This is a genomic window from Sphingomonas sp. R86520 (genome assembly GCF_042466285.1).
GTDB lineage: Bacteria > Pseudomonadota > Alphaproteobacteria > Sphingomonadales > Sphingomonadaceae > Sphingomonas.
The window spans coordinates 2,957,363-3,011,528 of sequence record NZ_JAXHBZ010000001.1; the positions used below are offsets into that span (position 1 = coordinate 2,957,363).

66 protein-coding genes (2 of these 66 cut by a window edge) are annotated in these 54,166 nt (G+C 65.6%); 37 read left to right on the forward strand and 29 right to left on the reverse strand.

What is annotated here, in order from left to right:
• The 7 genes in view from SJY41_RS13450 to SJY41_RS13480 are tightly spaced (at most 28 nt apart) and all read right to left on the reverse strand, a layout consistent with a single transcriptional unit that may run on beyond the window.
• Positions 1–289, reverse strand: the start of a protein-coding gene (locus SJY41_RS13450; protein WP_380782475.1) for a flagellar basal body L-ring protein FlgH. Its footprint begins 404 nt before the window's first position; only the first 289 of its 693 coding nucleotides appear in the window; the start codon lies at positions 287–289; the stop codon falls past the left edge of the window.
• A 2-nt stretch (positions 290–291) separates the two neighbouring features.
• Positions 292–1,080, reverse strand: coding sequence for a flagellar basal-body rod protein FlgG (flgG, locus tag SJY41_RS13455; RefSeq protein WP_380782476.1), 789 nt, complete (start codon positions 1,078–1,080; stop codon positions 292–294).
• A 13-nt stretch (positions 1,081–1,093) separates the two neighbouring features.
• Positions 1,094–1,846, reverse strand: a complete 753-nt coding sequence (flgF, locus tag SJY41_RS13460) for a flagellar basal-body rod protein FlgF (protein WP_380782478.1) — start codon at positions 1,844–1,846, stop codon at positions 1,094–1,096.
• Positions 1,847–1,870: 24 nt separating this feature from the next.
• Positions 1,871–3,139: a flagellar hook protein FlgE gene (locus tag SJY41_RS13465; protein WP_380782480.1), complete on the reverse strand. Its 1,269-nt coding sequence runs from the start codon at positions 3,137–3,139 to the stop codon at positions 1,871–1,873.
• A 28-nt stretch (positions 3,140–3,167) separates the two neighbouring features.
• Positions 3,168–3,848: a flagellar hook assembly protein FlgD gene (locus SJY41_RS13470; RefSeq protein ID WP_380782482.1), complete on the reverse strand. Its 681-nt coding sequence runs from the start codon at positions 3,846–3,848 to the stop codon at positions 3,168–3,170.
• 2 nt (positions 3,849–3,850) lie between these two features.
• Complete coding sequence (flgC, locus tag SJY41_RS13475) at positions 3,851–4,261, reverse strand: flagellar basal body rod protein FlgC (protein WP_380782483.1); 411 nt, start codon at positions 4,259–4,261, stop codon at positions 3,851–3,853.
• A 1-nt stretch (position 4,262) separates the two neighbouring features.
• The gene (locus SJY41_RS13480; RefSeq protein WP_302847292.1) at positions 4,263–4,601 is read right to left on the reverse strand and encodes a flagellar basal body protein; all 339 of its coding nucleotides are present in this window, start codon (positions 4,599–4,601) and stop codon (positions 4,263–4,265) included.
• 851 nt (positions 4,602–5,452) lie between these two features.
• Between SJY41_RS13480 and SJY41_RS13485 the strand changes: the two genes are divergently transcribed.
• From SJY41_RS13485 to SJY41_RS13520, 8 genes are all read left to right on the forward strand, one after another.
• Positions 5,453–6,115, forward strand: a complete 663-nt coding sequence (locus SJY41_RS13485; protein WP_380782485.1) for a motility protein A — start codon at positions 5,453–5,455, stop codon at positions 6,113–6,115.
• Positions 6,112–6,663, forward strand: a complete 552-nt coding sequence (locus tag SJY41_RS13490; protein ID WP_380782487.1) for a hypothetical protein — start codon at positions 6,112–6,114, stop codon at positions 6,661–6,663. The genes SJY41_RS13485 and SJY41_RS13490 overlap by 4 nt, the downstream gene beginning before the upstream one ends.
• Positions 6,660–7,154, forward strand: coding sequence for a flagella basal body P-ring formation protein FlgA (locus SJY41_RS13495; RefSeq protein ID WP_380782489.1), 495 nt, complete (start codon positions 6,660–6,662; stop codon positions 7,152–7,154). Before SJY41_RS13490 ends, SJY41_RS13495 begins: the two co-directional genes overlap by 4 nt.
• Positions 7,155–7,252: 98 nt before the next feature.
• Complete coding sequence (gene flgM, locus SJY41_RS13500) at positions 7,253–7,558, forward strand: flagellar biosynthesis anti-sigma factor FlgM (RefSeq protein ID WP_380782491.1); 306 nt, start codon at positions 7,253–7,255, stop codon at positions 7,556–7,558.
• Positions 7,545–7,862, forward strand: coding sequence for a flagellar protein FlgN (locus SJY41_RS13505; RefSeq protein ID WP_380782493.1), 318 nt, complete (start codon positions 7,545–7,547; stop codon positions 7,860–7,862). The genes flgM and SJY41_RS13505 overlap by 14 nt, the downstream gene beginning before the upstream one ends.
• Before the next feature lie 241 nt (positions 7,863–8,103).
• Positions 8,104–8,949: a lytic transglycosylase domain-containing protein gene (locus SJY41_RS13510; RefSeq protein ID WP_380782495.1), complete on the forward strand. Its 846-nt coding sequence runs from the start codon at positions 8,104–8,106 to the stop codon at positions 8,947–8,949.
• A gap of 3 nt (positions 8,950–8,952) precedes the next feature.
• Complete coding sequence (gene flhA, locus SJY41_RS13515) at positions 8,953–11,013, forward strand: flagellar biosynthesis protein FlhA (protein ID WP_380782497.1); 2,061 nt, start codon at positions 8,953–8,955, stop codon at positions 11,011–11,013.
• Positions 11,010–11,774, forward strand: coding sequence for a FliA/WhiG family RNA polymerase sigma factor (locus SJY41_RS13520; protein WP_380782499.1), 765 nt, complete (start codon positions 11,010–11,012; stop codon positions 11,772–11,774). The genes flhA and SJY41_RS13520 overlap by 4 nt, the downstream gene beginning before the upstream one ends.
• Positions 11,775–11,780: 6 nt before the next feature.
• Here SJY41_RS13520 and SJY41_RS13525 read toward each other — a convergent pair whose 3' ends face one another.
• The 4 genes from SJY41_RS13525 to SJY41_RS13540 form a co-directional block, all read right to left on the reverse strand.
• Positions 11,781–12,188, reverse strand: a complete 408-nt coding sequence (locus tag SJY41_RS13525; protein WP_380782500.1) for a putative quinol monooxygenase — start codon at positions 12,186–12,188, stop codon at positions 11,781–11,783.
• A 77-nt stretch (positions 12,189–12,265) separates the two neighbouring features.
• Positions 12,266–13,138, reverse strand: coding sequence for a flagellin (locus SJY41_RS13530; protein WP_380782501.1), 873 nt, complete (start codon positions 13,136–13,138; stop codon positions 12,266–12,268).
• A gap of 272 nt (positions 13,139–13,410) precedes the next feature.
• A complete protein-coding gene (locus SJY41_RS13535; protein WP_380782502.1) occupies positions 13,411–14,304 on the reverse strand; it encodes a flagellin in 894 nt (297 codons plus the stop codon).
• A 281-nt stretch (positions 14,305–14,585) separates the two neighbouring features.
• Positions 14,586–15,497, reverse strand: a complete 912-nt coding sequence (locus tag SJY41_RS13540; protein WP_380782504.1) for a flagellin — start codon at positions 15,495–15,497, stop codon at positions 14,586–14,588.
• A 258-nt stretch (positions 15,498–15,755) separates the two neighbouring features.
• Here SJY41_RS13540 and SJY41_RS13545 point away from each other — a divergent pair, with 258 nt between their 5' ends.
• The 18 genes from SJY41_RS13545 to SJY41_RS13630 all read left to right on the forward strand — a co-directional run bounded on the left by SJY41_RS13545 (position 15,756) and on the right by SJY41_RS13630 (position 31,361).
• Positions 15,756–17,057, forward strand: coding sequence for a sigma-54 interaction domain-containing protein (locus SJY41_RS13545; RefSeq protein WP_380782506.1), 1,302 nt, complete (start codon positions 15,756–15,758; stop codon positions 17,055–17,057).
• On the forward strand, positions 17,054–17,416 hold the full coding sequence (fliE, locus tag SJY41_RS13550) for a flagellar hook-basal body complex protein FliE (RefSeq protein ID WP_232090188.1): 363 nt from the start codon (positions 17,054–17,056) through the stop codon (positions 17,414–17,416). The genes SJY41_RS13545 and fliE overlap by 4 nt, the downstream gene beginning before the upstream one ends.
• Before the next feature lies 1 nt (position 17,417).
• Positions 17,418–19,088: a flagellar basal-body MS-ring/collar protein FliF gene (fliF, locus tag SJY41_RS13555; RefSeq protein WP_380782508.1), complete on the forward strand. Its 1,671-nt coding sequence runs from the start codon at positions 17,418–17,420 to the stop codon at positions 19,086–19,088.
• Positions 19,085–20,095, forward strand: coding sequence for a flagellar motor switch protein FliG (gene fliG, locus SJY41_RS13560; protein ID WP_380782510.1), 1,011 nt, complete (start codon positions 19,085–19,087; stop codon positions 20,093–20,095). The genes fliF and fliG overlap by 4 nt, the downstream gene beginning before the upstream one ends.
• On the forward strand, positions 20,088–20,828 hold the full coding sequence (locus tag SJY41_RS13565) for a FliH/SctL family protein (protein WP_380782512.1): 741 nt from the start codon (positions 20,088–20,090) through the stop codon (positions 20,826–20,828). Before fliG ends, SJY41_RS13565 begins: the two co-directional genes overlap by 8 nt.
• Positions 20,822–22,147 carry a FliI/YscN family ATPase gene (locus SJY41_RS13570; RefSeq protein ID WP_380782514.1) on the forward strand — a complete coding sequence of 442 codons (1,326 nt, stop codon included), beginning with the start codon at positions 20,822–20,824 and terminating at the stop codon, positions 22,145–22,147. The genes SJY41_RS13565 and SJY41_RS13570 overlap by 7 nt, the downstream gene beginning before the upstream one ends.
• 1 nt (position 22,148) lies before the next feature.
• On the forward strand, positions 22,149–22,574 hold the full coding sequence (locus SJY41_RS13575; RefSeq protein ID WP_380782516.1) for a hypothetical protein: 426 nt from the start codon (positions 22,149–22,151) through the stop codon (positions 22,572–22,574).
• Positions 22,575–22,607: 33 nt separating this feature from the next.
• The gene (locus tag SJY41_RS13580) at positions 22,608–23,756 is read left to right on the forward strand and encodes a flagellar hook-length control protein FliK (RefSeq protein ID WP_380782518.1); all 1,149 of its coding nucleotides are present in this window, start codon (positions 22,608–22,610) and stop codon (positions 23,754–23,756) included.
• A 19-nt stretch (positions 23,757–23,775) separates the two neighbouring features.
• A complete protein-coding gene (gene fliL, locus SJY41_RS13585; protein WP_380782520.1) occupies positions 23,776–24,402 on the forward strand; it encodes a flagellar basal body-associated protein FliL in 627 nt (208 codons plus the stop codon).
• Between the two features lie 3 nt (positions 24,403–24,405).
• Positions 24,406–25,368, forward strand: a complete 963-nt coding sequence (locus tag SJY41_RS13590) for a flagellar motor switch protein FliM (RefSeq protein ID WP_380782522.1) — start codon at positions 24,406–24,408, stop codon at positions 25,366–25,368.
• On the forward strand, positions 25,365–25,655 hold the full coding sequence (fliN, locus tag SJY41_RS13595) for a flagellar motor switch protein FliN (protein WP_380782524.1): 291 nt from the start codon (positions 25,365–25,367) through the stop codon (positions 25,653–25,655). The genes SJY41_RS13590 and fliN overlap by 4 nt, the downstream gene beginning before the upstream one ends.
• Before the next feature lie 4 nt (positions 25,656–25,659).
• Complete coding sequence (locus SJY41_RS13600) at positions 25,660–25,914, forward strand: flagellar biosynthetic protein FliO (RefSeq protein ID WP_056054129.1); 255 nt, start codon at positions 25,660–25,662, stop codon at positions 25,912–25,914.
• Positions 25,911–26,858 (forward strand): flagellar type III secretion system pore protein FliP, encoded by a 948-nt coding sequence (fliP, locus tag SJY41_RS13605; protein WP_380782526.1) that lies wholly within the window; start codon positions 25,911–25,913, stop codon positions 26,856–26,858. The genes SJY41_RS13600 and fliP overlap by 4 nt, the downstream gene beginning before the upstream one ends.
• A 121-nt stretch (positions 26,859–26,979) precedes the next feature.
• Positions 26,980–27,249 carry a flagellar biosynthesis protein FliQ gene (gene fliQ / locus SJY41_RS13610; RefSeq protein ID WP_055874447.1) on the forward strand — a complete coding sequence of 90 codons (270 nt, stop codon included), beginning with the start codon at positions 26,980–26,982 and terminating at the stop codon, positions 27,247–27,249.
• A gap of 250 nt (positions 27,250–27,499) precedes the next feature.
• On the forward strand, positions 27,500–28,273 hold the full coding sequence (gene fliR / locus SJY41_RS13615) for a flagellar biosynthetic protein FliR (RefSeq protein ID WP_380782528.1): 774 nt from the start codon (positions 27,500–27,502) through the stop codon (positions 28,271–28,273).
• A complete protein-coding gene (flhB, locus tag SJY41_RS13620; protein ID WP_380782530.1) occupies positions 28,273–29,403 on the forward strand; it encodes a flagellar type III secretion system protein FlhB in 1,131 nt (376 codons plus the stop codon). Before fliR ends, flhB begins: the two co-directional genes overlap by 1 nt.
• Positions 29,404–29,469: 66 nt before the next feature.
• The gene (fliD, locus tag SJY41_RS13625) at positions 29,470–30,966 is read left to right on the forward strand and encodes a flagellar filament capping protein FliD (RefSeq protein WP_380782532.1); all 1,497 of its coding nucleotides are present in this window, start codon (positions 29,470–29,472) and stop codon (positions 30,964–30,966) included.
• A complete protein-coding gene (locus tag SJY41_RS13630) occupies positions 30,963–31,361 on the forward strand; it encodes a flagellar protein FliS (protein ID WP_380782534.1) in 399 nt (132 codons plus the stop codon). The genes fliD and SJY41_RS13630 overlap by 4 nt, the downstream gene beginning before the upstream one ends.
• A gap of 17 nt (positions 31,362–31,378) precedes the next feature.
• Here the strand turns inward: SJY41_RS13630 and SJY41_RS13635 are convergent, their stop codons facing one another.
• Genes SJY41_RS13635 through argH form a run of 5 tightly spaced genes read right to left on the reverse strand, consistent with a single transcriptional unit; the run spans position 31,379 to position 36,009 of the window.
• Entirely contained in the window at positions 31,379–32,332 is a 954-nt protein-coding gene (locus SJY41_RS13635; RefSeq protein WP_380782536.1) for a zinc transporter ZntB, read from the reverse strand.
• A complete protein-coding gene (locus SJY41_RS13640) occupies positions 32,329–33,117 on the reverse strand; it encodes an NAD(P)-dependent oxidoreductase (RefSeq protein ID WP_380782538.1) in 789 nt (262 codons plus the stop codon). Before SJY41_RS13640 ends, SJY41_RS13635 begins: the two co-directional genes overlap by 4 nt.
• Positions 33,114–34,376: a diaminopimelate decarboxylase gene (gene lysA, locus SJY41_RS13645; protein ID WP_380782540.1), complete on the reverse strand. Its 1,263-nt coding sequence runs from the start codon at positions 34,374–34,376 to the stop codon at positions 33,114–33,116. Before lysA ends, SJY41_RS13640 begins: the two co-directional genes overlap by 4 nt.
• A gap of 11 nt (positions 34,377–34,387) precedes the next feature.
• Entirely contained in the window at positions 34,388–34,630 is a 243-nt protein-coding gene (locus SJY41_RS13650; protein ID WP_380782542.1) for a hypothetical protein, read from the reverse strand.
• Positions 34,627–36,009, reverse strand: a complete 1,383-nt coding sequence (gene argH, locus SJY41_RS13655; protein ID WP_380784150.1) for an argininosuccinate lyase — start codon at positions 36,007–36,009, stop codon at positions 34,627–34,629. Before argH ends, SJY41_RS13650 begins: the two co-directional genes overlap by 4 nt.
• Positions 36,010–36,025: 16 nt before the next feature.
• Between argH and SJY41_RS13660 the strand changes: the two genes are divergently transcribed.
• Entirely contained in the window at positions 36,026–36,655 is a 630-nt protein-coding gene (locus SJY41_RS13660) for a TlpA family protein disulfide reductase (protein ID WP_380782543.1), read from the forward strand.
• 239 nt (positions 36,656–36,894) lie between these two features.
• Here SJY41_RS13660 and SJY41_RS13665 read toward each other — a convergent pair whose 3' ends face one another.
• From SJY41_RS13665 to SJY41_RS13685, 5 genes are all read right to left on the reverse strand, one after another.
• Positions 36,895–37,335: a hypothetical protein gene (locus SJY41_RS13665; protein WP_380782545.1), complete on the reverse strand. Its 441-nt coding sequence runs from the start codon at positions 37,333–37,335 to the stop codon at positions 36,895–36,897.
• 68 nt (positions 37,336–37,403) lie between these two features.
• Positions 37,404–37,607: a DCC1-like thiol-disulfide oxidoreductase family protein gene (locus tag SJY41_RS13670; RefSeq protein WP_380782547.1), complete on the reverse strand. Its 204-nt coding sequence runs from the start codon at positions 37,605–37,607 to the stop codon at positions 37,404–37,406.
• Entirely contained in the window at positions 37,604–38,155 is a 552-nt protein-coding gene (locus SJY41_RS13675) for a TspO/MBR family protein (protein WP_380782549.1), read from the reverse strand. The genes SJY41_RS13670 and SJY41_RS13675 overlap by 4 nt, the downstream gene beginning before the upstream one ends.
• Positions 38,156–38,271: 116 nt before the next feature.
• Positions 38,272–39,894: a M28 family metallopeptidase gene (locus tag SJY41_RS13680; RefSeq protein WP_380782551.1), complete on the reverse strand. Its 1,623-nt coding sequence runs from the start codon at positions 39,892–39,894 to the stop codon at positions 38,272–38,274.
• Positions 39,891–40,334 carry an MAPEG family protein gene (locus SJY41_RS13685; RefSeq protein ID WP_380782553.1) on the reverse strand — a complete coding sequence of 148 codons (444 nt, stop codon included), beginning with the start codon at positions 40,332–40,334 and terminating at the stop codon, positions 39,891–39,893. The genes SJY41_RS13680 and SJY41_RS13685 overlap by 4 nt, the downstream gene beginning before the upstream one ends.
• Positions 40,335–40,538: 204 nt before the next feature.
• Here SJY41_RS13685 and rpmF point away from each other — a divergent pair, with 204 nt between their 5' ends.
• From rpmF to SJY41_RS13710, 5 genes are all read left to right on the forward strand, one after another.
• Positions 40,539–40,718: a 50S ribosomal protein L32 gene (rpmF, locus tag SJY41_RS13690; RefSeq protein ID WP_056054400.1), complete on the forward strand. Its 180-nt coding sequence runs from the start codon at positions 40,539–40,541 to the stop codon at positions 40,716–40,718.
• A 41-nt stretch (positions 40,719–40,759) separates the two neighbouring features.
• Positions 40,760–41,788 carry a phosphate acyltransferase PlsX gene (gene plsX, locus SJY41_RS13695; protein ID WP_380782555.1) on the forward strand — a complete coding sequence of 343 codons (1,029 nt, stop codon included), beginning with the start codon at positions 40,760–40,762 and terminating at the stop codon, positions 41,786–41,788.
• Positions 41,785–42,753, forward strand: a complete 969-nt coding sequence (locus tag SJY41_RS13700) for a beta-ketoacyl-ACP synthase III (protein WP_380782557.1) — start codon at positions 41,785–41,787, stop codon at positions 42,751–42,753. Before plsX ends, SJY41_RS13700 begins: the two co-directional genes overlap by 4 nt.
• A 96-nt stretch (positions 42,754–42,849) precedes the next feature.
• Positions 42,850–43,149 (forward strand): integration host factor subunit alpha, encoded by a 300-nt coding sequence (locus SJY41_RS13705; protein WP_380782559.1) that lies wholly within the window; start codon positions 42,850–42,852, stop codon positions 43,147–43,149.
• A 37-nt stretch (positions 43,150–43,186) separates the two neighbouring features.
• The gene (locus SJY41_RS13710) at positions 43,187–43,561 is read left to right on the forward strand and encodes a MerR family transcriptional regulator (protein WP_380784151.1); all 375 of its coding nucleotides are present in this window, start codon (positions 43,187–43,189) and stop codon (positions 43,559–43,561) included.
• Between the two features lie 81 nt (positions 43,562–43,642).
• On the opposite strand, the gene SJY41_RS13715 is transcribed toward SJY41_RS13710, so the two are convergent.
• On the reverse strand, positions 43,643–44,146 hold the full coding sequence (locus SJY41_RS13715) for a MucR family transcriptional regulator (protein ID WP_380784152.1): 504 nt from the start codon (positions 44,144–44,146) through the stop codon (positions 43,643–43,645).
• A gap of 584 nt (positions 44,147–44,730) precedes the next feature.
• Positions 44,731–45,156 (reverse strand): organic hydroperoxide resistance protein, encoded by a 426-nt coding sequence (locus tag SJY41_RS13720; RefSeq protein ID WP_380782561.1) that lies wholly within the window; start codon positions 45,154–45,156, stop codon positions 44,731–44,733.
• A gap of 115 nt (positions 45,157–45,271) precedes the next feature.
• Here SJY41_RS13720 and SJY41_RS13725 point away from each other — a divergent pair, with 115 nt between their 5' ends.
• Positions 45,272–45,721 carry a MarR family winged helix-turn-helix transcriptional regulator gene (locus SJY41_RS13725; protein WP_380782563.1) on the forward strand — a complete coding sequence of 150 codons (450 nt, stop codon included), beginning with the start codon at positions 45,272–45,274 and terminating at the stop codon, positions 45,719–45,721.
• A gap of 736 nt (positions 45,722–46,457) precedes the next feature.
• Complete coding sequence (locus tag SJY41_RS13730; RefSeq protein WP_380782565.1) at positions 46,458–46,589, forward strand: hypothetical protein; 132 nt, start codon at positions 46,458–46,460, stop codon at positions 46,587–46,589.
• Positions 46,590–47,350: 761 nt separating this feature from the next.
• Here the strand turns inward: SJY41_RS13730 and SJY41_RS13735 are convergent.
• A complete protein-coding gene (locus SJY41_RS13735; RefSeq protein WP_380782567.1) occupies positions 47,351–47,725 on the reverse strand; it encodes a hypothetical protein in 375 nt (124 codons plus the stop codon).
• Between the two features lie 211 nt (positions 47,726–47,936).
• Here SJY41_RS13735 and SJY41_RS13740 point away from each other — a divergent pair, with 211 nt between their 5' ends.
• From SJY41_RS13740 to SJY41_RS13750, 3 genes are all read left to right on the forward strand, one after another.
• Positions 47,937–48,200 carry a DUF6471 domain-containing protein gene (locus SJY41_RS13740; RefSeq protein ID WP_380782569.1) on the forward strand — a complete coding sequence of 88 codons (264 nt, stop codon included), beginning with the start codon at positions 47,937–47,939 and terminating at the stop codon, positions 48,198–48,200.
• A gap of 139 nt (positions 48,201–48,339) precedes the next feature.
• Entirely contained in the window at positions 48,340–48,645 is a 306-nt protein-coding gene (locus SJY41_RS13745) for a hypothetical protein (RefSeq protein WP_380782571.1), read from the forward strand.
• A gap of 225 nt (positions 48,646–48,870) precedes the next feature.
• Positions 48,871–50,169, forward strand: coding sequence for a hypothetical protein (locus SJY41_RS13750; RefSeq protein WP_380782573.1), 1,299 nt, complete (start codon positions 48,871–48,873; stop codon positions 50,167–50,169).
• A gap of 266 nt (positions 50,170–50,435) precedes the next feature.
• Here SJY41_RS13750 and SJY41_RS13755 read toward each other — a convergent pair whose 3' ends face one another.
• The 5 genes from SJY41_RS13755 to SJY41_RS13775 all read right to left on the reverse strand — a co-directional run.
• Complete coding sequence (locus SJY41_RS13755) at positions 50,436–51,038, reverse strand: hypothetical protein (protein WP_380782574.1); 603 nt, start codon at positions 51,036–51,038, stop codon at positions 50,436–50,438.
• 138 nt (positions 51,039–51,176) lie between these two features.
• Positions 51,177–52,166, reverse strand: a complete 990-nt coding sequence (locus SJY41_RS13760) for a hypothetical protein (RefSeq protein WP_380782576.1) — start codon at positions 52,164–52,166, stop codon at positions 51,177–51,179.
• 45 nt (positions 52,167–52,211) lie between these two features.
• A complete protein-coding gene (locus SJY41_RS13765; protein WP_380782578.1) occupies positions 52,212–52,577 on the reverse strand; it encodes a DUF6527 family protein in 366 nt (121 codons plus the stop codon).
• Positions 52,578–52,588: 11 nt separating this feature from the next.
• The gene (locus SJY41_RS13770; protein WP_380782579.1) at positions 52,589–53,788 is read right to left on the reverse strand and encodes a ThiF family adenylyltransferase; all 1,200 of its coding nucleotides are present in this window, start codon (positions 53,786–53,788) and stop codon (positions 52,589–52,591) included.
• A protein-coding gene (locus tag SJY41_RS13775; RefSeq protein ID WP_380782581.1) for a multiubiquitin domain-containing protein crosses the window boundary here: on the reverse strand, positions 53,763–54,166 show its 3' portion. 295 nt of this gene lie beyond the right edge of the window; 404 of the gene's 699 nt are visible here — the last part of the coding sequence; its start codon lies beyond the right edge, outside the window — the gene reads right to left on this strand; its stop codon occupies positions 53,763–53,765. Before SJY41_RS13775 ends, SJY41_RS13770 begins: the two co-directional genes overlap by 26 nt.

The window sequence follows — 54,166 nt, forward strand, 5'->3', positions numbered from 1 at the left end:
TCGAACCCGATGACTTCGATGCGGCGGTGCGCTCGACCAGCACGATCGTCAGCGGATCGCCGACTTTCCGCGCGCGCCAACCTTCGTAGAGCGCCGCGTAGCCGTCCTGCGCCTGGAAGATCGAGCCCGTCGCGACGACCGGCACCGGCTGGACCGGCAAGGGCCGCGCGACCGAGAAATCCTCGGGCGGCGCCTTCTTGCCGAAGATGCTCGCGTCGGCCGACAACGGACCGAGCCCGGTGAGGACGAACGCGCCGGTGGCGATGAGGAAGGAAGCTTTTCGCGTCATGATCAGATGTTCTGGTTGACGTATTTGAGCATGTCGTCGGTCGCCGAGATCATCTTCGAATTGACCTCGTACGCGCGCTGCGTCTCGATCATGTCGACGAGTTCCTCGACGACGTTGACGTTCGACGCCTCCAGCATGCCCTGCTTGATGTTGCCGCGGCCGTCCTGGCCGGCGACGCCGACATTGGCCGCGCCGCTCGCTGCGGTCTCGACCAGGTAATTGTCGCCGGTTGCTTGCAGGCCTGCACCGTTCGGGAAGTTCGCGACCTGAATCTGGCCGATCTGGCTCGCCTCGGTCTGGCCGGGGACGGTCGCCGACACGGTGCCGTCCGAGCCGATCGTGATCCCGGTCGTCCCCTCGGGCACGGTGATGCCGGGCTGCACCTGATAGCCTTCGCTGGTGACCAGCAGGCCCTCGGCCGAGCGCGAGAAATTGCCGGCGCGGGTGTAGCCGAGCGTGCCGCCGGGCATCTGCACTTGGAAATAGCCGTCGCCGTCGAGCGCGAGATCGAGGCTGTTGCCGGTCGTCTGCATCGCGCCCTGCGTGTCCATCCGCGCGGTGCCCTGGATGCGGACGCCGGTACCGAGGTTGAGCCCGGTCGCGTATTTGGTTTCGGCCGTGCTCTGCGCGCCGGGCGTGGTGATGGTCTGGTAGGCGAGCGTCTCGAACGCCGCACGGTCCTTCTTGAAGCCCGTGGTGTTCACGTTGGCGAGATTGTTCGAGATGACGCGCATGCGCATGTCCTGGGCGTCGAGCCCGGTGCGCGCGATATGCATGGCTGCGGATGACATTCGTCTGTTCCTTCTAGCTCGGCAGGCGCATCAAAGATGCACCGCTTTCGTCGATTTCCTTGGCGGATTTCATCATGTTGGCCTGGACTTCGTAGGACCGCTGGTTCTCGATCATGTCGACCAGCGCCTGCGTCATGTTGACGTTCGATCCCTCGATCGCGCCGCCCTGAACCTTGGCATCCATGTCCTCGGGCAGCGCCCCGCCGCCGCGCACGCGCAGCAGGTTGTCGAGGCCCTTGACCGTGTCCGACCCTTTTGTGTCGGCGAGCTTGAGCTTGTCGATCACCTGCGGGTTCTTCGCGTCCCCCCCCTGCGGCACGATCGAGATCGTCCCGTCGCCGGCGATCGTCAGCGACTGGTAGGGCGGCAGGGTGATCGGCCCCCCCGAGCCGATCACAGGATGCCCGTCGCCGGTCTGCAGCACGCCGGAGGGCGCGACCTCCAGATCGCCGCGACGCGTGTACGCCTCCGACCCGTCAGACGCCTGCACCGCGAGCCACGCCGTGGTGCCGGTGATCGCGACGTCCAATGGACGCCCGGTCAGCTGGATCGCACCCGGCGAACGATCGGCGTCGGTCACCTCTTCCGAGGTCGGCGCGCGCGCCTCGATCGTCGACCCGTCGCCCTTCAGGTTCAGCCGGTCGAACACCACGCGATCGGCGCGGAATCCGGTGGTCGACGCGTTCGCCATGTTGTTGGCGATCGCCGCCTGCGCCGCCATGTGCGCGCGCAGGCCCGTCGCCGCGGTGTAGACCAGCTTGTCCATTCAGGGTCCCCTGCTCGCTCTTGCTTAGCTGCGGATGTTGAAGATGGTTTCGGAGATCTGGTTGGCGGTATCGAGCGCCTTCGAGTTCGCTTGGAAATTACGCTGTGCCGCGATCAGGTTGACCAGTTCCTCGGTGATATCGACGTTCGATCCCTCGATCGTCCCCGACATCAGCTTGCCGAAGCCGTTGGTGTCCGCCGAGCCGAGCTTCGCCGAGCCGGAGATGCCGGTCGACTGCCAGTAGCTGCTGCCGAGCTGGCGCAGACCTTCGGGATTGGAGAAGTTGGCGAGCATCACCTGCCCCAGAACCTGCGTGTCGCCGTTCGAGAAGCTCGCATTGACGAGCCCCTTCTCGTCGACCGTCACGCCCTGGATCTGGCCGACCGCCTTGCCGTCCTGCGTGCGCGACGCGACGTTGAACGCGCTCGACAGCTGGGTCGTACCGCTGCCGAAGGTGAAGCCGATCGTTTGCGGATCGGTCGAATTCGCGGTGGTGAACTGGTCATAGGCGATCGCGCCGGTCGGTGCGGTCATCTTGCCGGTCGAGTCGAACGTCATCGCCGTCCCGGCGGTGCCGCCCGAAGTCAGCTCCTTGTCGCCGACGAAGCTGTGGACTTCCCAGGTGCTGTTCGCGTTGGTCGTGGTCGGCGCGGAGGTGCGCTTGAAATAATTGGTCAGCGTCATCGCGTTGCCGGCCGCGTCGTAGACGGTGGTCTGCGCCGACTGGTTGTAGCTCGACGGGTCGAACCGATCGAACGTCGCGGTCGTCGGCAGCGCCGAATTGGCGTTGAGGTTCAGCGTCATCGTCACCGCCGAGGTCGGCACCGGCGTCCCGCTCGTCTCGGGCAGGCGCAGGCTCAACGCGGAATCGGAGCCGGTCGCTACCACCGCGCCCGAGCCGTCGACCGGGAACACCTGCAGATGCGAACCCTGCGAATCGACCACATAGCGGTTCGAATCGACCAGGAAGCCGCCGTTGCGCGTATAGTTGATCGAGGCGGATTCGATGCTCGGCTTGACCGCGAAGAAGCCGTCGCCGGACACCGCGAGATCGAGACTGTTCGAGGTCTGGATCAGGCTGCCTTGCGCGAACTGCTGGCGATTGGCCTGGACGATCGCGCCCGAGCCGATCTGCTGCGACGGCGCGACCGACACGCTCGAGGCGATCACGTCGGCGAATTCGGTGCGGCTCTTCTTGAAGCCGTTGGTCGCGACGTTCGCGAGGTTGTGCGAGATCGTCGACATCTCGGCTTGCGATGCCTGCAGACCCGAGAGCGAAGTGTAGAAAGACATGGCGGTTTAGCTCCTAGAAAGTCTGGGTTCAGCCGATCTGGCGGATAGCGGTGGCAGGCACTTCGCCGAGGCCGGGAAGCGTGAGGACGGCGGCGCCGGTGGTGGTCGACACCGACTGGACGGGCGCCCAGACCAGGCTGGTCGCGCCGACCGTGGTACCGTTGCTCTGCGCGTTGACCGCGACCGTGAACGGGCCGCTGCCGGCATCCGCGCCGGCGGTGTCCTTGCCGTCCCAGTCGTAGCCGATCGTGCCGGCTGCCTGCTTGCCGAGCGACATCGTCTTCAGCACCGCGCCGTTCGCGTCGCTGATTGTGACGTTGACGTCGGTCGCGGCGCCGGCCAGCTCGACCGACCCGGCGATACCGCCCGCCGATCGGCCATAGGCGGTGCTGCCCTCGGTCAACACGGTCTTGCCGACATAGGACAGCGCGTCGCTGGTGCTGGTGACGCCGAGCTTGTCGGCCATTGCCTTCAGCGTCGTGTTCATCTCGGAGATGCCCGACGTGGTCGAGATCTGCGCCATCTGCGCGACCATCTGGGTGTTGTCGACCGGGTTGAACGGATCCTGGTTCTGCATCTGCGCGGTCATCAGCTTCAGGAAGTCGGACTGGCCGAGCGAGCTGGACGACTTGGTCGTGGTGGTCGCTGCAGCTGCCGACGTGCGCGTGATGCCGAGGGTGTTGAGCGTGGTATCGAAGGAAGTTGCCATGATCAGCGGCCTAGCTTGAGGGTATCGATGATGAGCGACTTTGCGGTGTTCATCACTTCGATGTTGTTCTGGTAGCTGCGGGAGGTCTCCATCATGTCGACCATCTCGCGGGTTTCATCGACCGCCGCCTCGAAGATGTTGCCATCCTTGTCGGCCATCGGATTGTCGGGATCGTAGCGCTTGGTCGGCGCGTCGCCGGCGGTGACGACCCGCTCGATATCGACCGTCGACATGCCGCTCGCCGAGTCGAAGCTGGTGCGGAACACCGGCTTCATCGTCTTGTAGGCGGTTTCGGCCGACCCAGTGGTGCCGCCGGCATTGGCCAGGTTCGACGCGGTCGTATTCATCCGGATCAGCTGCGCGGACATCGCGCGGCCGGCCACCTGGAAGATCGTCATGGGCTGACCGGACATCTTATTCTCCCTTCAGCGCGCGGGTGATCTGGCCGATCCGTCCGTTCAGGAACGACAGCGTCGTCTGATACTGGACGGCGTTCTCGGCGAACGCGGTCTGTTCCTGGCTCAGCTCGACGGTGTTGCCATCCATCGAGGTCTGCGTCGGGATCCGGTATTTGGTCGCGGCATTGGTGCTGCCATCGTTCTCGACCGACGCGAGCGCGGCCTGGAAATCGATGTCGCGCGCCTTGAAGCCGGGCGTCGAGGCGTTGGCGATGTTCGACGCCAGCACACCCATGCGCTGCGACCGCACCTCGAGTGCCGCCCCGTGAACTCCGAAAAGCGTGTCGCCTGACACAAGCCCGTCTCCTGGCGCACCCATTGCGCAATCGGACATAAGCAATGGGCGTGCCAGTTTTCGTGTTGCGGGTGGGGGATGGTGGTTTGCCGGGCAGCGGCAGGTGGGCGGCAAGGTGAACGGCAATGGCTTGCCGGTGTTGCAGGGGCGGGCGGCAAAGCGGTTGCCGGTTGGCGTGTGCCGGTTGGCGTGTGCCGGTTGGCGTGTGCCGGTTGGCGTGTGCGGGGCGGCAAACCGAATTACCGGCCCGTACGCCCTTGTTTCCCCGCGAAGGCGGGGACCCAGTCTGGGCTCCCGCCTTCGCGGGAGAACAAGGAGGAGAGTGCTGGCGTGCGGCGGCTCCGACACCAGCCGCCACTTCGTCCGATTGGCGAACACGTACTCCACGCAAACAGGCCCACCACCCCGGCGAAGGCCGGGGCCCAAATGGAGAGGTCGCAGTAACGAAGCGCGTCCGCAGTTAGCGACGCCCCCCAATTGGGCCCCGGCCTCCGCCGGGGTGGTGCTCGTGGCAAGCGCGCACGACCACGGCGCCCCACCCCTCCGTCACCCGGACTTCTTCCGGGGTCCACCGCTACGCACACTCGAGGCCAGCGAGTACGCGGAACGGTGGATGCAAGCACGAGCCTGGCCTGACGGGACGCTACCGCGCCCCGATTACGTCACCCCAGCGAAAGCTGGGGTATCCCTGTTGACGAGCGGGATGGCTCAAACGGGGAGATCCCAGCTTTCGCTGGGATGACGGCGAGGAGCTGGGATGACGGGCGTTAGGGGCGAGAGGACGTCGTCGCCGAAAGGATAAGCCAGCCCGGTCTAACCAACTGGCCCGCCCCTTGCATCGCCCCGCACACATGATCACGCTCGCCCAACTGCTCGACCCCGCAGCGCTCGCCATCGTCGGTGGCGGCACCGTCCTCGCGGTCGTCCTCCGCACGCCGCTCCGCGACCTCGGCCGCGCGCTCGCCGCCGTCACCACGCTAGGCCGCGGACGGTTCGATGCAGATCCCCTGCTGCTCCAGATCACCGCGCTCGCCCGCATCGCCAAGCGCCACGGGGTGATGGCGCTCGACCGCTCGGTCATCACCGACGCCGACGTCGCCGCCGGGATCGCCGCGATCGTCGACGGTGCGTCGGCAGGCGACGTCACAACGCTCGTCCAGCACCGTCGTCGCGCGCGGATCGAGCGCCACGTCGCCGCCGCCGACGTCTGGTCGGGCGCCGCCGAGGCCGCGCCGGCAATGGGCATGGTCGGCACGCTGGTCGGCCTCGCGCAGATGTTCGCGACGATGAGCGATCCCGGCGCGATCGGCGGCGCGATGGCGGTCGCCCTGCTCGCGACGCTGTACGGCGCGCTGTTCGCCAACCTGCTCTTCATGCCGATCGCCAACCGCCTGCGCGCGCAGGGTCGCAACGAAGCGTTCGAGCGCGCGCGTATCGAAGCGCCGCTCGTGGCGCTCGCCGAACGCGAAACGCCGCGTGGCTATGTCGCGCCGACCCTGGCAACCGTCGCGTGAACGCCAGCGAATATCCGGACGCGCCGACCGGCAAGCCGCTCTGGCTGATCACGCTAGCCGATCTCGCGCTGCTGCTCGTCGGTTTCCTCGTGCTGGTGCAGGCGACCCAGCATATCGGCGGCGCCGGTATAACACGAGGGGATTTGGCGAAGGGCATCCGCGAAGGCTTCGGCGCGAACAATACCGAGCCGACGCCGATGCCCGTCGCGGCCGCCGGCATTCTCGATTTCGCACCCGGCTCGGCGATCCTGCCGACCACCCCCGGCGCGCTCGTCGCCTGGGCGCGGGAAGCGGCGCGTGACCCCCGGGTGATGCTCACCGTCACCGGTTCGACCGACGGCACGCCTGCCGATATCGACCGCGTCACCGGCAGCGCCGCGATCCTCGCCGCCGACCGCGCGCGCACCGTCGCCGCCGCGCTTGCCGCGGTTGCGCCATCGCGTGTCGCCATCGTCGCCGCCACCAAGCCCGGCCGCCGTGCCGCCATCGTCTCCGTCGCCTTTGTCGGCGAACCCCCAAGGGGCGAAGCTCAGAGGACCGCTCAATGATCATCTTGTTCCTGCTCATGGCTGCCAGCTTCCAGGATACCGCCGCGCTCGATCGCTCGGTCGCCGCGTTTACCGGCCGCCCGACCGGTGCCGAGGGGGGCGCACGCACGCCGGTCGACGCGCGACTTCGGCTTGCGACGTGCCCGACCGTTTCGCTGTCGTGGCGATCCGAACAGCATGACGCAGTCGTCGTGTCGTGCGCTGGACCGGCATGGCGGATTTTCGTCCCCGTCATTCGCCCGGCGAACGCGCCCGCCGCTATCGCCGCGTCGTTCGTGCCCACCGCCAAGGTCGCGCCGGTCATCAAGCGCGGCGATCCGATCGTGATCGAGGCTGGCACCGAGGGTTTCTCGATCAGTCGCGAAGGGGTCGCGATGGGCGATGCCGCCCCCGGCGGACGCTTCATGGTCAAGGTCGACGACGCCCGCACGCCGGTCCAGGCGATCGCGGTCGACGCCGGCCGCGCCACGCTGCCCGGCTGGTCGAACTAATTCGTCGAACTAATTTTCGACCAACAGATTAATTTACCTAAAGGTTTTTGCCGTGCGACCGTTTCTCCTGATGTCAGCGCAAAGCAGAGGATGCGGACATGGTGGACTCGATCGGCGCGAAGCCGTCAGTAGCAGGAGATCGCTCCGTCGCGCGCGTCGCCGCCGCGACGCCGGCGACCACGGTGCAGACGCCCGTACAGCCCCAGGCGAAGGCGCCTGCGGCGGTGGTTTCGGACTCGATCGCGCTTGCAAAGTCGATGGCCTCGGCGCCGCCGATCGATGCGAGCCGGGTCGCCGCGATCAAGAAGGCGATTGCCACCGGCACCTTCCCGATCCTCCCCGCCACCATCGCCGACCGGCTGATGGCGCTCAAGCTTTCGTGGAATTCCAATGAAACGGCGTGATGCCCTGATCCGCGTGATCGACGCGCTGCATGCCGAGATCGCCGCGCTGAAGTCGAACGACGTCGCCAGCCTCGAGCGTGCGACCGCCGACAAGCTCGCCGGCATCGAACAGATCGCCACGCTCGGCACCGGCCCCGCCGGCAGCGAGATCCGCGAGCTCGCCGACGAGGCGAACCGGCTCAACGAGACCTGCCGGATCTACACCAACCTGATGGCGGCAAATGTTCGCCGCCGCCTGCAAACCCTGACCGGCGACGGTGCCGTTGCCGGCTATCGGCCGGGACTTAGGGCGGCATACGCGTAACATCGCGCGCGCCTGACACGGCCGCCCTTCCCCAAAAATCCGTCATACTGCCCCTACGCGTCGCCCCCCCCACCCCATCCGTCACCCCAGCGAAAGCTGGGGTATTAACGTAATAGAGCGCGCCCTTGCCGCACGAGACCCCAGCTTTCGCTGGGGTGACGGGCTTAGTTGCAGCGGCTTACACCAAAACTGGCACGCCCCTTGCTGAGTACCCCCTGAACCAGGGGCACCGCACACGGGCATGACCGTCAATCCTATCACTACCGGCCGGATCCAATCCGCGATCGCGCTTGCGAGCAGCAAGACGGGCGTGGATTTCGACTATCTGCTGGGCCAGGCAAAGCTCGAGAGCGGGCTGAACGCCAACGCCAAGGCCGGCACGTCGAGCGCATCGGGCCTCTATCAGTTCATCGAACAGAGCTGGCTCTCCGTCGTCAAGAAGCACGGCGCCGAGCACGGCATGGCCTGGGCTGCGGACAGCATCGGTACCTCGTCGAGCGGCCGCCTGTCGGTCGGCGATGCCGGCACCAAGGCGGCGATCCTCGCGCTGCGCAACGATCCCAACGCCTCGTCGATGATGGCCGCCGAATATGCGTCGGACAACAAGGACTCGCTCGAAGGCACGCTCGGCCGTCCCGCCTCGGGCACCGACCTCTATATGGCGCATTTCATGGGCCTCGGTGGCGCGACCAAGTTCCTCAAGACGATGCAGGCCAACCCGCAGGCGAGCGGCGCGGCGCTGTTCCCCGCCGCCGCGCGCGCGAACCACAACGTCTTCTACGATGCCAACAACCAGCCGCGCACGCTGTCGGCGATCTACGACCGCTTCGCCGACAAGCTCGGTGGCGCCGCCGCCGGTGCGTCCGCGACCGCGACGCCCGCCAATTACGCCGCCCAATCGCTCGACATGAACGGCAGCACGGTCATCACCGGCAGCAACGAAAGCGCCGACGACGCACTCGCTTGGGCCACCACGGCGATGAACAAGTTCACCGGTCGGACCACGCAAGCCGCTGCCAGCATCCTGCGGCCGACGCCCGATACCGCGCGCCTGGCCTACATGATGCTCGCACGGTTGGGCGGCTAAGCCATGAACCGCATCCTCTCCAACGCCAGGGCGTCGGTCCTGCCGCTCGCGATCCTGCTGCTCGTGCTCGTCATGGTCGTGCCGATCCCGGCGTTCATGCTCGACATCTTCTTCGTGGCGAACATCGCGATCAGCCTGGCCGTGCTGATGGTCGCGCTCAACGCACAGAAGCCGCTCGACTTCTCCGCCTTCCCGACCGTGCTGCTGTTCGCCACCCTGTTCCGCCTCGGCCTCAACGTCGCCTCCACCCGCATCGTGCTGGTCCACGGCCACGAAGGCGAGAGCGCGGCGGGTCACGTGATCGAGGCGTTCGGCACCTTCCTGATCGGCGGCGATTACGTCGTCGGCATCTTCGTGTTCGCGATCCTGATGATCATCAACATGATCGTCGTCACCAAGGGCGCCGGTCGCGTGTCCGAAGTCAGCGCGCGCTTCACGCTCGACGCGCTGCCCGGAAAGCAGATGGCGATCGACGCCGACCTCAACGCCGGCCTCATCACTCCGGATGAAGCGAAAGCACGCCGCGTCGAAGTCTCGACCGAAGCCGATTTCTACGGCTCGATGGACGGCTCGTCGAAGTTCGTGAAGGGCGATGCGGTCGCGGCCATGCTGATTCTCGCCGCCAACATCATCGGCGGCCTGATCCTCGGCCCCGTCAGCCACGGCATGACGATCGCCGACGCCGCGCACAACTACATCCTGCTCGCGATCGGCGACGCGCTCGTCGCGCAGCTGCCATCGCTGATGCTCTCGATCGCCGCCGCGTCGATCGTCACCCGCGTCACGTCGGACAAGGACCTGGCCGGCCAGATCGGCGGCCAGTTCGGGTCGCCCCGCACCTGGACGCCGGTCGCGGTCATCCTCGCGCTGCTCGGTATCCTGCCCGGCATGCCCCACATGGTGATCTTGCCGGCGGCAGCGATCGCCGGGTTCGCCGCGTGGAAGCTGCGTCAGATCGAGCGCCGCCCTGCCCCCGTCGTCGTCGTCCCGGTCGAGACGATCGACCAGTCGAAGATCGGCTGGGAAGAAGTCACCGACGGCATGCAGGTCAATCTCGACATCGGCTACGGCCTGGTACCGCTCGCCGACGAGCGTCGCGGGTCGCCGTTGATGAGCCGGATCACCGGTGTGCGTCGCCAGCTGTCGAAGGAACTCGGCTTCGTCGTGCCGCAGGTCCGCGTCCGCGACGACATCAACCTCGCGCCGTACGTCTACCGCATCCTCGTCAACGGAGTCGTCGTCGGCGAAGACACAGTGTCGCCCGACGAGATGCTCGCGCTCGATACGGGGCAGGCGTTCGGCGACTTGTTCGGCAAGAAGGTCAAGGATCCGACCTTCGGGCTCGACGCGACCTGGGTCGATGCGAGCGATGCCGATGCGGCAACCGGCGCAGGCTATCTCGTGGTCGACCCCGGCACCGTGATGGCGACGCATCTCAATCACATGCTCGGCCAGAACGCGTCCGAGCTGCTCGGCCAGGACGAAGTCCAGGCGCTGCTCGACGGACTGAAGGAGCGCGCCGCGCAGCTCGTCGCCGCGCTCGCGCCACTGCCGATCACGACGTTGACGCAGGTCCTGAAGGGTCTGCTCGCCGAGAACGTCCCGCTCAAGGAATTCCGCCGCATCGCCGGCGCGATCGCGGTCGCCGCGCAGCGCACGCAGGACGCCGAAGAGATCATCGAGACGATCCGCCCCGAGCTCGGCGCGCTCATCATCCAGAAACTGTGCGGCGTGCGCGAACCGCTGCGCGTCATGACGTTGGAGGGTCAATTGGAAGGTCTGCTCGGCCAGGCAATGCGCGCCGATCAATCGCGCCGCCACGTCATCGAACCCGATCTCGGCCGCCGCATCGTCGAGGCGCTGCAACGCGCCGCGCAACCGCTGATCGCTGAAGCGAAACCGTTCGCGCTGGTCGTCCAGCCGACGATCCGCATCGCCATCCGCAAGCTGGTGAAGACGTGCCTGCCGGATACGCCGGTCATGTCGTTCTTCGAAGTGCCCGAAGAGAAGGCGGTCGAAGTCGTCGCGGTCATCGGTGCCTCGCAGCAGGCGCTCGCAGCATGAGCGCGCTACCGATGCGCGGCGCGTTCGCGGACGCCCAGCCCTTCGCCGGCCAACCCCTCACCTACCGCCCGCATCAACGCCCGGGCGGTGACGCGGACCAATTGGTGAAGCAGCATCTCCCGCTGGTCCGCCGGATCGCGTGGCACGTCCACGGCAGCATGAGCAGCAGCGTCGAAGTCGAGGACTTGATCCAGGTCGGCCTGGTCGCGCTGGTCGAGGCCGCGGCGAATTTCGACGAGCGCGGGATGCCGTTCAAGACCTACCTCATCACCCGCCTGCGCGGCAGCATGATCGACGAACTTCGCCGCCAGGCCACGAGCACGCGCGGCGCGATGCGTCGCCGCCGCCAGTACGCCGAGGCGATTTCCACGCTAACCGCCCGCACGGGGAAAGCTCCGGGAGAAGACATGATCGCGCAGCACATCGGCGTCACGATCGAAAAACTCCGCACCGACTACGTCACCGCCGACGCGATCCGCTTCGATTCGATCGACGAGCTGTACGCCGACGATTTGCCATGGTTCGCCGACGACACTCCGGATGCATTCGAACAGCTCGCCGACAGCGACATGCGCGAAGCCCTGATCGCCGCGATCACCGCCTTGCCGGAACGCGAAGCGCAGGTGATCCAGCTCTATTACGTCGAGGAACTCAACCTAGAGGAGATCGGCGAAGTCTTCGGCGTCGGCTCCGCACGGGTATGCCAGATCAAGGCTTCCGCGCACGCGAAACTGAAGAAGGCGCTCTCCCGCCAGATGTAGCGCACGCTATGTCCGGCGTGGTTCTCCGACATCGTAGATGCGCAAGTTGCGATCGCCGATGTTGAGACCTAGCCAGGCCGCACGCCATTCGGCGATGTGTACCGACGCGAAGTGGCGATCCAGCGCGGCCTGATCGGTCCACATCTCCTTCACGTGGATGAGGCCGGGCTCGAACACGTCCTCGGCATAGCCGTACTCGACGCATCCGTCCTCCGAGCGACTGGCGTCGGCCATCCGCCTCATGACCGGTCGCGCCGCGTCCATGGTTTCGGCCGGCAGGCGCACGGTTCCAACGATCAACAACATTGCAGCACCGTATCCACCGAAGGCCGCGCCGGAAAGCCGGCGCCGTCGCCTGCGGGCGGTGCCGACAAAAACAAAAACCCCGGCGGCCTTGAGCCACCGGGGTTTCATGCCGCCTCGCGTGACGCGGGACGGATCCGACCGCCGCCGACACCCATTGGGGGGCGGTGCCGGCGTCGGTAAGTGGGTTAGCCGAGAAGCTTCAGAACGCTCTGCTGGCTCTGGTTGGCCTGGCTGAGCATCGCGGTCGATGCCTGGCTGAGGATCTGCGCCTTGGCGAGTGCGGTCGTTTCGGCCGAGAAGTCGGTGTCTTCGATCCGGCTCTTGGCGTCCGACAGGTTGGTCGCGTTCGAGGTCAGGTTGTTGACCGCCGACTGCAGCTGGTTCTGCGACGCGCCGAGCGACGCACGACGGTTCGAGACGAGCGAGATCGCGTCGTCGTAATTCTGCAGCGTACCTGCGGCGACGACTGTGCCCGCCGTCGTGGTCGAATCAACGACTGAGCCCACGCCGCCAGCCAACCCGGCGGTGCCCGAACCAGTTGCCACTGCACTGAGGCTGCTGCCGAGGTTCAGCTCAATCGCATCGCTCGCATTTGCGCCAGCCTGGATCGTCACCTTCTTGTCCGCCGCCGCCGTCGCGCCGCCGCCGAACAGAGCAACGCCGTTGAATTTGGTATTCGTAAGCACGTTGGAAATCTGCTTGGCGAGCGCATCCTGCTCGGTCTTGATATTGGCGATGTCGCTGGTCGAATAGGTGCCGTTGCTCTTCTGCACTTCGAGCTCGCGCATACGCTGCAGGTTGTTGGTGACCTCGTCGAGCGCGCCTTCAGCGGTCTGCGCCATCGAGATACCGTCGTTTGCGTTGCGCACGCCCTGGTTCATGCCCTTGATCTGCGACGTCATCGACGACGAGATGGCGAGACCCGCTGCGTCGTCCTTCGCCGAGTTGATGCGCTTGCCGGTCGACAGACGCTCCATAGAGGTGGCGAGAAGGCTGGAAGCCTTGGTCGAGGCATTCGTAGCGCGAAGCGCCGAGATGTTGGTGCCGATGACAGTCATGAAAATCTCCGTGGTCTTCGACGATCCGCGCCGCCCCCGTGGCGAAGGCCGAGCCGTCATGATGAGTAACGGCGGCATCGCGCAAAACTTAAGCGGTTATGGCAGCCATTTTCTTATGGTTCATAAGAGCTTGCACGCACCCGACAGCAGTCGGACGCAAGAAAACCCCGGCGGCTTAAGCCACCGGGGTTTCATGCCGCCTCGCGCGGGGCGAGGCGGATCCGACCGACGCCGACACCCGTTGGGGGGCGGTGCCAGCGTCGGCAAGCGGATTACTGAAGCAGCTTCAGGACGCTCTGCTGGCTCTGGTTGGCCTGGCTGAGCATCGCAGTCGATGCCTGGCTGAGGATCTGAGCCTTGGCGAGCGCAGTCGTTTCGGCCGAGAAATCGGTGTCTTCGATACGGCTCTTGGCGTCCGACAGGTTGGTCGCGTTCGAGGTCAGGTTGTTGACCGCCGACTGCAGCTGGTTCTGCGCGGCGCCAAGCGAGGCACGGCGGTTCGAGACCAGCGAGATTGCGTCGTCGTAATTTTGCAGCGTTCCGCCCGAGGCAATGGTGGTGGTACCGCTTGTCGTCGTAGCAACCACGACCGTACCGACGCCTCCGCCAGTTAGGTTAGCGCCAGTGCCGTTTGCGACTTCACTAAGGCTGGTACCGAGATTCAGGCTTATTGCATCGCTGGCATTCGCGCCGGCTTGAATATTGACCGTCTTTGCGGTGGTCACGGTTGCAGGAGATACCGGAGGAGTACCGTCGAACAGCTTGACTCCGTTGAACGTGGTATTGGTCAACACATTCGAAATCTGCTTGGCAAGCGCATCCTGCTCGGTCTTGATGTTCGCGATGTCGCTGGTCGAATAGGTTCCGTTGCTCTTCTGCACTTCCAGTTCGCGCATGCGCTGCAGGTTGTTGCTGACCTCGTCGAGCGCGCCTTCTGCAGTCTGCGCCATCGAGATGCCGTCGTTCGCATTGCGCACGCCCTGGTTCATACCCTTGATCTGCGACGTCATCGACGACGAGATCGCCAAGCCGGCGGCGTCGTCCTTGGCCGAATTGATACGCTTGCCGGTCGACAGGCGTTCCATCGACGTGGCGAGCAGGCCGGATGCCTTGGTCGAGGCGTTGGTCGCGCGCAGCGCGGAGATGTTGGTGCCGATGACAGTCATGTTGAACTCCAGTGATCTTCGGCGATCCCCGCCGCCCCCGTGGCGAAGGGCCGTGCCGCCATAAGAAGTAACGGCAGGTTCCCGCCGGACTTAAGCCGAACCGGCCAATTCTTGCCGTATTTTTCTATGATTTTACAGTTGCTTGCTGTCCATGATCGCGCGACACGACGAAGACCCCGGAGGCACGGTGCCACCGGGGTTTTCGAACTTTAATGCAGCGTTGGTAGCCACTCGATCGGCGCCGTCACCCTAGGGGGGGCGGTGCCAGCGCCGAGACTGGATCAGCCGAGGAGCTTGAGGACGCTCTGCTGGCTCTGGTTCGCCTGGCTGAGCATCGCGGTCGATGCCTGGCTGAGAATCTGCGCCTTGGCGAGCGCGGTCGTTTCCGCCGAGAAGTCGGTGTCTTCGATCCGGCTCTTTGCGTCCGACAGGTTGGTCGCGTTCGAGGTCAGGTTGTTGACCGCCGACTGCAGCTGGTTCTGCGATGCGCCGAGCGACGCGCGGCGGTTCGAGACCGTAGCGATCGCGTTGTCGTAATCCTTCAGGGGATCAGTGCTGCCTGTTGCCGCTCCGTTGGCAGTGACGACTGTGCCGACGCCGCCGCCAGCAGGCGAACCCGCTACCGGGGGCGTTGCGGTCGGATCGGCTGCGACGGCGGCTGTATAGGCAGCGGTCAGATCGGTGCCCAGATTGAGGTTGATAGAGTCGGTGCTGTTCGCCCCCGCCTGAATCCTGACGACCGCACCGCCTACGGTTGGAGTTGCCGCCCCGGCCTTACCGTCGAACAATTTGACGCCGTTGAACGTGGTGTTGCCCAGGACGTTGGTGATCTGCTTCGCCAGCGCATCCTGCTCCAGCTTGATGTTCGAGATGTCGCTCGCCGAATAGGTGCCGTTGGTTTTCTGCACTTCCAGTTCGCGCATACGCTGCAGGTTGTTGGTGACCTCGTCGAGCGCGCCCTCTGCGGTCTGCGCCATCGAGATGCCGTCGTTCGCGTTGCGGATGCCCTGGTTCATGCCCTTGATCTGCGACGTCATCGACGACGAGATCGCCAGACCAGCGGCGTCGTCCTTGGCCGAATTGATGCGCTTGCCCGTCGACAGGCGCTCCATCGAGGTCGCGAGCAGGTTCGATGCCTTGGTCGACGCGTTCGTGGCGCGAAGCGCCGAGATGTTGGTGCCGATGACAGTCATGAAAAATCTCCGTGATCTTCGACGATCCGCGCCGCCCCCATGGCGAAGTGCCGATCCGTCACAGGGGGTAACGGCCGCTCTCGCACCGACTTAAGCAAAATAATCCGTCCCTCGTGCGGGCTCGCACATACGGGGGCGGGCGTTCGCGCGCGCAAACCCGCGCGAACGCGCCCGGAAATAATCTGCCGGTGGGCGGCAGAGTTTAACCGCGAGTTTACCAATCCGCTTGTATTCCCCGAATCGTCCAGGGGGAACACGATGCGTTCGATTTATCCATCAGCTGCAGTTACTTCGCGGAAATATGCGCTTGTTTCATCGCTTCGTGCGCAAGGCTTTGGCGTCGGGTCGTTCGAGACCAGCCAGCCGGGCCCGAACGATTTGTTCCTCGTCGCGGAGGGTGAAGGCGTCACCGCCCCTGCCCGTACCGTCGTGATCGGGTGCGAGGGTCGTGAAGTGACGCCGTCGCGCGGTGGTTCGCCGGCGCGGATCAGCTTTGCCGCGGAGGACACCGCGGTCGGCAACGGCTTTGCGCGCGCCCTGATCGGCGGGCCGGACATGCCAACCGCCGCAGACCCCGAATCGCTCGCGCTGCTCGCCTTGGCCGAGCGCGTCGCTGCCGCCGATATCACCGTGCTGATCAACGGCCCGACCGGCACCGGCAAGGAAGTCCTCGCCCGCGCCATCCACAACGGCTCGGCACGCAAGGACAAGCCGTTCATCGCGATCAACTGTGCCGCGCTCCCCGAATCGATGCTCGAGGCGCTGCTGTTCGGGCACCAGAAGGGTGCGTTCACCGGCGCGTCTTCGGGCGGCGACGGGTTCTTCCGCGCGGCCAATGGCGGCACGATTTTGTTGGACGAGATCGCCGAGATGCCGCTGCAATTGCAGGCGAAGCTGCTGCGCGTGTTGCAGGAGCGCGAGGTCGTGCCGCTCGGCGCTTCGGTGCCGCAGCCGATCGACGTCCGGGTCATTGCGTGTGCCAACCGCGATCTCCACGCCGAAGTCGCTGCCGGCCGGTTCCGCGCCGATCTCTATTACCGCCTTGCCGTGTTCCCGCTCGCGACCAAGTCGCTGGCCGAGCGCCCGCAGGACATTCCCGCGCTCGCCGCGACGCTGATCCTGCGTCATGCCGGCAACCGCAACGTCATTCCCTGGCCGAGCCATGCGGCGATCGAGCAGTTGATGCTGCACGACTGGCCGGGCAACGTCCGTGAACTCGAGAACGTGATCCAGCGCGCGCTGCTGTTCTGCGGCGGCGACACGATTGAGGTGAACCACATCGTGTTCGACCGCCCGGTGACGATGACCTTCCAGCGTACCGCGGTCGTGACGCCGATCACGCAGATGGCAGCGCCGGCAGAACCCGAAACCTTGGGCAACATCGTCCAGATGAGCGAATTCGCCGCGATCCGCGAGACGCTCAAGGCCTGCAATGGCAGCCGGATCGAGACCGCCAAGCGCCTCGGCATCTCCGAACGCACGCTGCGCTACCGCCTCGCAAAGGCGCGCGAGCAGGGTGACGATATCGGCAGCGTCCAGAACTGGGCAGCCTCGGCATGAGCGGCGTCAGTGGGATTGGCGGCGGCGCGATGAGCGTCGACCGCGTCATGGCGCTGCGCTCGCAGATCCTCGAACGCAACCAGGCGCTCTCGCGTGCCGGGGCGAGCGGGACCGTCGCACCGACCGAAACGGTCAAGCCGACCAGCTTTGCCGATTCGATGGAAACCGCGCTGAAGAGCGTGAACGACGGCCAGACCCAGGCCGCCAAGCTCAGCGAAAGTTATGAGCGCGGCGAGACGGTCGACATCGCGAAAGTGATGCTCGCCCGCCAGCAGGCGTCGGTCGGGTTCGAGGCGACGTTGCAGGTCCGCAACAAGCTGCTGTCCGCCTACAAGGATATCATGAGCATGCCGGTCTGACATGAGCACCGCACTCATCCCCACCTCGCCCGGCGGCACCGAACGGTTCGCCAATCCCCTCCAGCAGATCAAGGGCGTCATGGCGCAGCCGGCCGTACGCCGTTCGCTGCCGATGGCGCTGATGGTCGGTCTGATCGCTGCCGCCGCGCTTGCGTGGATGAGCCTGTCGACGCCGACGCAGAAGACTCTGTTCAGCGGCCTGCCCGATTCCGACAAGGCGGCGGTCACGTCCGCGCTGACGACGGCCAACATCAAGAGCCATATCGACGAAGGCACCGGCGCGCTGACCGTCGGCGAGGACGATTACAGCCGTGCGAAGATGCTGCTCGCCGGCCAGGGTCTGCCGAAAGCAGCGCCCGGTGGCTACGCGATCCTCGACCAGCTGCCGATGGGCGTTTCGCGCGCGGTCGAGGGCGAACGCCTCCGCCAGGCACGCGAGTCCGAGATGGCGAAGTCGATCGAGGAGATCGATGCGGTCGCCGAGGCGCGCGTGCACCTGGCGATGCCCGAAGCCTCCGTGTTCGTCCGCGACAATGCCGCGCCATCGGCATCCGTGATCCTGAAGCTCCAGGGCGGCCGCTCGCTGAGCGACGCGCAGGTCAGCTCGATCATCAACCTCGTCGCCTCGTCGGTGCCGGGGATGAAGCCCGAGGCGGTGACGATCGTCGACCAGATGGGCGCGCTGCTCACCAAGGCCGGCGGTAGCGACGGTGCGGGTGCGGCCAGCGACGCGCGGATCGATATCCAGCGCCGGATCGAGGACAAGTATCGCACGCAGCTGATCGCGCTGCTCACGCCGCTGGTCGGCGCGGGCAATTTCACCGCCGAAGTGCAGGCCGACGTCAATCTCGACGAGAGCCAGGCGACGCGCGAAAGCTATGAGAAGCAGGGCGTTCTTCGCGCCGAGACCGGCAACTGGACCGGCAACCAGAAGGATGGCGCAGCCGGCGCTCCCGGCGGTATTCCGGGTGCGCTGAGCAACACGCCGCCCGCCGCCAGCACCCTGTCGGCACCGCAGGCCGCGACCGGGAACCCGGGAACCGCGCAGCCGGTCGCCGGTGCCGCGGCGCCCGATGCGATGAAGCAGTCCGACCAGTATCAGCGCGCCTACGACCTCGGCCGCGAAGTGTCGGTCACACGGGCGACACCCGGTGGCGTGAAGCGTCTGTCGGTCGCCGTCCTCCTGCGCGATCCGGACAAGACCCGCCGCACCGCGATGGAGATCAACCAGATCAGCGATCTGGTGAAGAGCGCGGTCGGTTTCGACCAGTCGCGCAACGACAACGTGACCGTCATCAGTCGCAAGTTCGCCGGCGCCGATGCGACCGCGACGAGCGGCCCGGCCTGGTACGACAATGCCTGGCTGCCGGTACTCGCGCGCAACGGGACCGCGATCCTGATCGCGCTGCTGGTCCTGCTGCTCGGTGTCCGCCCGATCGCCAAGGCGCTGATGAAGAAGCGCGACGATGCCGGCACGCGCCCCGCCCTCGGCCAGCCGATCGGCGCGGCGAACGCCGACGGCATGGCGGTTGCAGCCCCCGTCAGCCTCGACCAGCTCGAGAACACGCGCGGTTATGACGACCGGATCGGTGCGGTCCGCGGCTTCACCCGCGACAATCCGACGCGCGCAGCGCTGGCCGTGCGCGACATGATCAAGGCCGACGCGAAGTGAGCGAAGTCGCGCTACGTACTTATACGGGCGTCGAACGCGCCGCGGTGCTGATGATGCTGGTCGGCGAAGAGGAGGCCGCTGCCATCCTCCAGAAGCTGGAGCCCGAAGAGGTGCGCCAGCTCGGCGCGGCGATGTTCAAGGTCGCCGATGTCTCCGAGCAGGAAGTCGAGGACGTGCTCGACGATTTCGTCGGTCGCGCTCGCGAGCGTACCGCGATCGGTTTCGACCCACGTCCGCAGATCGAGGCGGTGATGAACCGCGCGCTCGGCCCCGAAAAGGCGGAGAGCGTGCTCGCGCGCATCACCCCGCCGGAAGCCGCCTGCGAACTCGAACTGCTCGACTGGCTAGACGCACCCGAGATCGCCGCGATGATCGAGAAGGAGCATCCGCAGATCGCGGCCGTGCTGATCGCCAATCTCGATGCGTCGATCGGTGGCCAGGTGCTCGAACTGCTGCCCGACGCGGTCCAGCCCGACATCCTCCACCGTATTGCCCGGCTGGGCCCGATCACGCCCGAGGCGGTCGACACGCTCAAGACCGTGCTCGCCAACCGTACCGCTGCCGCACCCGGATCGGTCGGCGTCACGCTGGGTGGGACGCGTGAGGCCGCCAAGATCCTGTCGGGCGCGCGCAAGGCGACCGAACAGCGCGTCATGCCGAAACTGTTCAAGATCGACCGCGAAGTCGCCAAGGCGATCGAGGAGGCGATGTTCGTCTTCGACAATCTGCTCGCCCTCGACGACAAGAATCTCGGCACGCTGATCCGCAACGTCGACAGCGAGATCCTGACCAAGTCGCTGAAGGGCGTCGACGAAAGCATCCGCAACCGTTTCCTTGGCTGCATGTCGGCGCGCGCCGCCGACGGCATCCGCGATGAGATGGAAGCGCGTGGACCGATGAAACTTGCCGAGGTGCTCGAAGCGCAAAAGGCGATGATCGCGATCGCGCGCGGGCTGGCCAAGGACGGCACGATCCAGATGGGCGGGGGGGAAGACGATTATGTCTAACGGGTTCACCGCGGGCTTTGCGTCGCGTCACACGACCACGGCCAACATCCTGGCGAGCGCGTTCGCGCCGCCATCGGGCTTTGCCGCCGCGGATATTCGCGAGCGTGCGACGGTCCGGCCGACCTCGCCCTTCACGGCGCCGAACTTCTCCTCTGAACCAAGCATGCCACGCCACTTCAGCCCGGCGGACAAGGACGTGAACCCGACTGCCGGTTGGGATCCGCTCGATCCGGTGAGCGAATCGTCGTTCATCGATCCGCTCGCCGACGCACATGCCGCCGGCTATGCTGAAGGCCTCGCCGCGGCGGCCGCAGCCGCACAGGAAACAGCCATACGGGACGGCGCACTGCTCGGCGACCTCGCCGCTGCGCTCGGCAACGACCGGATCGACCGCGAGCGTGTCGCGGCGCAGCTTCGCCAGACCGTGTTGTTCCTGGTCTCCAAGCTGGTCGGCGAAGTCGGCATCGCGCCCGACGTCCTTGCGGGCCGGATCGAGACTGCCGCCGAGCTCCTGTCGGACTCCGCCGAATCCGCGCTGCTCCGCGTCCACCCGGACGATGTGCCGCTGCTCGACGGCCGCCTGCCCAAGTCGATCTTCGCAGCCGGTGATCCCAGCGTCGCGCGCGGCAGCTTCGTGCTCGAAAGCGCCTCGACGATCGTCGAGGACGGCCCCGAACTGTGGCTCGACCAACTGGCGAGCGCGATCGATCGGGTGCCGGTGCCCAAATGCTGAACCGCTTTACCGCCGATTATCTCGAAACCCTCTCCAACGCCGATTTCGTCGCCAAGCCAAAGGTCTCAGGCCGCCTCGCCTCGTTCGACGGCCTGTTGATGGAAGCGGTCGGCCTGACCCTCCCGGTCGGCACCGTCTGCCAGGTCGGCGAAGGTGCGGCGAGCGTCGAGGCGGAGGTCATCGGCTTCCGCAACGGTCGCACCTTGATGATGAACCTCGGCGGCCCCGCCGCCCTCCTGCCGCGCGCGCCGGTCAAGCCGATCGGTCCTCCGGGAGAAGCCGAAGTCGGTCCCGCCCTGCTCGGTCGCGTGGTCGATGGCGCCGGCAAGCCGATCGACGGCCTCGGTCCGATCCGCGGCGCAGGACGCTGGCCCCTCGCCGGCAAGCTTCAGTCGCCGCTCGATCGTGGGCGCGTGCTCGAACCGCTGGACGTAGGCGTGCGCGCGATCAACGGCCTGCTGACGATCGGGCAGGGCCAGCGCGTCGGCATCATGGCCGGCTCGGGTGTCGGCAAGTCGGTGCTGCTCGGCATGATCGTCCGCGCCGCGCAGGCCGACGTGATCGTCATCGGCCTGATCGGCGAGCGTTCGCGCGAAGTCGCCGACTTCCTCGAAACCAAGGTGGCGGGCGCAGCGCGGAAACGCTCGGTCGTCGTCGCCGTCCCCGCCAACCACTCGCCCGTGCTCCGTATCCGCGGGGCACTCCGGGCACACGCGATCGCCGAATCCTTCCGCGACGAGGGCAAGAAAGTGCTCCTGATCATGGATTCGCTGACCCGCGTCGCGCATGCCGGTCGCGAGATCGGCCTTGCGCTCGGCGAACCCGCGTCCGCACGCGGCTATCCACCCTCGGCCATCGCGATGCTCCCGAACCTGATCGAGCGCGCCGGCGTCGACGTCCACACCGGCGGTTCGATCACCGCGATCTACACGGTGCTGGCGGACGGCGACGACGGCAACGATCCGGTGGTCGACTCCGCCCGCTCGATCCTCGACGGTCATATCGTCCTCAACCGCCACCTCGCCGAGCGCGGCGTGTACCCAGCGATCGACATCGGTCCGTCGGTCAGCCGCGTGATGACCGACATCGTGCCCGCGCACCACGCCAAGGCCGCGCGGACACTCCGCCGTCACCTCGCCACCTACGAGGAAAACCGCGATCTGGTGCTGATGGGCGCCTACCGCCACGGCGCCGATCCCGCGATCGACGCGGCGATCGCCTGCCACCCCGCGGTCATGGAATATATTCGCCAGGACGCCGATGAGAATGTCTCGCTGAACGACGCGGTCGACGAGCTGACCGGCGTGTTCGGCGGCTGAGATGGCGGATGCCCGCAGCAAGACGCTGGCGCGCATCCACCGCGTCCGCACGCTCCAGCTCGGCCTGACTCGCGCCGACGAAGCGCGCGCGCACGACAAGTTCGCCAGCGAACAGGCGCTTTCCGGCCGCATAGCCCTGCTCGCCGAAGCCGTCGCGCCGGTGCACGAGACGCAGGTCGCCGTCTCGCTCGGCGCCGCCGCGCATTACCGCGACCGCCTGCAACAATCCGCCAACGCCGCGATCGAGCGCGTGCAGGCGGCCGAATATCATGTCGAACGCGCCGCCGAGGCGACCCGCGCCGCTAAGCGCGACCAGAGCGCCGTCGAGAAGCTGCTCGCCCGCGCCGACGCCGATGCGGTGCTGAAAGCGATCCGCGCGATGGAGGAGGCACCCGCCTTCCGGAGAGTTCGGCACGATCCTTGCTGAGCGAGGGGTATGAGCCCGAACGCGAGTGCCCGCATGATCCAGACCGCGACCCTTTCCCGTACCGTCCCGCTCCATCCGCGTGCGTCTTCCGCCAAGACGAGCGGCGAGCCGGGCGATTTTGCGGGGTCGTTCGCGCGGGTCAGCGACGACGCGGATGCCGGAATGCCTGCCGCAGCGGCGGAAGACGAGACCCGGCAGGACGACGCCGCGACCGGCAACGCCTTGCCGCCGCCCGTCATAGCGTCCGACCCCGCATTCGTGTGGCAGCCGATCGTTGCGACACCCGCGCCTGCCCCGCCCGTTTCCCTGCCCACACCCATGGCCGGTGCACGCATCGTCGATGCATCCGGCACCCAGCCAACCGGCATGCAGCGCCCGACCTTTGCGCAATCGCAGCCTCAGTCCGCCACGCCTGCTGCGATAGAGCCACAACCGCCCCTGCCCCCTGCGCCGATGCAAGCCGGCGGCACGCCCGCAACGCAGCTTGCCGCCTCAATCATGGCTGCGATGCCGCCGATGAAAACGCCGGCGACTCCGGATACGCCGACCACCGACGCGCCGCGCTGGGCCACGCCCGACACGGCGCCCGTTACCCTCGCCGTCGCGCAACCGGATGTCGTTCAGCCGCAACCGGGCACGGTCGCGTCGGCGGCAACGGTGTTCGGCGCAGCGATCCAGGCGGCAACCAAGAAGCGCGGCGAGTCCGACACGCCGGCAGCGCCTTCCGATACGCCGCTGAGCCCGGTCGTCGCCACCGCGACCCACGAGATCAAGGTCGCCGATGCGCAGCAGGCGCCGCTCGACATGCGCCAGGAGCGCTGGCCGCACGCGATGATCGAGCGGATCGAGATGCTCCGCGACGCCGCAGACGCGGTCGATACGCGCATCCGCCTTGTCCCCGACGCGCTCGGCGCGATCGACGTGTCGGTCAAGAAGGACGGCGATACCGTGCATGTTCACTTCAATGCCGAGCAGGCGGCGACGCGGACCTTGTTGGCGGACGCGCAACCGCGGCTCGCCGAACTGGCCGAAGCACGCGGGTTGAAGCTTGCACAGGGCTCGCTCGGCGACGGCGGCGCGCAACAGCAGCGCGCGCCTGCCGCCCCGCAAACCCCGAATCGCCCCGCGCCGACCGCTGCCGTGATCGCGGACACCGTCACCGACGACATTCGAATCGCTTGAACCGAAGGACCCCGAAACCATGAGCGACAATAAAGATACGCCGGACGCCGCCCCGAAGAAGAAGGGCAAGATGAAGACGATCCTGATCGGCGGCGTCGCGTTGCTGGTGCTGGTCGGCGGTGGCGTCGGTGCGGGCGTCTATGCCTCGAACGCCGGCCTGATCGGCGGCGGCGGCCACGCCGCAGTCGATGACGGCAAGCCCAAGCTCGTCCCGAAAAGCGAGCAGAAGCACGCGACCGAGGGCGGCGAAGGCGGTGGTCATGGCGGCGAGGAGGCTGCGCCCGAAAACCACGGGATGAAGCCCCCCGCAGGGCAGGGCGGCGATAAATACGCCTCGACCTACTACCCGATGGAGAAGGATTTTATGTCGAATCTCCAGGATTCGGTGCACTTCGTCCAGGTCGGCATCGCGGTGTCGACACCGTATGATGACACCGTCATCACCAACCTGAAAACCAACGATATCGCGGTCCGTTCGGCGATCCTGATGACGCTCGGCGACACCACCGAGGAGCAGGTGATGAGCAGCGACGGCAAGCGCCAGTTGCAGGTCCGCCTCGCCAAATCGATCAACGATACGCTCAAGCAGAAGGAAGGGTTCGGCGGCATCGGTAACGTTTACTTTACCAGTTTCGTTGTTCAGTGAGGCATGGTTAACGAGCCCTCAGCAAAGACACGCGAGCGACGCGATCGGGATCGTTCCACCGCCCCGCAGGGCGGTGCGATGCATCAAGGTATGCTCGGCGGGGCCAAGCTCAATCCGTTTGGTGACCTGCATTCGCTGCAGCATCTTTCGGCACGGTTCGCGCGGGGTTTGCGCGGCGTCTTCGAACCGTTGCTGCGCCAGGAAGTCCGTTGCTGGGCCGAGCCATTGGTGGTCCAGCGCTTCACCGATTACCGGGCCGAGCGCAGCGATGCGCTGACCGCGTGGCTGCCGCTGATCATGACGCCGGGCATGGCGCAGGCTTTGTGCATCATGGACGGCAAGTTCGTGCTCGAGATGCTCGACCTGTTCTTCGGTGGCACCGGTGCCGCGCCGCACACGCTGCCGACCGAGTTCTCGCCCGCCGCCGAAGCGATGGTCGCGCGAATCGGCCAGATGATCGCCGCGCCGCTGAAGACCGCGTGGGAGCCGATGGCGCGCTTCGACTTTTTGCCGACCCGCGTCGAGGTGAACCCGGCGATGATCGCCGATCTCGACGGTGAGGACGCGATGATCGTCACGCGCTTCGGGATCGCAGCAGGCAGCGCCAAGCCGGTGTTCCTCGATCTCGTCTACCCCGTCTCCGCGCTCAAGCCGCATGCGCCGTCGCTGACCGCCAAGGTCGTCGGCAAGTCGGCGGAGCCCGATCCGGCCTGGCGCACCGAGCTGACGCGGGCGGCGATGAACGTGCGCTTCCCGATCCGCTCGGTGCTCGCGGAGCCGGTCGTCAAGCTGACCATGCTGATGGACCTGAAGCCCGGTGACGTGATCCCGATCACCATCTCGGGCGACGTGCCGGTGATGGTCGGCAACAACCGGCTCGGCTGCGGCACGGTCGGCACCTCCAATGGCTTCGCCGCCATCCAGCTCACCTCGATTACCCGTTTCGACGAAGGATTTGCAGCATGAACGACATGACCGGCGGGTTTCCGGTCGACTCCGCGGTGGCCGCCAATTTCCGGCTGCTCCAGGATGTCGACGTCAAGCTGACCGTCGAGATTGGCTCGACCAGCCTGACGCTGCGCGAGTTGCTGGCGCTCGGCGAATCCAGCGTGATCGAACTCGACCGCCAGGCCAATGAGTTGTTGGACGTGTTCGTAAACGGCACGCTGATCGGCCGCGGCGAAGTGGTGACGGTCGGCGAACGCTTCGGCGTCCGGATGACCGAGCTCGTGTCGCCCGACAAGCGCGGCTGATCCGATGCTCTGGACCTACATCCTCAAGCTCGTCATCCTCCTCCCGCTGGTCTGCGGGCTGATGTTCGGCTGCCTGTACCTGTGGCGCAAGTTCGAGAGCCGGATCCCGGGCAAGCCCTCGACGCGGCTGATCGGCGTCAAGGAAACGATGATGATTTCGCCGGGCCTGCGCCTCGCGGTGATCGATTTCGAGGGCCGCCGGCTGCTCGTCTCGGTCGGCCGCGGCGGCGTGCACCTGATCGACAAGGTCGACGCATGAGCGTGGTCGCTCGTCCGACGGTGACGCGGAAAGGCTCGGGCCCTGCCCTGTTCGCCGCATCCTCCGCCAAGCCGTTTTCCCGCGTACGCGGGAATCCAGGAGCCACGAACGGTACGCAGCATAATTCTGCACCGCGACCGCGCGCAAACGCATGGCTGTGGATAGGCCTCGCCGTCCTGCTCGCCCTCTTCCTCGCAATGCCCGCCTTCGCGCAGGCCGTCCCCGCCCCGACCAACCCCGCCGTCGGCGACGCGGTCGATCGCGCGCTCGGCCAGCTTGGCGGACAGGCTGCGGGCAACACCGGCCAGAGCGGTTCGCTGTCGCTGTCGCTGCAAGTCCTCATCATCATGGGGCTGCTCACGGTCCTGCCGGGGATCCTGCTGATGATGACCAGCTTCACGCGGATCATCATCGTGCTCGCGATCCTGCGCCAGGCGCTCGGGCTTCAGCAGACGCCGCCGAACCAGGTCCTGCTCGGGCTGTCGCTGTTCCTCAGCTTGTTCATCATGGCGCCGACGATCAGCCAGATCAACACGACCGCGATCCAGCCTTACGCCGCGGGTCAGCTCGCTGGTACGCAGATGATCACGACGGCCGGCGTCCCGCTGCATGCGTTCATGGTGAAGCAGACACGGATCAAGGACGTCACGATGTTCGCGCAGATCGCCAAGTCCGGGCCGTATGCGACGCCGACCGACATCCCCTTCTCGGTGCTGCTGCCGGCGTTCGTCACGTCCGAACTGAAGACCGCGTTCCAGATCGGCTTCCTGATCTTCCTGCCGTTCATCGTCATCGACCTCGTCGTCGCGACCGTGCTGATGTCGCTCGGCATGGCGATGCTGTCGCCGACGATCATCTCAATGCCGTTCAAGCTGCTGCTGTTCGTGCTGGTCGACGGCTGGGCGCTGACGATGGGCAGCCTCGCCAACTCGTTCGCGACGTAGAGCCGATGAACCGCCCCACACTCCTGTTCGCCCCACACCTACCGTTCGCCCTGAGCGAAGTCGAAGGGCCTGAGACTCATGTGCTTCGACTTCGCTCAGCACGAACAGCAGTTTTGTAATCATGGACGCGCAATATTTCCTGACCGTCGCCAATCAGACGATGTGGGTGCTGGCGCTGGCCAGCGCGCCGATCCTGATCCCGGCGCTGCTCGCGGGGCTGATCCTCGGCATGATCCAGGCGGCGACGTCGATCAACGAGCAGACCTTGTCGTTCGTGCCGAAGCTGGTCGTGGTCGCGGTCTCGATCCTGATCTTCGGGAGCCTGATCCTGGGGTTGCTGAGCGATTTCACGATCGGGATCTTCGAGCGTATTCCGGATCTCGTGAAATGAGGCGCAGCGCCAGCGCGGCCACGCCCGCGCTGCCAGCGCAAGCCCGGCCGGCCTCGGCACCGCCGAGGTCCGACGACGCGGCTTTGCCGCGGCGCTGGCACGTTCATACTCCAGACCGAGCGAACTCCCATTCTGCTCCCCTCCCGCTTGCGGGAGGGGTCGGGGGAGGGGCGTGCCACACCAACCGGACGCCAGTACGTACGTCGCGCCCTCCCCTAACCCCTCCCGCAAGCGGGAGGGGGATCTAGTCGTGTTGGGCTTCGGCCTCTCGATCGAGCCGCAGCTCTGGGCGCTCGTGTTCGTGATGATCCGCATCGGTGCGACGTTCATCGCCGCGCCGGTGTTCGGCTCCGTGTCGGTGCCGCTGACCGTGCGCGTCACGCTGTCGGGCGCGATCGGGTTCCTCGTGCTCGCGGCCCATCCGATCGTGCCGCCGCAGAACATCTTCGCGGTCTCGACCGTCCTCTCCGCCGCCGCCGAGGCCCTTGTCGGGCTGGCGCTCGGCTTCGTCCTCCAGATCGCATTCGCCGCGCCGATGATCGCGGCCGAGGTGATCGGCGGCGCAATGGGGCTTGGCTTCGCGTCATCGATCGACCCGCAGAACGGCAAGTCCTCCCCTGCCCTCGGCCAGTTCTTCTCGATCATGCTGACGCTGTTGTTCCTGTCGGTCGACGGCCACCTGATCCTGATCGACCTGCTCGTGAAGAGCTATGACGTGCTCCCCCCCGGCGCTGCCTGGATCGGCATCGAGCGGCTGAAAGCGATCGCGTTCTTCGGTGGCTATGCGTTTCTCGCCGGACTGCTGCTCGCGCTGCCGGTCGGGTTTCTGCTGCTCTGCCTCAACATCGTCGTCGGCATGCTGAGCAGGGCTGCTCCCTCACTCAACCTGTTCGCGGTCGGGCTCCCGGCGAGCCTCGCGGTCGGCGTCATCACGCTGGCGATCGCGTTCCCGACGATGGGCGACTACATGCTCGTCATCGTCCGCGAAGGCCTCGCCGCCACCGAAAACCTGGTGCTTGGCTAATGTCGGAAGATTCGGGCGAAAAGACAGAAGCACCAACTGCCAAGCGCAAGAAGGATGCGGTCGAGAAGGGCGACATCCTCAAATCGCGCGACTTCGCGACCGCCTTGAGCATGCTCGCCGGCGTCGCCTGGCTGATCTACGCCGGCCCGACGCTGATCTCGGCGTGCAAGGCGATCATGGCGTCGAGCTTCCAGTTCACGCACGCCGACGTCGAGGATTTCTCGCCCTGGCGCCCGCTGATGGAAGCTGGCGGCAAGCTCGCGCCATCGCTGATAACCCTGTTCATCGTCAGCATCGGCGCCGCGATCCTGAGCCAAGCGGGGCTCGGGTCGCTCGGCTTCAACGGCGGTCTGCTCGCACCCAAATACAGCCGTGTCGATCCGGCCGCAGGTCTCAAGCGCATCTTCGGTGCGAACGGCTGGATCGAGCTTGGCAAGTCGTTGCTGAAAGTGATCCTGCTCGGCACGATCGGCGGCTGGATGCTGTGGAACGCAGCGCATTCGACGATGGGCCTCGCCTCGTCCGCGGATCTCAACCAGGCGCTGTCGACGCTCGGCGGGATCTTCAAGGGCATCCTGATTGCGATGGCGTTCGGTCTGTGCGCAATTGCCGGGATCGACCTGCCGATCCAGATCATCCGCCGCCTAGGCAAGATGCGGATGTCGAAGCAGGAGGTGAAGGACGAACACAAGTCGACCGAGGGTAACGGCGAGGCGAAGGGCCAGATGCGCGCGAAGATGCGGGCGATGGCGAGCGGTGGCCTGCGAAAATCGGTCGCAGAGGCGCATGTCGTGCTGACCAACCCGACGCATTTCGCCGTCGCGCTGCGCTACGATCGCGGCAAGGACCAAGTGCCGGTGGTGGTCGCCAAGGGGCGCGGCGCGACCGCGCTGGCGATCCGCGAACTGGCGGGCGAAGGCCGCGTGCCGATCCTCGAATATCCGATGCTCGCGCGTGCCGTCTATTACACCAGCAAGGAGGGGCAGGAGGTCCGCGACGACCTCTACACCGCGATCGCGACGGTGCTCGCCTTCGTGTTCGGGCTGAACGCCGCGGCGGGCGGCATCCAGCCGTTCGTGACCGTGCCGAAGGACGCCCGTTTCGACGAAAATGGTATGAAACAGGTCTAAAGATTCGCGCCGCGCGGCCGTTACTCAGGATAAGCGCGCGCCGATCGTCAGTGCAGGAATTTTCGCATGGTAACTTCGACCACCAGCACGACGGGCACGACGTCGACCGCCTCCACGACGACCGCCGCGCAGACCGCGATCAATACCGCGACGCAGGCCTTGTTGACGGGGCTCAGCGCAGGCTCGGGCGTCGATACCGGAACACTGGTCACGTCGCTGGTCGAGGCGCAGTTCGCGGCGCGCACCGCGGCCCTCAAATCCAAGTCCGATACCCTCACCGCGCAGATCTCCGGGATCAGCACGATCAAGAGCACGCTCACCGGCTTCTCCACCGCGCTCGCCAATCTGGTGAAGGGCGGTACGTTGCAGACGCAGCCAACCAGCTCGAACAGCAGCGTCCTGTCGGCGACCGCGATCTCGGGCGCGAAGCTGTCCGGCTTGTCCGCCAGCGTCACCGTGACGCGTCTCGCGACCGCGCAGACCGCACGGACCACGGCTGCCGTCGCGTCCGCCGATCGTACGACGTCACTCGGCACCGGCAAGCTGACGCTGACTGTCGGCACCAAGACCTATTCGGACACTGCCAAGACCGTATGGAGCGGAGTTAGCGGGACCGCCGTCGATATCGACGTCGGCGATGGCACGCTTGATTCGGTCGTCGCGGCGATCAATGCAGCAAAGGCCGGTGTCACCGCCTCGATCGTCACCGATGCCAATGGCGGCGCGTTCGTATCACTCAAAGGTACGACCGGCGACGCGCAGGCGTTCACGCTGAAGGGCGCAACCGGAACCGCGCTCGACGTCGGACCAGCCGCGACCAAGACCATCGTCATGTCGACCGCGCAGAACGCGCAGCTCACCGTCGATGGAATTGCGGTCGAGCGCTCGAGTAACACGATCAGCGACCTGATCGACGGCGTAAAGCTGCAGTTGAGCAGCGTATCCACGGTGCCGGTCACGCTCGGCAGCAGCACACCGACCGATGCACTGACGCAGGCCGTCAACGATGTCGTCACGACCTACAACGACGTGCTCGCGGCGGTCACCGAACAGACCGATCCGATCACCGGCAACCTCCGTTCCGATCCTGCCGCGATGTCGTTGCTGCGCTCACTCAAGGCGCTGAGCTCGAAGGCGCTGGTCGGCGGTGCGGTTTCGGGTATTCCGCGGACGCTGTCGGAGATCGGCGTCGCGACCAACACCGATGGTACGCTGCGCGTCGACTCGACGCTGCTCGCCAAGCAGATCGCGGCGTATCCCGACACGATCGAATCGATGTTCTCGCCGTCGGGCACCAATGCGCTCAGCCTGTCCGCGACGCTGACCGCGCTGACCACGAGTGCTACCAGTACGCTGACCGGGCTCGGCGCGTCGACCGTCCGCTATACCGCCGCGGAGGCCGACGTCGCCAAGCAGCAGGACAAGGTCACCGATCAGTCGGCGCAGCTGAGCATCCGGCTGACGCAGCAATATGCCAGCATGAACGCGCGCGTGTCGGCGTATAAATCGACCCAGACGTTCCTCACCAATCAGATCGCAGCCTGGAACAAGAGCGACTCGTGACTTACGCCTCCACGCTCATGCGCGACCCGTTCGCGACCTATCGCCAGATCGACGCGGTCGGCCACACCGCGACCGCGGACGGCCCGGCATTGGTGCAGCTGCTGTACAAGGAACTGGTCGCGGCATTGCGCGCCGCCGCCTGGGCCTGCGAAAAGCGCAAGTTCGCGATCAAGAGCGAGCGCATCACGCGCGCCACCGCGATCCTGTTCGCGCTTGAAGCCGGGCTCGATTTCGAAAAGGGCGGGCAGGTCTCGGAAACGCTTGCGCGGCTGTACGGTGGCGCGCGCAAGACTGTTATCAACGCCTCGCTCGGCCATGACCCGCAACCGTTCCGCGATTCCGCCGACATGCTCGACGAGATCGCCCAGGCGTGGCGGACTGCCAGCGCCGCATAGTGGCTGCGACGGACGCGCTAGCGCCGGAACCAGTGGCGGGCGACGAAATACAGGACGACGCCCACGGCGATGACGACGCAAGCACCTGCGATCGCATCGAACGCCCAGGGCGCCTCGGCGTAGGGCAGGCCTTTCACGTTCATCCCGTACAGGCCGGTGAGGAACGTGAGCGGCAGAAACACCATCGCGGCGATCGAGATGACCAGCGAGCGATTGTCGATCTGTTCGGCGCGCATGTCGGTGAGTGACTCGTGAATCAGTGCCGAGCGCTCGCGGATCGACTCCAGTTCCTCGGCCATGCGCGCGGCGCGGTCCGCGGCGGTGGCGAGGTGAAGGCGATCGTCGTCCGCCAGCCAGTCGCCCGGCAGTGCCGCCAACTTCTCGATCGCAGCCCGCTGTGGACTCAGGAAGCGTTTGTAGCCGATCGCCGCGACTCGTACCTTGCTGACCGTGCGGCGTAGTTCGAACACGCGCTCGGCATCGAGCTGCTCTTCGCAATCGTCGAGTTCGTCGCCAAGCCTGGCGACATCGGGGTCGAGGTCGGCGGTGATCGCGGTGGCGAACGCAGCGATCAGGTCACCTGGATCGCGCACTTCTCCGTGCTCGACCATCTTTTCGACTTCCGCGACCGCTATCAGTGGCTTGCGCGTCACCGAGAACACCCGGCCCTTGACGGCCCATATGCGGACCGAGGCGAGCAGGTCGGAATTGTCGAGTTCTTCCTTCGATCGCCCGCGCAGGTTCAGGAACGCACCGTCGCCGATCGCTTCGCAGCGTGGGCGGGTCTCGGTCGCTGTCAGCGCGTCGACGACGTAGTTTTCGAGCTTGGCCTCGTCGCGCAGCCAGGCCTGGGCATGCTCGGCATTAGTCGACAGATGCACCCAGACGAGGTCGGCGGTGCAGTCGAGCGCTTCCTTGACGGTGACGCGCGCACCCTTGCCGTCGTTGATTCGAAATCCGAAGCCGCTCACCGCGCCATGTCCACATCCACCATCAGTCCGTCACCGGGATCGAACGGCGGCGCGTCACAAACGATCCGCGGAGCATCCGCGCGCGCGCGATCGAGGATCGCGACCGGTACGTCGGGCCGGTGATAGACGCGGTCGGCACTCGCGAGCGCGCGCGCCTGGCGGAGTGTGAGGTCGTCGGGGTCGGCGGAGGTGAGGACGATCTGCACGATCGTGTTTTCCGCGGACACGGGCGTATCCGTCGGGCTCAGCCACGCGTCGACATCGTGCACCGGCGACAGCGGATCGAGCATGCCCCCCGCCCCCATCGCGGTCGCCAGGGCGCGGCGCCGTTCGCCCATGTCGGGCCAGCGCGTCCGGAGGGCACCGCGTGCCGCTTGAAGGGCGAGCGCGAGTTTGCCGAGATCGGCGGGGATCAAGGCTTCCAGCCGCTGCCGCAGCGCGGCCGCGAGGCCAGCCGAGACGCCACTCGTGCCGATCGCGATCAGCACGGGGGCTCGGTCGACGATCGCTGGGAGGGTGAAGTCGCAATGCGCCGAGCGATCGACCGCGTTGACCAGGATACCGCGCGCCTTCAGCCGGGCGACCGCAGCCAGCGCGTCGTCTTTGTCGTCGATCGCGACGATGGCGAGCGACGCCGTGGCGTCCTCGCCCACAACGTTCGCCCCCGCCCGGTCGAGCAACCGGCGTTTCGCGTCGGCCGCTTCGCCTTCGCCCACCAGTATCACCGGGCGCCCCGCGAGCCTGACGAACAGCGGCAGGCTTTGCAGCGAGGGGGCCAGTGTCACCGCTTCAACCATTCCGGCACGCGCTCGGCCGCCAGGATCGTCTCGGGGTGAATGCGGTCGGCGACCACCGCGAACCGGTCGCCATCGACGAGCACTTCGGGCACCAGCGCGCGGCTGTTGTAGGTCGACGCCATCGTCGCGCCATACGCGCCGGCGGTGCGGAAAATGCCGAGGTCGTCGGACTTCACCACGTCGATGTCACGACCCATCGCGAAGGTGTCGCCGGTCTCGCAGACCGGGCCGGCGATGTTGGCGGTCATCCGTTCGCCGGTCGGCTCGACCGCGACGAAATCATGATACGCATCGTACATCGCCGGCCGCGCGAGGTCGTTCATCGCCGCGTCGACGATGACGTAGGGGTTCACGACGCCGGGCTTCACCCAGATGACCTTGGTCAGCAGCACGCCGGCGTTGCCTGCGATCACGCGACCGGGCTCGAACATCAGTTCGACGTTCCAGCCAGCGGTCGCGCGGGCGACCATCGCGCCGTATTCGGACGGCGTCGGCAGGACGTCGTCGGGCTTGTAGGGCACGCCGAGACCGCCGCCGAGATCGACGCGGCTGATCGTATGACCCGCGGCGCGCAGTTCCGCGACGAGTTCGCCGATCCGGATATAGGCGGCTTCCAGCGGCGCGAGATCGGCGAGTTGGCTGCCGATGTGGATCGCGACGCCGCGCAGGTCGAGCCCGTCATGCTTCGACAGACGATCGAACATCGCGACGGCCTGATCGATCGGCACGCCGAACTTGTTCTCCTTGCGCCCGGTCGAGATTTTCGCGTGCGTGCCAGCGTCGACGTCGGGATTCACGCGGAGCACCGCGGGGGCGCGCTCGCCGCGCGCATGCGCCAGAGCCGCAAGGACTTCGCCCTCCTCCTCGAGCTCCAGGTTGAACTGGCCGATCCCGGCATCGAGCGCCCGTGCCAGTTCGTCACGGGTCTTGCCGACACCCGAGAAGACGATGTCCGAAGCGGGAATGCCTGCCGCCAGCGCCCGCGCCATCTCGCCTGCGGAGACGACGTCGGCGCCATAGCCCTCGTCGGCCAGCACGCGCAGCACCGCGACGTTGGGGTTCGCCTTGATCGCGTAGGCGAGGTGGACGCGGCCGGCGGGCTTCAGCGCGTCGCGGAACACCTGCGCGTGGCGACGGAAGGTAGCGGTCGAATAGACGTAGACGGGGGTGCCGACAGCCTCGGCGATCGCCGGCAGGGCAACGTCCTCGGCGTGCAGCACGCCGTCACGATAAGCGAAATGGTCCATGGTTCAGGTCTTCAATTGGGCGGCGGCAGGTCGAACTCGTCGCTGCGGCGCTGCTGGGACGTGGTGAGCAGCTCGTCGCTGCGTTGCGGGCGTTGCTGCGTGGTGGGGGCCAGCAACTGCGCGGCAGTCGGCTGGGTTTTGGCACCATATGGCGCGACCGGGAGCGTCTTGCCCTGCGCCGGCACCAGCCCGTCCGCCTTGCCGCAGCCCGACAGAGCGAGCGCCAGTCCCACGATTCCAAAAAGCCGTTTCATGCCCTCTCCCCCCCTGCCGTCTGAGCTCGGGCCACGCGGATCGCGGCGCGCACATTGTCCGGCGCCGTGCCACCGAAGCTGGTCCGGCTGGCGACCGACGCGTCGACCGACAGCACGCCGTACACGCGTTCGTCGATCCGCGCATCGATTGCCTTCAGATCCTCGATCGGCAGCGCGTCGAGCGCCACCTTGCGCTCTTCCGCCAGCTTTACGGCGCGTCCGGTGACGTGATGCGCCTCGCGGAACGGGAGGCCAGCCTCGCGCACCAGCCAGTCGGCGAGATCGGTCGCGGTCGCAAAGCCGCTCTCGGCCAGCCCGCGCATCCGATCGGTGCGGAACGTCGCGCTCTCGACCATCCCGGTCATCGCCGCGATCGACAGCGCCAGCAGGTCATGCGCCTCGAACACCGGCGGCTTGTCGTCCTGCATGTCTTTCGAATAGGCGAGCGGCAGCCCCTTCATCGTCACCATCAGCGCGGTCATGCAGCCGAGGATGCGCCCGGCATGCCCGCGCACCAGTTCGGCGGCGTCGGGATTGCGCTTCTGCGGCATGATCGAGCTGCCGGTCGACCATTGATCGCTGAGCGCCACGAACCCGAACGGCTGCGACGCCCAGAGCACGAACTCTTCGGCGAGGCGCGAGAGGTGCAGCGAGGTCTGCGTCGCCGCGGTCAAATATTCGATCGCAAAATCCCGATCGCTGACGCCGTCGAGCGAGTTGGTCATCGGCCCGTCGAAGCCGAGCGCCTCGGCGGTCATCGCGCGGTCGATCGGAAAACCTGTGCCCGCAAGCGCCGCAGAACCGAGTGGCGACCGGTTCATACGCGCCCGCGCATCGGCGAACCGCCCGATATCGCGCGAAACCATCGCATGATACGCCATCAGGTGATGCCCGAGCGTGACTGGCTGCGCAGACTGGAGATGCGTGAAGCCGGGCATGACGCTCGCCGCATGCTCGTCCGCACGGGTCAGAAGTGCGGACTGGAAGCCGGCAAGTGCCGCCAACGCCTGGTCGATCGCATCGCGCACCCAGAGTCGGAAATCGGTCGCGACCTGGTCGTTACGCGAACGCGCGGTGTGCAGCCGGCCGGCAACCGGGCCGATCGCGTCCGCCAGCCGCGCTTCGGTCTGCATGTGGATATCCTCGAGGACCAGATCCTCCTCGACGCCGTGCTCCGCGTAATGCGCTGCCACCGTGTCGAGTCCCGCCGCGATCGTCGCGGCGTCCTGCGCCGAGACGATGCCCTGCTTGCCGAGCATCGCGACATGCGCCTTCGAGCCGGCAATATCCTGCTGCCAGAGGCGCTTGTCGAAGGGAATGGAGGCGTTTATCTCGCGCATGACCGCGGCCGGCCCCTCGGCGAAGCGCCCACCCCACATCGAATTGGAACCGTCCATGTTCTCGCGTCCTGTGTTCAATTCGCGCCCAATCATCGGTCTTGTTGGAATGAGCCTGCTGGTTGCGGGCTGCGATAGGAAATCGCCCGCGCCGGAGCAAGCGAACGTCGTCGCGGCAAACATGGCGTCCGCGGACGAAGTCGCGCCCGGCCCGGCGCCGGACGAAGCCACCGGCCCTGCCGCGAGTGCCGAAAAGCTCGATCGCAGCCACAAGGGCGAGACCGGACCGTCGGTCGCCTTCTCCGCGCCCGACGGCAGGTCGGTGACGCTTGCTTCGTTCAAGGGCAAGCCGCTGCTCCTGAACATGTGGGCGACATGGTGCGCGCCCTGCGTGGCCGAGATGCCGACGCTCGACTCCGCGGCGAAGTCGCTGGCCGGCAAGGTGCAGGTGGTCGCGGTCAGCCAGGACATGCAGGGCGCGGAAAAAGTGACGCCGTTCTTCGCCGCGAAGAACTTCACGACACTGAAGCCATATCTCGATCCGAAACTCGGTCTCAGCCTCGCCTATCAGGCGAACCTGCCGACGACGATCCTCTACGATTCGGCGGGCAAGGAAGTGTGGCGGATGACGGGCGGCTATGAGTGGAACACGCCAGCCGCCGCCAAGCTGATCGCCGAAGCGTCGTAAAACATCGCTTAGAGCAGGATGTGCCGACCCGCCCTGGTGACGAGCCAAAGGTTATGGCGGGCCGGCACTTCGCCTTACCGCGTGTTGCGCTACCAAAAACGTAAACAACATCGAAACTCGGTGGAAACGCGCCGAGCCGAGCCTTTCGAGCCGCAAGCGGCGTCAGGTCCCCGATGCCGTGACCGGCATGGTCGGGCGCGAGTTCGCCGGTTGGCCAGAGCGGCCCGCTGGACCGGTCCTCAGCCGTGATGCGTCCAACGTCTCTCGTTCCAGGCCCGCGACTGGATACCATCTCCGAACCGCCAGAAGCGGGTTTCGCGCTCATGCGGTCCGGCGCGGACGATCGTCCAGCATTCCCCGGTCGGAAGCTCGACGATCCGGTGGATATGCGTTGCGTCGACCCGGTAGCTTTCGCCCGGGATACGATGGACCAGTTCGCTATGCCAGCCGCCGCCTTCGTCGAACCGGAACACTTCGTCGACATAGCCGCCGTCGAGTATCTCCGTATCGAACGACCATGGATGATCATGCGGGTTGGCATGCGGCTCCTCGGCCCTGAATCGATGCAGGACCCGGCCGTCGTCGAGATGGTATTTGGTGAATGCGCGCGACATACGTTCTACGGCGACGATCGTGGTTCCTTCGGGCGCGCGATCACGTGCGGCGCGCGGTAGTCTCATGCTCACGGACCTGGGCTTTCCTCATGCCGACGCCGGAGGTCATACCGGCGAACGCGTCTTGCGCGATCTTACGGCGCCCCCCGCCCGAATGCCATGATTCGAGCGGTCGCCGGAGCTGGCGCCGTCTTTGCGCGATCGATCGGACAGCCGGTTTCGGCGCTTTCCGCATCGATGAACGTGATGACGCCCCGCCGGTCGAGACGGCGCATCAGCGCGATCTCGCGACGGCACAGCGGACACCCGCCATCATGCCAGACCGTCAGCTGCGTCATGCGCCGGCGTCATCGGTGACGCGGTTCCGTCGCCAGATACCGCCAGCGAGCAGTGTCGCGAACCCGAGCCAGGCGACGAACGGTACGGCCGTCGCGGCGGCGGTCCGATCGACCTTGGCCGCAGCGACGACATAGCCCGCGCCGCTGCCGATCATCGCGGCCGACGCCACCGCGCTTGAGCCGAGCTTCTTCTTGCGGAAGAACAATTCCGTCCAGCCGCCGACCATGGCGGTGTTGAGAAGCCACAAGCCGATAGCGACGTTGCGCGACGAACCCGCCGGCTGGCGCAGCAGCCGATAGCCACCGATCGATAGTCCGGTTTCCAGGACCGGCCATACCGCACCAAAGGCGGCATCGGGCGGCGTGTAGGCCGGCTTGTCGAGTTGCCTGTACCAGCGCCGAATGCCTGGATGCGAAGGATCGGGCGCGTTGCGCCGTCCGAGCACCGCACTGGCGCCCAGCACCGCGACAACCGCGGCGATCGCAACCGGACGCGACAGTCCACGCCCGCTCACGTCGCTCTTCGGCTCGCTTCTGGTGTCGGTCATGATCGGCGCCCTCACACCGGACGTGTCACCCGGACTACCCGCTGCAAGCGCAGCAACGCGCAGGACGTTCCGTCATATGCGCCCCCGCCGAGGCGGTTTTGGTCGTCGGGATAGACTTACTTTCGTTCGCTTGCGCTTTCGGCCCGCACCGACTTGAACTCGGAGCCGGCGCGCCACTCCGGCCACAGGCGCGTGTTCGCCAGCTTCATGCCGATCGTCTGAAACAGGTCCACGTCCTGCGCGGCGCCGCGCAGATCCCAGTCGGCGCTCCAGGCGTCGCACGTCTGGTGGTAGCATTTCATATAGCCGTCGAGCCATGCCTGGCCCGCGGGACGGCCGGCCGCGACCAGCTCGGGTGCGCCGCTGATCGCCATCAGAAGCAGCGTGGGCACCCCGCGACGGGCTACCGAGAAATGATCGGCGCGATAGAACAGCCCGCGTTCGGGAAGCGCTTCGGGAGTTACGACGCGGCCTTGCGCCTTCGCTGCGTCGCCCAGCATGTCCTCGAGACTGTTCTGGCCGGCGCCTACCAGCATGACGTCCTTTGCGGGGCCGGCCGTCTGGAGGATGTCGAGCGTCAGGTTGGCGACCGTCTTGGCGGCCGGATAGACCGGATTCACCGCATAGGTCTCCGAGCCGAGCAGGCCGCGCTCCTCGCCGCTCCAGAGTGCAAAGACGAGGCTGCGGTCGGTGCGGGGGCCCTTGGCGAAGTTGCGGGCGAGTTCGAGGACGCCCGCCACGCCGAGGCCGTCATCGTTCGCGCCGGGACGGATCGTGCGACCCTGTGCGTCGGGTGCGCCGATGCCATACGCGTCCCAGTGCGCGCCGAACATCACGATTTCGTCCGCGTGCCTAGTGCCGGGGAGCTTGGCGAGAACGTTCTGGCTCTCGGCTGTGTCGTGCTTGACGGGGAGGTCGGTGGTGAACGTCTGCTTCAGCGCGACCGGGCGGAAGTCGCTGCGGCGTGCCGCTTTGCGCAACGTCGCGAGGTCGAGACCAGAGGCCGCGAACAGGCGATTCGCTGCGTCGCTTTCCAGCCACCCTTGGAGGAGCACCCTAGCGTTGGGCTCCTTGCGGACGATATCGTAATTCTCGCCCGCTGGTGCCGTCACCGTGTTCCAGCCATATCCCGCGCCCGGCGTGTCGTGCACGATCAGCGCCGCCACCGCGCCGCGTCGGGCGGCTTCCTCGTATTTATAGGTCCAGCGACCGTAATAGGTCATCCGGCGGTCGCCGAACTTGCCCTTCGAATCGTCGCCCGCGCCGGCCTCGAAATCAGGATCGTTGACGAGGAAGACAGCGACCTTGCCCTTGAGGTCGAGCCCCTTGAAGTCGTCCCAGCCGCGTTCGGGCGCGGTAACGCCGTAGCCGACGAAGACCATCGGCGCGTTCGCGATCGCGACGCGGTCAACGCCGCGGACCGTGCTCAGATAGACGTCGCGGCCCTGCACAAGCGTGGTGTCGCCGGCGCGAACGGTGCCAGATCCGATCCGCGTGTGGACGAGCGGTACCGGCTGCGTCCAGCTGCCGTTCGGGCCGCCGGGCTGCGCCTTCATCGCCTTGAACTGCGCGATCAGCCAGTCGATCGTCTTGGTCTCGCCGGGCGTGCCGGGCGCGCGACCTTCGAACGCGTCGGAGGCCAGAGTCTTCACGTCGGCCGAGAGGTGTTTGGGAGAAGTCTGAGCCCCGGCGGGCGATGCGGCCAGCAGCGTCGCAGCCAGAAGGTAGCGCACGCTCATGCCTGCGACCCCGATGGCACCACCTCGAAGGTCTTGCCGGCCGGCGCCGTGTTCGCCTGATAGGCGATCGTGAGTGCCCAACCGGCGAGCAGCGCCATCAGCGCCCACGTCACCAGCGCGCCCCCTGCCCGCGGTGCGCTCGAGGTCGTACGGTCCATCCCGAACGCGTGCGCGATACGGGCGATCACGAACACGGCACCCGCGATCCACAGCCACGTCGTCGAACCACCGGCCAGTTCGATCAACCCGATCAGGATCAGGATGAACGGCGCGTATTCGGTGAAGTTGGCATGCGCGCGCATCCGCGCCTGCAGCCGCTGGTTGCCGTCGTCGCCGATCAGCACGTTACCCTTCAACCGCATCGGCACGATTCGGAAGGCGAGCCACAGGTTGACGACGGCGGCGGCGGCGGCAATCGTCAGCGTCACGGGTAATATCACGGCTTTGCCCCTTCTTGGTGTCAGGCTCGGTCCTGCCACTGCGGGCGAAAGCTTGCAACGCGGGGCGAAATCGCTATAGCGCCACGCTTCGCGAGCGTCAGGCCGCATGGGTTGCTTCGGGCGGCCGGCATTCATGTCGGTTGCCTGTGTCCCGTGTCCGGACGTACTCGGAGCCCCGACCTTTAGATTGAACAAGGTGCCGAAATGGCCGTCCCCAAAAGAAAAACCTCGCCCTCCAAGCGCGGCATGCGCCGTGGCCACGACTCGCTCACGATCGCGTCGTTCCAGGAATGCCCCAACTGTGGCGAGCTGAAGCGTCCGCACAACCTGTGCGGTTCGTGCGGTCACTATAACGGTCGTGAAATCCTCTCGATCGAGGGCTGAGGCTTCCGTCCGGAACCTCTAACTTGAACGAAGGATAAGCGATGCCCGACAGCGGCTGGATCGCGGTCGATGCGATGGGTGGCGATGACGGGCTGGCAGTGATGCTCGCCGGCGTCGCACGCGCGCGTCATCGATACGAGGGCACGCACTTCTTCTTGGTCGGTGACGAGACTGCGATTCGCGAAGGGCTTAAAGCTCATCCGAACCTGTCGCAGAACTCCGAGATCGTCCACGCACCCGAAGTCGTCGGTTCGAGCGAAAAGCCGAGCCAGGCGATCCGGCGCGCGAAGAAGACGTCGATGGGCATCGCGATCGACCTGGTCAAACAGGGTCGTGCTGCCGCTGCGGTATCGTCGGGTAACACCGGCGCGCTGATGGCGATGGCGAAGATATCGCTGCGGATGCTGCCCGGGATCGACCGGCCGGCACTCGCCGCGCGTCTGCCGACGCTTGGCGATACCGACATGGTGATGCTCGACCTCGGTGCGAATACCGAGTGCGATGCGCGCAACCTGGTCCAGTTCGCGATCATGGGCGCCGCTTATGCTCGCACCGCGCTCGACATCCCGCACCCCCGCGTTGCGCTGCTGAATATCGGCAGCGAGGACATGAAGGGCACCGACGAGATCCGCGATGCCGCCGCCCAACTGCGTGCGACGCCGCAACTCGACATGCAGTTCAACGGCTTCATCGAGGGCGATCGGTTGTCACGCGGTGATGTGGACGTCGTTGTATGCGACGGCTTTTCGGGCAACATCGCACTCAAGACCGCCGAGGGCACCGCGCGATTCGTCGCCGATCTGCTCAAGCGCGCGTTCCGCAGTTCGGTCCGCTCGAAGCTCGGCTTCCTGATCTCTAAGCCGGCGACCGAATTGCTCCGCGATCACCTCGATCCCAACAATCACAATGGCGCGGTCTTTCTCGGCCTCAACGGCATCGTCGTGAAAAGCCATGGCGGCGCCAACGAGCGCGGCGTGGCGACCGCGATCGGCAACGCCGCCAAGATGGTCCGCAACGATCTTGTACGGCGGATCGCCGACGATCTCGGCAATGTGGAGAAGGCGGCATGATCCGGTCTGTCGTCATGGGCACCGGCTCGGCGCTGCCGAAGCGCCGCGTCTCGAACGCCGAACTGGCCGCGCAGGTCGACACCAGCGACGAGTGGATCGTCGAGCGCACCGGCATCCGCTTCCGCCACATCGCCGGCGAAGGCGAGACGACCGCGACGCTGGCAGCCGACGCCTGCCGCGCTGCTTTGACTGCCGCCGGTATCGAGGCCGCAAGCATCGACCTGATCGTGCTCGCCACCGCAACGCCCGACCAGACTTTCCCTGCCAGCGCGACCAAGGTGCAGGCGATGCTCGGCATCAACGACTGCGTCGCGTTCGACGTCGCCGCGGTCTGCTCGGGCTTCCTGTACGCGGTGCAGGTCGTCGATAGCATGATCCGCAGCGGCGTCGCCAAGCGCGCGCTGGTAATTGGTGCCGAGACGTTCAGCCGCATCCTCGACTGGGAAGACCGGACGACCTGCGTGCTGTTCGGCGACGGCGCCGGCGCGATCGTGCTGGAGGCGCAGGAGACGGCCGACGAAGGCGGTCGCGGGATCCTGACGACCAAGCTGCATGCTGATGGGCGCCACAACGAACTTCTCTACGTCGATGGCGGCGTCTCGACGACCGGCACTGTCGGCAAGCTGCGTATGAAGGGCCGCGAGGTATTCCGCCATGCGGTGACCAACCTCGCGTCCGTGATGACCGAGTCGCTCGCGATGGCCGGACTCGCTGCCGATCAGGTCGACTGGGTTGTCCCCCATCAGGCGAATGCCCGGATCCTCGACGCGACCGCGCGGAAGCTTGGCCTAGCGCCGGCGAAAGTGGTCGTCACGGTCGACCAGCATGCCAACACGTCGGCGGCCTCGGTACCGCTTGCACTCGATGTTGCGGTGCGTGACGGACGCATACGGCAGGGCCAGATCGTCGTCCTGGAAGCAATGGGTGGCGGGTTCACTTGGGGCGCGGCGGTTATCCGCTTTTAAAGATTGCGGAAATTGATCGATTCGCGTGCAGAACAAAAGTTCTTCCGGTTGCCTTCCCGCTTGTGTAGTAGGAACGTCGAGACTGGGAGCTTGCGAATGACGATGACCGGTACTTTGACGCGGGCCGATCTGGCCGAGTCCCTCCACCGCGAGGTCGGCTTGTCGCGTGCGGACTCCTCTAAGATCGTCGAGCAGATCCTCGCCGAGATGTGTGCCGCGCTGTCGCACGGCGAAAACGTGAAAATTTCCGGGTTCGGTACCTTCGTTCTGCGTGACAAGGGCGAGCGTGTGGGCCGCAATCCGAAAACCGGCATCGAAGTGCCGATCGCTCCCCGCCGCGTCCTGACGTTTCGCGCCAGCCAGATGATGCGTGAACGCATCGTCGGTGCCGACTGATCTCGGCGTGCCGGACGCCGTCGATGACGAGACCAGTATCGCCGTCGACAGTGCCGCGACGGCGGCGATAGGCAAGGCGGGCGCAGCGTTCCGTACGATCGGCGAGCTTTCGCGCGATACGGGCCTGCCGCAGCATATTCTACGCTATTGGGAGACGCGGTTCTCGCAGCTTCGCCCGCTTCAGCGCGCGGGCAACCGTCGATATTATCGCACCGAGGACGTTGCCTTGGTGCGACGGATCGATCTGTTGCTCAACCGCGAGGGCTATACGGTGCGCGGGGTCCAGCAACTGCTGGCAGCCGAAACGGCCGGTTCATCGTCGGATGCCACAGTCGGGTCACCCATTCCCGCCTTGCGGGCGATCCGGACGTTGCTTGCACAGGCCCTTCTCGAAGACGCTGCCGTCGCGTGACCGCGCGAGCGGCGTGGCGGGCTTCGTTCATGCAGCGTCGATAGTGGAAGGGGGCGGGTCGCCTGCCCCCTTCCGACTGTCTCAATCCTCGCTGCCGAGGGTCTTCTTGGCAGCATCCAGCGCCGCCTTGCCGCCCTTGCGGACCGTCTTGACGGCGTTGTCGGCAGCCTTTTCGACAGTCGTGCCAGCCTTACGACCAAGCCCGATCGACTTTGCCATCGCACGACGCGCTTCCGAATAGGTCGCAGCGACCATCGGATAGTCGGCCTTCAAGTTGAAGCGCTCGCGATACTGCTCGGGCGTAAGACCATTCGTCGAAAGATGGCGACGCAGCGTCTTGTACTTTTTGCCATCGAGCATCGAGATGATGTGGTCGGGCGATGCGAGCGACTTGCGAACGGATACCGCTGGCTCGGACGCCGGGGCTGCTGCGACTTCCGGCTCTGCGTCGCCGTTGGTCACGAGTTTCGTAACGGCCGTGTGCATCGCGACGAGAAACGCCGGTACGTCGTCCGCGGCAGTCCGCGTATTGGGGTTTGCAAGCCAAGCTGCGGTCAGTTCTGCAGCGAGTTCAACCGTATTCATTGTATCCGTCACGCTATGTCCTCGAAATCGTGATGCACCCTGCGGTCAGCCGCCTACAGGTATTGTTCAAAAATTGAAACCACGTGTTTAGCATACGCGTTGCGCTCGGTTTTGTTCACGGCGTCGGGAAAATGATTTCTCGTCACGGTGTCCAAAACGGTCAATCATTAACGGTCATGCCACGACTCGATATATATCCGTCCACGATAAAGACTGACCACAGATGAACGAAATTCTGCCGGCGTAACGCAACACTTGTGAAACTGCCACCTCACCCGCCTTTTGATTGCATGAATGTCGGAGCCGCGGCCTGATATCCGAACACTAGCGTGTCACCTACACGGCTGGCTTCTGACAGTGCTGCGCGTAAATCGCCTTCGTTCTAAACACCGCTGGCCACTGCAGCCACTACACTCACCGCAGTGGCAATCCACACGCCCCGATCCTATCGCACGCGGATAGGCATCGGGCCCCGCCGCGCTATCGGCGGTACGGCTCGATAGGTCCGTAGTCGCCGCTTCGTTCAAGCGCACAAACCCCGCAAGATCTGGGCAGGCGGCGGGATGCGCCGCCTGCCCCGCCCCTCAAGCGAGCGTGAGTCCGACATCAACGTTGCCACGTGTTGCGTTCGAATACGGGCATATCTGATGCGCGGCATCGACGAGTTTCTGTGCCTGATCGCGCTCGATCCCGGGCAGCGTCACGGTGAGATCGGTCGTGATGCCGAAACCGCCTTCCGCACGGGGTCCGATACCGACCTTTGCAGAGACTGATAGGTCGTCGGGCAGCTTCACCTTCAGCTGCTGCCCGGCGACCTTCAACGCGCCGATAAAGCACGCCGAATATCCTGCCGCGAAGAGCTGCTCGGGGTTGCTGCCGTCGCCGCCGGCGCCGCCCAGTTCCTTCGGGGTCGACAGGTTCACGTCCAACCGGCCGTCCTGGGTCCGCGCATGACCATCACGGCCGCCGGTTGCCGTAGCTTCGGTGCTGTATTTTACGTCGATTGACATGTCGCATTTCCATTTATTTATCGCGATAACTATTTAGGCGTAGAGAATACGGATGTCCAGCAATGTTTGCTGCGATAAGTAATCGTGCTAACGTCTTCCCCAAGGAGGCTTTCCCGTGCCAGACCCTCTACCTCTCGACCAGCAGCTATGCTTTTCGCTTTATGCGGCGACGATCGCGATCAACCGCGCGTACAAGCCCATGCTCGATCGCCTTGGGATTACCTATCCGCAGTTCCTCGTGCTTCAGACCGTGAACGAAGCACAGGATGGTCGCTCGATCGGAGAGATCGCGGATCGGTTGGCGCTGGAACCCAGTACGATCACGCCGCTGGCGAAGCGGCTGGAAGCGGCCGGTCTTGTTACCCGGGCCCGCAACCCCGCGGACGAACGCCAGGTGCGCGTGCGGCTGACCGAGGCCGGACGCGTTCGCTGGGGGGAAACCGGGTGCCTGGGACCGTTGATCATCGAGCGCTCGGGAATGACGCCCGAGCGGCTGGCATCCTTGAACGGGGAGGTCATGGCTCTTCGCCGCGCGCTCGCTGGCGATCGCCCGGCCGTACAATAGGCGATACCCCACGGTACCCAGTCTCGTCCCTGATGGCGGCGCGGCTACCCCTCAGGGGTCACTGGCCGGTCGATCACGGTGTTTGCGATCCCGGCGACGATAGGCACGGTCACGCGATACGGCCGAAGCGCTTACAACGACGAATGCGCATAGAATGCTAGACATATTCGGGGGACGCGATCTCACGCTGCCAGCCTGACCATGCGTCCAGGGTATGAGTCCTCCGAAATGCGAGGACGGCGATTTTCGCTTCCGGGCCTCCTCTAAAGATGTCTTGCCACAGACGAACGCCTAGGCTGCACAACACAGCGAGTTCAGCATCCGTCTCGATATTTCCAGCTCGGCAGGATATTATGGTTGAGGGCAAAGGGTAACGTCCGCGCATACGATCGCGCGCTTCGCCCCGGACACATCGATGCCGGGAACCAGCGGCGCGCGTCCATCTTGAGCACGTCGGTACGCAATTCGGCGAACGGACCCAGATCTGCGTCGCCCCTTTACCCGAGCGTGCTTGGCTTCGAGCACCTTGCGCGCACCTCAGTTTGAATCAGAGCGCGGCCGTATGGAGTAGATCGATACTCTCTCGAGTGGCTTGCCGACGCACTTGACGCTACCCGGGATAACGCCGTGCAATCGCCCCATGCCCACAGAGCCGTGAGGTGGTTGCGACATCCGGGCCGGCAGCCGCTTGCTCTCGGTCGACGTCTCCTACCGCCATACGGCGGGAATGACTCACATGGCTAAACTGGCCGGCGTAAACACGCTCAGCGACGTCCAGGTGGTCGATCTGACGCGTTACAATGCCCGCGACGCAGATCAGCGGTGGCTCCACGACAGCACGCGCCCGCGCGGCGACATTGCTCGATAAATCTGCGCGTTGGGTCGTTGATGGGGCGGCTGGCTGCTCGACTCGCCCGAGATGGCGGACGACATTCGCACGCACATGGCAGTCCGACCGGCCAGATTCTTGATCGGCAGCCTAGGCGCTGTCTGTCGGCGACCAAGCCTCGAACGGGGCGCCGCATATACGACCGAGTCATCGTCGTTAGTCCGTCACGACCCCGGCAATCGACTGCGCTGACCAAACGTCCGCCTGGTACCCAGCGCGTCCCGGCTGGCATGAGACCCTCGTACCGACTGATCTGGACGTCGCCACGGTCGATGAGGAGGCTCAAAGACCTGGAAGCGGAGGGCGCGCTGCCAGCCAGAGGGGCAGACCGCGGTTCACGCGCCTGCCCGCAGATGACCAGGCCGGCCGCCGGCTAGTCGGGACCTCAGGGCGTACGCCGGCAACGCATACGACAAGGTCCGCCGACTAGAGTTGAGGGATTTCGACCGGATATTTGGGATCGCCGAGCGCACGACGTTAACCGGCGCGCGTAGGGTTCAGAACGCACGAAAGCCCCGGACTGTTGGTCCGGGGCTTTCGTGAAGTGGTTGCGGGGACGCGATTTGACCTTTGTCGCATTCGCAAGCCGCTTCGCGTCGGCGCGACGATGGCCGCCGTTCGGTGAAGGCGACCTGTCGCCTGTCGATGCCGGATACAGGCTCGCGTGTCGGTTCCAGCGGAGATCGCCGCGGCAGGGTCTCCCCGGCCGCGGGATCACATCCTTCGTCCGGCTCCGCCGATCAACGTCGCGCGTCGAATAGCGGGACGCCCCCGAGGGGTACCGGCGACAATCGCACCGAGCAGGTCAGGCGATACACGAATGCGGACCGGAGAGGCGATGCCGCTGGACTGTCGACTGCCCGACGTTCCGCGCGTTCCAGCCTGAGCCGCCGATGCGTGTTCCAGCGGACCGCCGCCAGAAGTCCGGTCGCGACGCCCAACAGCGGTACTGTGACGGTCAGTGCCTTCGTGAGCGCCGACAGCATGTCTCCGTGCCCTGCCAGCTGCCACGCGACCGCGCCAACGAGCGCCACGGTCATGAGACTCAGCATCGCGGTCGCGAACCTGAGCATCCGCGCCTCGTTCCGCAGTTCACCCATATCAGAATCGAACATCTACATTCTCCCCCGACGTAACCGGCGGGCCACGTGTTGTGGAAGTATTGGACCAGACCGAATTACGTGCCGCAAGCGGAACTTTCGTTCTACAGAACGAAAATTCGCGAAGTTATCGTAGACTTGCTGCGCCGTTTATGAAGCATCTGCTGCAAGTCAGATATTGCGGACTGAAAGCCAAATGAACTCTTGACGCGATAGGAAAATTAGCATGCGAGATTTACCAGTGCCGCAGACCGCGGCCGAATGGGACGAACTGGCGTCCAAGATAATCCGCGCCAACCTGCAGATCGCAGGCCTGAACTATGTCCAGCTCGGCGAGGCACTTACCGCGATGGGCATACGGCAGGACAACAAGATCATCAGCGGCAAGCTGCGGGCTGGCAGGTTCTCGGCCGCGTTCTTCCTGCAGGCACTCGTCGCGATCGGAGTTGTCGAACTCCGGCTCCCCGTCCCAAAGGGACCGGCGGTCTAGGCTACGACGTCCAAGGTCACGGACATGGACAGTACAGACATCCCCATCGCAGAACAAAATGAGACGTGTGCGATCTAAGTGAGTGACGCGGGATCCAGGCATCATCCGTAGACCTAGCTGGAGCGACAGAAGGCGAGCAATGATCGACTACATGTTAGAATTTGCCGAACCCGAAAAAACCGAGACGACCTCAGTTGATCTCGGCCGCCGTGCCACGGTCCTGCGCGACGCTCTTGGTTTGACTCCGGAGCAGGCTGCTGGTCGAGCTGGGATCCAGACAACCGCTTACCTCCGTTTTGAACAGGATGGGGAAGCGACCGTCTCGGACATGCTCGCGATCCATCGCGTCCTATCGCGAAGGGAACTCGACGATCTCTTCACCGCACCTCGCTTCGATGACGTCGAGGAATATCATTCCTATCTGGAGCGGAAGTACCGAGCATAAAGCGCGACCAGTCGCATCAATCTCCGCATCGCCTTCGGCTACGGCTCCGAATTTTCGGCCAAGTCATGTCCGGCCCGTTCACGCCGCCGCGGCGACTACGACGTACTCACGGATAATTGACCGCCCTGCGGGTCGTGGCGGAATTCGTCCAATGCGGATCAGAGTGCAGTTGCCGTTGAAGGAACAGGTCGTCACACGGCGCGGATGGCATGGGGGAAAAACAAGGTGACAGGCACCACGGACGGATCGGCGGATGAGCGACAGGCCGGCGCGAAGGCGACGGGAAAGGGCTCGAAAACCGGTACCGCGATCCCGACGCCATCGCCCGGTTCGCACGTCAATCCATGGATACCCCACGACGACCGGCTCTTCGACCGGGACTCGATCATCGTCATGCTGGTCGGGTGCCTGCTGTTCGTCATCGGTCTCGGGATAAAGCTGTCAGTTCCGAAGTTCCCCGAACTCGCCTCGATCGTCGATGCCTGCGTGCCGCCCGCACGGGGCCTGTGCGAAAAGACCGTCCGCGCCTTCGATCGGCAATCGCACTCCGCGTCGGAAGCGAACTGGGCAATCTTTCTCGCCGAGACGCTTCAGGCCCTCGGCCTGACGATGCTCGCCGCGGTGTTCATCTCCTCCACCGTCGACCGCAGGACCCGGGGGTACTTCTTCGACGAGCTCGCCCGAAAGACCGAAGCGCTCGGCTCGAACGTGCTGCTGGGGATGTTCGAGACCCGCCATCATCCAAGGCTCTTCAGCCTGGTGAAGGAGCACATCTTCGAAAAGAAGATCATCCGCCGCAACATCGACATAAACTACACTCTGACGGATCTCGACGTCGACCTGTCGAACACCCGTCTCGCAGCGGAGAAGTACCTCGCCGTCGACGTCATCATCTCGACCGTGTCCGAGAACATCAACGTCGCGCAGACCGGGACCAAGGGTATCGTGGAGCTACCCATCAGGCTGGGGCTTCCCAATCCCATTCTGCCCGAGCTCAAGCCGTTCGTTAAGGTGAACAGCTTCCGGATAGGCGACGTCACGCTTTCCGCGGACAGGATCGCGGAGATCAACGAGGATCTCCAGAAGCAGCTCGTCGACGATCGGCTCGTCGATGCGCCGGTGAACATCGGTTCCGTCCCGATGATGCCTGGCGAGCAGGTGACCGTTTCGGGATCGTACACCATGGTCAAGGAGCTGCAGGACACCGAGGTGTTCCGCTCGAACGAGATCGCCGAGAACATCCATCTCACGGTCGTCAGCAAGTCGCAGGACGATCTCGTCATTCAGGCGCGATCGCTCGCCCATGGCAAGCTCTACGGGCAGGTCTCGCCGACCGCGCAACAGTGGAAATTGGACGATCTGAGCCTTCCGCTGCAGGGCATCATGGTCTGGTGGAAAAAATCGCCCAAGGCCCTGTCACCGCTGCAGTCGGCGCCGGGCGAGCCGAGAAAGTCCGTTACTATCCAGGAGAATGACGGTACGGGGGATGAACCTCCGCCGGTCCAGGACGTTTCCAACGCCTGAGACCGATAGTCATGGTGCATTGGTAAGAACTGCCCTATATATGGGCCACGAGTTGTAACACGAAGGGAGCATCAAATGACTGCATTCAACGGCACGATGATCGTCCTCGGCGATGGCGGCACGACCTTCTGATCGGGTTGGCCGTCGCGCCGATCACGGCGCGAACGGTCTCAAGCCTCTCTAACCCCACCCAGATCCTGGTCGGTAAACGTCCAGATCGCTCTGCCAGTAAATCTCTCAGGTACGAGCCAACCCATCGACCCGGTTCACAAGAGGTGCTCCGGGTCGATCCTCACAGCCAGGGTGCCTGGATCGCTTGGATGCCTGGCGACGCGGCCACCGCCACCGGCGTTCAGCAGCCGCAATCCCTGCCCGGCGGGTGACGCGTCCGTCTCCTCCTCGAGCTCACGCAGATACTGCAGCAGTCGTGGCCAGTGCCTATTGGCACCCACCCTCGGCCTTCGAGCCTTGCTGTCGGGGAACACGACATCAAGGACGGGTCGCAGAACGCTACGCAGATCGTGACGCCCCTCGCCCAACTCGAGACACCGGGCGATCATGGCCTGCCGCACGATCTTTGGCGCGACGTCGTCCATATCCGCCCAGCCGAGCAGCACCTCCGCGATGTCGTCCTTCCGGTTGACGTCTAGCACCTGTCGAAGCCGATCGCCACCCGTAGCGTCCGTGGCGAGGCGCGCCTTCATGAGATCGATGGCCTGCTCGAACGCGCCCATCGCCCGGTTGCCCTCGGTCGGCAGGTCTTCCGCGAAGACTTCCTTCCAGGCCGCGCGAAGTTTGGCCAACGCATTCCAATACGCCTGGGCGGCATATCGGCCGCTGCCGTGTTCGTAGAGATCCTGTAGCCTCATGGCACTCCCCGGTTCGACGCCTTGTGCGGCCGGAACAGGATGGGTAGCGCCACGTCCAAGGTCAACATCGACCCGGCCCGACGATAACACCCAAGTGCGATGCGATCCTCATGGCTGGCCGCTCTGGCCCGCCGTTCGCTAGTCCGGCAGCTGCAGCTTCTCGGCCCACGGCGGACACATCGAGTTGATCTGAAGCATTCGCGTGGTCAGCTCGTGCCTGGCGAACCCCGCTGCGATGATGGCCGCGCGCTCCTTCGATCTCAGATATGCATCGACGGGACGAACGCCCCTGCCGCTTACGTCCAGAAGCGCTTCTTCACCGGACAACTCGCCGTTGCGCCCCAGCTGCTGATGTTCCATGCCCGCCTCCGCGCGCAGCTCATCGAAGGCCACCGGGATCACCGGAGACCTGAAGCTGATCGTCGTACCTTCCCCGGTCGACACCGCGGATCTTATCACGAATGCCGGGTCATCGACGATCGGGTGACCGACTACCGCGTGAAGCCGCCTGCCCGGGAACATCGAGAGATACGTTTCAGGCCAGGCTTGCGGAACCTGGATCGTACATGGCCAAGTCTCATTTGATCGAACGTCGCAGCCGTCCACGATGAAGGAACCGTGCACGACCCCGCGCCTCACCCGCACTCCCCAACCGCCACTTGAATGAACACGCGGTCGCACGAAGGCCCCGTTGGCGTGGTGAAGTCTTTCCCAGCCGTCCCGCATCCTCGAAGTGTAGAATTTGCTCACAGCCCTCCATGACGCGGGGCTCTCGATCGCAGACCAGGGAAAGCCTTCCGAGGATTCTGGAACGTGGGCGATGGGTAGAATGCCGTACAGCATCGCCGAGAGCGAAAGTCCCTCGAATGCGCATGCCTTGGCCAGAAGGAGGGAGACGCCCTTCATCTCATGCCGCAATCGCCGAAGCTGCAAGATCGCCGCGTCCTCCCGCCTTGCACTCGCGGTGTTAAGACGATCCACCCACTCGGCTGCCTGCACCGATTGCGCAGGATCCCGCAGCACCTTCGCGACATATGCCAGCGCGGTCGCGTCGATCTCCCGCCGACGCCAGCAGTAGATAAATTGCATTTGATCGGTTGGATGTTTCAGGTTCGCTATGCGGGTCATCTCATATGATTTCGTTGCATTGTCCATTCCTTGACAGGCGTGCCATCACGATGGGCCTGGTCCAGGAGGACGAAACCAGGACGTGATGCGGAAAAGGAGATCTTCGTAGAACGCTCGCAGAGTCGACCGCGCGGGTTTCCTGGCGGGGCCGAAGCCGGCCATCCAATCCACGGTCCCCCGCGTGATGCGGTAGTGCGAACGACAGGCGAGGCCCGCGTTGCCGATGCTCGGATCGAGCGTGACGGACTTCCCGTCGCAGGTCACGCTCCAGCCATCGCCGCCGATCGGCGTGACTATCTCGGTCCCGCATCCGCAGGCGCACAGGTGCACCGCGACCCCGAACTCGGTCGAGACGTAGAGCGTCGCGCCGCGCAACCGTTCCGGGATCAGGCCGACGGAGCGGTGCGACATCACACGCGCCCTCACGTCGTGGTATCCACCGGCCGCTCCTCGTTCATCAACGTGTTGCCGTCGACCACGTAGGCGCTCCAGTGCTCACGTTCGAAATCGGCATAGAAGCCGAGATGGCGCTTCCACCGGATCACCGCGAGCGCCGCGTTCAGACAGTTCAGGTCGGCGACCTGAACGTTGCTCGAGTACGGGTCGTCGGCGTCGTCGTCGCCCGTCATCGGGATGCGGCCCCGCTCGCGGACATGACCGCGCATCTCGTCGGTGGAGGTCGTGACGCGGACGGTCCCGACGATGCCGAGGTCCGAGACGTGGAGCCCCATGCCGATGTCGATGAACGGCTTCCCCGCCTTTTCCAGAAACTCGACTATCGGCCGGCGGCTGGCGGCGCTGTCCACTGCGATGAAGACGAAGTCGACGTTCCTGAGGCCCTGGAGGTTGCTCGGGCCCAGGCGCGAGCGATGCGGCACGATTCCGGCGTGCATCCTCCCGTATATGCTCGCGAGATAGTCCACCTTGCCAGGGCGCCGGCCGAGCTCTTCGAGCGTCGGCGCCCCGGGGGCGCGAAACGCGGTGTGCTGCTCGAACACGTCCGGATCCCACAGGTGGATGCGCGACACCGGGGTCTTGGCGACCAGATCCAGAATGTACGACCCGCCGCCACCTAGTCCGACGATCGCGACCGAATGGTTCCGCAGCTTGTCCGTGAAGGCGCCGATCTGCGCCCGCGACGAAGCGGTGTCCTGATAGCGGAACACCGATCTGGCAGCCGGAGACACGGTGCGGACCGCGCGACGCGCGCCGACGGTCGGATCGATCGCGCGCGCATGTCCCTCTATCTCGGCGACGTAGGTGGTGATCAGGGCATGGTAGTCGGGATAGTTGCCGGTCACCGGCTGACTGGACATCATGTGGTCGATCGTGATGTCGTCCCCAACACGCCGTTCCTGCTTCGCATGCAGCATCCGCAGGGGTTGGCCCCGATTGTCGTGCGGTGTGCCCCCAGCGAAGTAGGCGACGTGACTGTGCGGCCGGATCGTCCGGTCTCCCGCGAGGCTGAGCACCGTGAGCACCGTTCCATGCCGAACCACGCCATCGGAATCCACGAACGGCACCCCCCTGACAACGAGGTGACCCGTCTCGATCGCGAGGTCGAATCCCTCGTTGGCGAGTCGGGAGAGATCGGCGCTAGCTCTTATCGGTTGATGAGACATTGATCACCGCTCCCGGTTGGAGACGCGCCGCCTGTTGCGGGGCGAGGGAACCGTCGGGCTGGTCCGCGCCAGCACGTCGGACCGTCACGGTGAACGTGCGCTGCGGCCCGGCCGGCAGCTTTGGGAAGGCGAGGCGCACGAGATCCTCGAAGGTCGCATCCGCGGTCGCGAGCTCGCAGGGCCGTCCGTTGAGTATGATCGGAACGCTGCGCTTCACAGGCGCGACCGGAAGAAGACGACTGGAGACGTCCGGCGCGCCACCGGTGAGGTCGATCAGACCGCCCGGCCGCACCGGGCTGGTTCCGCCATCCACGTAGAGCTCGCGATCGGCGGGCAAGGACGCGATGTCGCGGACGTCGGAGGCGAGGATGCCCGGAT

Bases quoted from the DNA above. Each gene is read 5' to 3' on its own strand.
- flgG (WP_380782476.1), bottom strand. From the start codon at position 1,080: ATGTCATCCGCAGCCATGCATATCGCGCGCACCGGGCTCGACGCCCAG.
- flgF (WP_380782478.1), bottom strand. From the start codon at position 1,846: ATGGACAAGCTGGTCTACACCGCGGCGACGGGCCTGCGCGCGCACATG.
- SJY41_RS13465 (WP_380782480.1), bottom strand. From the start codon at position 3,139: ATGTCTTTCTACACTTCGCTCTCGGGTCTGCAGGCATCGCAAGCCGAG.
- SJY41_RS13470 (WP_380782482.1), bottom strand. From the start codon at position 3,848: ATGGCAACTTCCTTCGATACCACGCTCAACACCCTCGGCATCACGCGC.
- flgC (WP_380782483.1), bottom strand. From the start codon at position 4,261: ATGTCCGGTCAGCCCATGACGATCTTCCAGGTGGCCGGCCGCGCGATG.
- SJY41_RS13485 (WP_380782485.1), top strand. From the start codon at position 5,453: ATGATCACGCTCGCCCAACTGCTCGACCCCGCAGCGCTCGCCATCGTC.
- SJY41_RS13495 (WP_380782489.1), top strand. From the start codon at position 6,660: ATGATCATCTTGTTCCTGCTCATGGCTGCCAGCTTCCAGGATACCGCC.
- flgM (WP_380782491.1), top strand. From the start codon at position 7,253: ATGGTGGACTCGATCGGCGCGAAGCCGTCAGTAGCAGGAGATCGCTCC.
- SJY41_RS13505 (WP_380782493.1), top strand. From the start codon at position 7,545: ATGAAACGGCGTGATGCCCTGATCCGCGTGATCGACGCGCTGCATGCC.
- SJY41_RS13510 (WP_380782495.1), top strand. From the start codon at position 8,104: ATGACCGTCAATCCTATCACTACCGGCCGGATCCAATCCGCGATCGCG.
- flhA (WP_380782497.1), top strand. From the start codon at position 8,953: ATGAACCGCATCCTCTCCAACGCCAGGGCGTCGGTCCTGCCGCTCGCG.
- SJY41_RS13520 (WP_380782499.1), top strand. From the start codon at position 11,010: ATGAGCGCGCTACCGATGCGCGGCGCGTTCGCGGACGCCCAGCCCTTC.
- SJY41_RS13525 (WP_380782500.1), bottom strand. From the start codon at position 12,188: ATGAAACCCCGGTGGCTCAAGGCCGCCGGGGTTTTTGTTTTTGTCGGC.
- SJY41_RS13530 (WP_380782501.1), bottom strand. From the start codon at position 13,138: ATGACTGTCATCGGCACCAACATCTCGGCGCTTCGCGCTACGAATGCC.
- SJY41_RS13535 (WP_380782502.1), bottom strand. From the start codon at position 14,304: ATGACTGTCATCGGCACCAACATCTCCGCGCTGCGCGCGACCAACGCC.
- SJY41_RS13540 (WP_380782504.1), bottom strand. From the start codon at position 15,497: ATGACTGTCATCGGCACCAACATCTCGGCGCTTCGCGCCACGAACGCG.
- SJY41_RS13545 (WP_380782506.1), top strand. From the start codon at position 15,756: ATGCGTTCGATTTATCCATCAGCTGCAGTTACTTCGCGGAAATATGCG.
- fliE (WP_232090188.1), top strand. From the start codon at position 17,054: ATGAGCGGCGTCAGTGGGATTGGCGGCGGCGCGATGAGCGTCGACCGC.
- fliF (WP_380782508.1), top strand. From the start codon at position 17,418: ATGAGCACCGCACTCATCCCCACCTCGCCCGGCGGCACCGAACGGTTC.
- SJY41_RS13565 (WP_380782512.1), top strand. From the start codon at position 20,088: ATGTCTAACGGGTTCACCGCGGGCTTTGCGTCGCGTCACACGACCACG.
- SJY41_RS13570 (WP_380782514.1), top strand. From the start codon at position 20,822: ATGCTGAACCGCTTTACCGCCGATTATCTCGAAACCCTCTCCAACGCC.
- SJY41_RS13575 (WP_380782516.1), top strand. From the start codon at position 22,149: ATGGCGGATGCCCGCAGCAAGACGCTGGCGCGCATCCACCGCGTCCGC.
- SJY41_RS13580 (WP_380782518.1), top strand. From the start codon at position 22,608: ATGATCCAGACCGCGACCCTTTCCCGTACCGTCCCGCTCCATCCGCGT.
- fliL (WP_380782520.1), top strand. From the start codon at position 23,776: ATGAGCGACAATAAAGATACGCCGGACGCCGCCCCGAAGAAGAAGGGC.
- SJY41_RS13590 (WP_380782522.1), top strand. From the start codon at position 24,406: ATGGTTAACGAGCCCTCAGCAAAGACACGCGAGCGACGCGATCGGGAT.
- fliN (WP_380782524.1), top strand. From the start codon at position 25,365: ATGAACGACATGACCGGCGGGTTTCCGGTCGACTCCGCGGTGGCCGCC.
- SJY41_RS13600 (WP_056054129.1), top strand. From the start codon at position 25,660: ATGCTCTGGACCTACATCCTCAAGCTCGTCATCCTCCTCCCGCTGGTC.
- fliP (WP_380782526.1), top strand. From the start codon at position 25,911: ATGAGCGTGGTCGCTCGTCCGACGGTGACGCGGAAAGGCTCGGGCCCT.
- fliQ (WP_055874447.1), top strand. From the start codon at position 26,980: ATGGACGCGCAATATTTCCTGACCGTCGCCAATCAGACGATGTGGGTG.
- flhB (WP_380782530.1), top strand. From the start codon at position 28,273: ATGTCGGAAGATTCGGGCGAAAAGACAGAAGCACCAACTGCCAAGCGC.
- fliD (WP_380782532.1), top strand. From the start codon at position 29,470: ATGGTAACTTCGACCACCAGCACGACGGGCACGACGTCGACCGCCTCC.
- lysA (WP_380782540.1), bottom strand. From the start codon at position 34,376: ATGGACCATTTCGCTTATCGTGACGGCGTGCTGCACGCCGAGGACGTT.
- SJY41_RS13650 (WP_380782542.1), bottom strand. From the start codon at position 34,630: ATGAAACGGCTTTTTGGAATCGTGGGACTGGCGCTCGCTCTGTCGGGC.
- argH (WP_380784150.1), bottom strand. From the start codon at position 36,009: ATGTGGGGTGGGCGCTTCGCCGAGGGGCCGGCCGCGGTCATGCGCGAG.
- SJY41_RS13660 (WP_380782543.1), top strand. From the start codon at position 36,026: ATGTTCTCGCGTCCTGTGTTCAATTCGCGCCCAATCATCGGTCTTGTT.
- SJY41_RS13665 (WP_380782545.1), bottom strand. From the start codon at position 37,335: ATGAGACTACCGCGCGCCGCACGTGATCGCGCGCCCGAAGGAACCACG.
- SJY41_RS13670 (WP_380782547.1), bottom strand. From the start codon at position 37,607: ATGACGCAGCTGACGGTCTGGCATGATGGCGGGTGTCCGCTGTGCCGT.
- SJY41_RS13675 (WP_380782549.1), bottom strand. From the start codon at position 38,155: ATGACCGACACCAGAAGCGAGCCGAAGAGCGACGTGAGCGGGCGTGGA.
- SJY41_RS13680 (WP_380782551.1), bottom strand. From the start codon at position 39,894: ATGAGCGTGCGCTACCTTCTGGCTGCGACGCTGCTGGCCGCATCGCCC.
- rpmF (WP_056054400.1), top strand. From the start codon at position 40,539: ATGGCCGTCCCCAAAAGAAAAACCTCGCCCTCCAAGCGCGGCATGCGC.
- plsX (WP_380782555.1), top strand. From the start codon at position 40,760: ATGCCCGACAGCGGCTGGATCGCGGTCGATGCGATGGGTGGCGATGAC.
- SJY41_RS13700 (WP_380782557.1), top strand. From the start codon at position 41,785: ATGATCCGGTCTGTCGTCATGGGCACCGGCTCGGCGCTGCCGAAGCGC.
- SJY41_RS13705 (WP_380782559.1), top strand. From the start codon at position 42,850: ATGACGATGACCGGTACTTTGACGCGGGCCGATCTGGCCGAGTCCCTC.
- SJY41_RS13715 (WP_380784152.1), bottom strand. From the start codon at position 44,146: ATGAATACGGTTGAACTCGCTGCAGAACTGACCGCAGCTTGGCTTGCA.
- SJY41_RS13720 (WP_380782561.1), bottom strand. From the start codon at position 45,156: ATGTCAATCGACGTAAAATACAGCACCGAAGCTACGGCAACCGGCGGC.
- SJY41_RS13730 (WP_380782565.1), top strand. From the start codon at position 46,458: ATGGCTAAACTGGCCGGCGTAAACACGCTCAGCGACGTCCAGGTGGTC.
- SJY41_RS13735 (WP_380782567.1), bottom strand. From the start codon at position 47,725: ATGTTCGATTCTGATATGGGTGAACTGCGGAACGAGGCGCGGATGCTC.
- SJY41_RS13740 (WP_380782569.1), top strand. From the start codon at position 47,937: ATGCGAGATTTACCAGTGCCGCAGACCGCGGCCGAATGGGACGAACTG.
- SJY41_RS13745 (WP_380782571.1), top strand. From the start codon at position 48,340: ATGATCGACTACATGTTAGAATTTGCCGAACCCGAAAAAACCGAGACG.
- SJY41_RS13755 (WP_380782574.1), bottom strand. From the start codon at position 51,038: ATGAGGCTACAGGATCTCTACGAACACGGCAGCGGCCGATATGCCGCC.
- SJY41_RS13760 (WP_380782576.1), bottom strand. From the start codon at position 52,166: ATGACCCGCATAGCGAACCTGAAACATCCAACCGATCAAATGCAATTT.
- SJY41_RS13765 (WP_380782578.1), bottom strand. From the start codon at position 52,577: ATGTCGCACCGCTCCGTCGGCCTGATCCCGGAACGGTTGCGCGGCGCG.
- SJY41_RS13770 (WP_380782579.1), bottom strand. From the start codon at position 53,788: ATGTCTCATCAACCGATAAGAGCTAGCGCCGATCTCTCCCGACTCGCC.